The following is a 54,914-nucleotide window of genomic DNA, read 5'->3' on the forward strand; positions in this document are numbered from 1 at the left end:
ATGATCGCGACGACCAGGATGATGAAGGGCGTCGAGCGCGTTGCGTTGACCAGCGCACCGAGCATGGCATTGACCGCAGGCGCCGCGAAGAGTTCGCCCTTCTTGCTGGTGGCGAGGAAGACGCCGAGCGGCAGGCCGAGAGCGGTGCCGAGGCCGGCGGCGATCGCGACCATCAGCAGCGTGTCGCCGGTCGCCTCGACGATCAGGCGGATGAGTTCAGGAGACATGGCCGACCAACTCCGCCTTGAGATCAAGGGATTTCAGCGCGCCGAAGACGGCGGCGAGCTCGGGCTCGCTCGCCGGCACCGAGACCAAGAGGCTGCCGAAGGGCTTGTCGCCGATCGCATCGATGCGGCCGGCGAGGATGTTGACGTCGACGCCGATCACGGCGCTGAGGCGGCTGATCACCGGCGTCGTCGCGTTCTCGCCGGTGAAGGCGATGCGCAGCACGGCGCTGTCGCCGGCCAGCGCCTGCTGATGAATGCGGCCGGCGAGGTATTCTGGGACCTCGACGCCGGTCACCGCCTCGACGAAGCTCGCCGTGGTCGGATGGCGCGGCTTGGTCATCACTTCGAAGGTCTCGCCCTCCTCGACGATGCGGCCGCCCTCAATCACCGCGACGCGGTCGCAGATCTCCTTGATCACCGGAATCTCGTGGGTGATCAAAAGGATGGTGATGCCGAGCTCGCGATTGACCTGCTTCAGCAGAGCCAGGATCGCGCGGGTCGTCTCGGGGTCGAGCGCCGAGGTCGCCTCGTCGCAGAGCAGCACCTTCGGCTCGGTCGCCAGCGCCCGGGCGATGCCGACCCGCTGCTTCTGGCCGCCGGACAGCTCGGCCGGATAGCGCTTGCGCTTGTCGGCGAGCCCGACCAGGTCCAGCAGGCGGCTGACCTGCGCCTCGATCTTCGCCCGCGGCACGCCGGCGATCTCCAGCGGCAGCGCGACATTGTCGAACACGGTGCGCGACGACAGCAGGTTGAAATGCTGGAAGATCATGCCGGTGGCGCGTCGGCGCTCGCGCCAGCCCGCCTCGGTCAGATTGGTGACGTCCTCGCCCTCGATCAGGATGCGGCCCGAGCTGGCGCGTTCCAGCCCGTTGACCAGGCGGATCAGCGTCGACTTGCCGGCGCCGGAGCGGCCGATCACGCCGACGATGCTGCCGCGCGGCACGACGAGGTCGATGCCGGCGAGCGCCGTCACCGGCTCCTGGCTGTCGCGGCCGGCAAAGGTCTTGCCAACTCCCTCGAAGCGAATGATCGCATCGGCGGGCGGCACTGGAAGGATGTCCTCGACGCGAAAGGCGCCGGGCTTCACGGGGGCGTTCATCATGTCCTCAGAAATGCGTGTGGCACGACCAGTGCGCAATGCCCAATTGCTCGAGCGTGACCTCGCGGATCGAGCGGCGGCGCTCCTCGGCGCCGAGCTCGGCCAAAGGCCGCTCCAGCCAGCGCGGCTCGCTTGGTTCGGCCGGCACGGCCCGCTCGAACCAGGCGGCGAATGCCGCGCGCAGTGTCTCGAACAGCGTCACCGAGGTGCTCCTCAGGCCGCCAAGCGCAGGCCGGGACGCGAACGGACGAGCTGGCGCGCTGCCAGTTCGGCCGCAACCGGCGTGGCGAAGCGCTGGCCTTCGAGCCGGTCGAAGGCGGCCGATGCCGAGATGAAGGTGAAGAAGCGCTCATCGGCGCCGCGGGCGACGAGGCCCGCCTGGGTTTCGCCGATCTCGATGACATAAGCCTGACGAGCCGGCGGGCTGGGAATGACCTGGGACTGGAACGACATGATGACCTTCGCCGCGTTACGGCGCCCTGTAGTACGGTGATGTCTGGATTGATGCCGCGGAACGGCGTCAGCGCTGGATCAGCGACAACAACACATCATCGAACGGACGATCGGTTCGACAGGGCGGAGAACGGAGCCGGTCATGTTCATCTCCTCAAGCTGGGGAGCCCACGACCACATCGTGGCGCTTTAGCGTTTGGTGACGCGGCGCAAGCTGCTCGCTCAAATCTCCGCGGCCATCGGTGACCCGACGACATCCGCAATCTAGGAAATGCCGTTCTGCATGTCAATCCAAACGTTCTTTTAAAGGTACGCACCGATCAGGAAGAGCCTTTCGTCGAACGGCAAGAGAAGGAAATTTTCTTTTCCGGCGCAGCCCATTCCTCCCTCGACGTAGAACAACATGCCATTCTGGCGTCGCGGGCCCGACCTGCTATCGTCCGCTCCGACTGAACGTGGGGATGGGATGAACGACAGGACGGACAGCGCCAGCAGCGCGGACGGCCGGATGACGGTGGCGGGCAGCACCTTCGTTCAGGACGTCGGCAGGCCGCTCGCCTTCACGGCCGACGGGCTCGTCGCGGTCTCCGGGCACGACTGGCGCGATGGCGTGCTGCATGATGCCGCCCTAATCGAGGGCCATGCCCGGCCGGATCGCGCGCGGATCGCCCGGATCGACCAGCCCGAACCGGCGCAGGACCTGTCTCTGACGATCCGCTCCTTCCCCGGGCAGAGCGCGCCGCTGCTGCGGCTGAGCCTGCCCGCCGGGGCACAGGGCGATCTCGACGACCGGCTCGCCGCCGAACTCTTCCTGCCGCAACCCTTGTTCGCAGCGCTGCGGCAGGATCTCATTGACGGACGCGCCGGTCATCTCTCCTTCGCCGCGACGACCAATCTCTGGCTGCGCGAGGGCAATGCGGACGAAGAACCGCCGGTCTTCCATCTCCCACCGGAGGCCGATGGCCGGCCGGCGCAGGCTCATGGCCGGGTGCACAGCATCAGCTGGCGCCCGCTGGACCCGGCTGGCGACCCGGCCTTTGTTGCGTCCGGGCAGCCCGATCAGGAAGCGGAGGAGCCGGAAGACCCGGTCTCCGAGCAGCTGCGGCGGATCAACTGGAGCCTGAAGCAGGTCCTGATCATCCTCGTCTTCCTGATGCTGATCATCGCGCTAAAATAGGGCTTACCCATCCTGAGAGCGCTTGTTCGCTTGCGTCTCGTAGACCTGCTCGTTCTCGATCCATTTGCCGTCGAGGCCGCGGCCGCGGTTGAGCTGCGTCTTGTCGCGATTGGAGAGCACCTTGTGGTCCTGAAGCGAGACCGGCCGCGTGCTCGTCGCCCCGGTGCCATCGCCCTTGCCCTTGATGCTCGGACCCAGCTTCCCGCCTGCATTGGCCATCATCGTCTCCTTTGCGTGCGTCGAGCCCCCTCGCATTGCCAACGCCGCGGCCCGGCGATGGTTCGCCTGCGAACTTAGCCCGCAGGCCTGCGTTGTTTCCGGTGCAGACCAGGAGGCGCCTATGCTCGACATCCTTCCCGCCGCCGACCATGTCGCGGCCTTTCGCATCACGGGGACGCTGTCGGAGCCGGATTTCGACAGGCTGATCGCCGAAATCGAGAGCAAGCTCGAACGCCACGAAAAACTAGGCATCCTCGCCGATCTCACCGGCTTCGAGGACATGACCTTTCGCGCCGGCCTCAAGGATGCGCGCTACGGCTTCGGCAAGCTGACGCAGCTCAGGCGCTTTCCGCGCGAGGCCGTGGTCACCGACAAGGGCTGGATCGAGACGCTGGTCGCGATCGCCAGCCCGCTCGTGCCCTTCGTCGAGGTCAGGAGCTTCAAACCGGGCGAGTTCGATGCAGCGCTCGCCTGGGCGAGCGAGATCGAGGGCGGGCCGAACGCCTGACCTTCAGGTTTCAGCAGGCAAAGCCCAGAACGCCCGCGCTTCCGGCGGCAAGGTGTCGAGCATGCGCGCGAAGGCGCGGCGATCGACATGCCGCCAGAGCGCGGCGGCGACATCCTCGATCGCGCTCTCCGGCAGAAAGCTGTGCTCGATGCGAAATCCCATCGCCTCGCGCGCCAGTTCCGCCCGCGGTGCGAAGGCCAGCGGCTCCTGCGCCGGGTCCCATTCGTAGAGGAACATCGCGCCGAGGAGCGGCGGCAGCGCCTGCGCGAAAGCGACCGCCTGCGGTACCGACAGGCGCGCCCGGAAGGTGACGAAGACGCCGAGCACCGAGTACCAGGTCTGATGAGTGGTCGCGTGGCCCAGCGTCTCGCGGGCATCGAGCAGGAAGCGTTCGAGGTCGCGCGAGGCGTGGACGAAGTCGGGCGGCAGGGGCATCTCGGCATCATAGCCTCGAAGGCCCGCGGCGGAAACCGGGCGAAGATGAACGCCAGCGAACTATTCCGTTCACGCGGAGTTCTGGACAGACCCGCTTTTATCGCGGCAACCAAAGGAGATACCCCATGCGACACCTTCTCATCGCCGCGGCGATAGCACTCGGCGCCGCCGGAACTCCGGCCGCCGCGAGCGAAACCTTCAGCGGCGCGGCCGCGCTCGACAAGGTCGAGGCGACCTATGTCCGGCACAACCGCGAGCACCGGATGTGGGAGATCCAGCGCAATATGGAACGCCAGCAGCGCTATGGCCGCCACCATCGCGGCTATGACCGCGGCTACGGCTACGGCCACCGTCGCGGCGGTCCGCCGCCTTGGGCCCCGGCCCATGGCCGCCGCCATCACGACCGTTACGACCGCTTCTGAGCGGTCGCCGCGCCCTTCGCCTCCCTGTCCCCCAGGGCGAAGGGCGCGGGAGTCTTCCTTGGCTCCCCTTGGGAAACAAGGCAGAAACCCAGGCGCTTTCCCCGCCCGCAGGCTCCTCCTGCGGGCGTTCTCGCATGTGGGGACAGCCGAGCGGCGCGCACAGGGATCGTAGCATTCCTACGTCGGTTCCCGACGCCCCCCGGGAACGAGGCGCAATCCTCGTCTGCAGGCGCCGCACGAGGATACGCGGTGCCTTGGGATCAAGGTGTCCGGAATCGCGCCCGGCCACTGCCTGTGCTGCGCCCAATGATCCTCCTATCCGGCAAGGGCGCCGGCGTGCCGAAGCTGGATCGCATGCTCCACGAATGCGCTGAGCGAATGTGCGAAGGCTTCCGCGGTAATGTGGCGGCGTCGATACTTGGAACGCTTGACGTACCAGTCCTGGAGCATCGGCTTGATCAAGGCCGCGCACATCTCGACATCGTCGATCTCGAACGTCCCGAGGGTTTTCCCCTCCGCCAGGATCTCGGCGAGGAGGCTCTCCGTCATGCGCTCAGCCGCGACGGCCATGGCGCGCGCCCGCGGCGGAAAACTCTTCGCTTGCATGTACGCGAAGATGAACCATGGCGACAGCGCCTCGGTCAGAGCGACATGGGAGGCAAGAAGCCAGCGAAGTCGCTCGACAGGCGGGAGCTCCTTGGGCGCATCGCCGAGCGTTTCCTCGACGACCTCGGACACGGTGCCGAGGATCATCAGCAGCAGGGTCTCCTTGGAGTCGAAGTAGGCATAGAGCGCTCCCATGCTCAGCCCGGCATGCTCGGACAGGTCGCGCAGACTCATCGAGTGAAAGCCGACCTGGTTGGCGAGGGTGAGCGTGCTGTCCAGGATTCGCGCCAGGCGTTTCGTCGCGACCTGCGGCTTCTTCACGCGCACGGTGTCCAGATGGCGCGCCAAGGTCCGCTCTGCCAGCGCCTCCATCGACAAGTCCAGGCGAATAGGAGGCATAACCGCGACTGGCGGAGATGGTCTCACGCTCCGCTCCTTCTCAAAGAGCCCGTTGCAAGGCCCCTATTGCAACATGCCGGCACCGATGTCTATAAAGCGAGCGCTCGCTCTATGAACCTAACGAAGCAAGATCGCGGAGAGACCCCGATGAGCTTCCACGCGTCGTTCCAGGGCCGTACGGTTCTGATAACTGGAGCCTCCCGAGGTCTCGGCGCGCATTTCTCCGAGATTCTGGCGGCCTCAGGTGCTCGGGTAGCCATGGCGGCTCGCCGAAGCGCTGATTGCCAAGCCCGCTGTGACCGTATCCGCGCGGCCGGGGGCGAGGCGCTGGCGATCAGTCTCGACGTGACGGAGCGTGCTTCGGCGGATGCCGCCATGGCCGCAGTGCTGGGCGCGTGGGGGCGCCTCGACATGCCGGTGAACAATCCGGGCGTCACCACCACGACGCCGCTACTCGATCAGGACGAAGCCTCCTGGACCCGCATCATGGACACCAATCTCAAAGGAGCCTTCATCGTCGGCCAGGCCGCGGCCCGTGTGATGGCCGCGGACGGGAAGGGAGGCAACATCGTCAATGTCGCTTCCATCCTCGGTGTCCGTGTCGCGGGACAGGTCGCAGCCTACAGCGCATCCAAGGCCGGACTTCTGCAGCTCACCAGGTCGATGGCGCTCGAATGGGCGCGTCACGGCATCCGGGCCAACGCGCTGTGCCCCGGTTATGTCGAGACGGATCTCAACCGCGAATTGTTTGCGAGCGAGGCCGGCAAGGCCCTGATCCGCCGCATTCCGACACGCCGGTTGGGACAGCTCTCGGACCTCGACGGGCCGCTTCTCTTCCTCTGCTCCGACGCCTCCGCCCATGTGACCGACGCCTCGATCGCGGTCGACGGCGGGCACCTCGTTTCCTCCCTCTGAGGGCTTCACCATGGATTTCAGCTTGCCTGCCGCAACCGAAGACATCCGCAGCCGCATCGCGCATTTCGTAGCGCGGGAGATCGTCCCGCTGGAGGCTGATCCGGCATCCTATGACGATCACGAGAACATCCGCCTCGATCTGCTCGACGCGATGCGCGCGAGGGCGCGCGCGGCAGGGCTGTGGTGTATTCAACTGGCGCCCGAGCACGGTGGCCTCGGCCTCGGCCGCGTCGGCATGGCGGCCTGCTACGAAGAGATGAACCGCTCCATCTTCGGGCCGGCGATCTTCAACTCGGCGGCTCCCGACGACGGCAACATGATGGTGCTGGAGAAGGTCGCGACCCCTGCGCAGAAGGCCCGCTGGCTCGCGCCGATCGCGCGTGGCGAGGTGCGCTCGGCGTTCGCCATGACCGAACCCCATCCCGGCAGCGGCTCGGATCCATCGATGATGCTGACAAGGGCAGAACGGCAGGCGGACGGCTCCTATCGCATCTACGGCCGCAAATGGTTCATCACGGGTGCCGCGGAGGCCGCCCATTTCATCGTGATGGCCCGCACCTCGGACGACGCCCGGAAGGGTTTGACCGCCTTCCTTTTCCACCGGGATCAACCGGGCTGGCGCATCCTTCGGCGCATTGCGATCATGGGGCCGGAAGAACATGGCGGGCATTGCGAGCTGGAGTTCGACGGCCTGACGATCTCCCCCGAAGATGTGCTGATGGGCGAAGGCGACGGGCTCAAGGTCACGCAAATTCGTCTGGGCCCGGCGCGGCTCACCCATTGCATGCGCTGGCTCGGCCTCGCCAGGAGATGCGTCGAGATCGCCCGCGCCTACGCCGTCGAACGGCACAGCTTCGGAGTGGCCTTGGCGGAGCGGGAAAGCGTGCAGATGAAGCTCGGCCAGGCCGCCATGAGCATCGAGATCGGCAGGCTCCTGACAATGAAGGCGGCATGGGAGCTGGACCGCGGCAATCTCGCCCGCAAGGAAATCTCCATGGCAAAGATCCAGGCGGCCAACACGCTGCATCAGGCCGCCGACATGGCTATTCAGATCAACGGTGCACGCGGTTATTCCCGCGATACCGTGCTGGAATGGATCTATCGCTACGCACGCCAGGCACGCCTGGTGGACGGGGCGGACGAGGTCCACCAGATGGTGCTGAACCGCTTCCTGTCGCAGGAGAAGGCCGACTTCTGGCGCTGGCCGGTGGCGGCGCCATGAGCTTCGATCTGGACAGGCTCGATGCCTTCATGCGCCGCGCGCTGCCGGAGCTCGAAGGACCGATGCGGCTTGAGCCGATCTCCGGCGGTCAGTCGAACCCCACCTTCTTCCTGACCTACGACAATCGCCGGCTGGTCCTGCGCAAGCAGCCCGCGGGCGAGCTCTTGCCCTCGGCCCATGCCGTGGACCGGGAGCACCGCATCATCAGCGCGCTGAAGGACAGCGGCGTGCCCGTCCCCCCGGCATTGCTCTATTGCGACGACCGGGCCGTGGTCGGCACCCCGTTCTACCTCATGGAGCGCCTGGACGGCCGCGTCTTCCACGATTGCACCCTGCCCGGTGTGTCGCCGCAGGAGCGAGGCGCCATGTACGCCGCGATGGCACGCACGCTCGCCGCCCTGCACAATGTCGATTTTGCTGGCGTGGGCCTCGGTGACTATGGCCGCCCCGGCAACTACTTCATCAGACAGGTGAGCCGCTGGAGTCGGCAATGGGCGGACATCCGCACACGGGACGATGCTGACGTCGACCGTCTCATCGCCTGGCTGCCACAATATATCCCCTCGGACGATGCCACCTCGATCGTCCACGGGGACTACCGCATCGGGAACCTGATGTTCCATCCGACCGAGCCGCGTATCGTGGCCCTGCTGGACTGGGAGCTCTCCACCCTCGGCCACCCGCTGGCGGATCTGGCTCACAGCGCGATGGCCTGGGTTTCTGCTCCCGACGAATATGGCGGTATTCGAGGGCTCGATCTTCCGACGCTAGGGATCCCTTCGCTGGAGAGCTATCTGGCGGCCTATGACGGCGAAGCGCGCCACGGCGTCAGGCTCGACACCTTTCACATGGTCTTCGCGCTGTTCCGCTGGTCGATGATCTTCGAGGGCATTGCCGCACGCGCCAGGACCGGAACGGCCAATGCAGCCGACGCCGCTGGGACGGGGCGTTTGGCAGCCGCCTTCGCCAGCCGTGCCGCTGAACTGATCTAGCCGAAACACTGAACGGCTTCGTATGCGAAACAAAGTCTGGATCGCCAGCGGGACGATCGGTCTATGGGGCCCGGACCACTTCGTCGTCTACTATCGCGACGGCCAAGTCCAGCAGCCCGGCATCGTCATCCCCGGCGATGCTAAGGGGAAGCATCGCGCCGATCAGCGATGATCCCCTCGTCAGCCTGCCAGCCGGACATGCCCCTCAGGTATCGACCGTCGCGTTCAGCGCATTAGTCTGGATGAATTCGCGGCGCGGTTCGACCACGTCGCCCATCAGCTTGACGAAGAGGTCGTCGGCCTCGTCGTTCTGGTCGTTCTTGACGCGCAGCAGCGAACGCACGTCGCGGTCGAGCGTCGTCTCCCAGAGCTGGTCGGGGTTCATCTCGCCGAGGCCCTTGTAGCGCTGCAGCGAAACGCCCTTCTTGCCGATGGCGTTGATCGCGTCGAACAGGTCGCTCGGGCCGTTGACGACATGGTCGTCGCCTTTGCGGCTGAGCACGCCCGGCTTGGCATAGGCCTCCTGCAAGGAGACGGCTGCGGCGTCGAGCTTGCGCGCTTCGGCGCTGGCGAGAAGTCCAGCATCGAGCGAGACGACCTGCTTCACGCCGCGCACCAGCCGCGAGAAGGTGAAGCCGCCATCGGCGGCCCTGCCCTCCCAGCCGCGCTCGATCTCGTCCGAGATCGCATCGAGCCGGCGCGCGACATAGGCCGCCGCCTCGGCGAGCTCGGCCTCGCTGCGCTCGCCCTGCGGGCGCAGAGCGCCAGCGATCGCGGTCTGCTCGACGACGCGCCGGTCATAGCGCGAATGCAGCTGAGACAGCGTGTGGCGGACGTTGCGGGCTTCCTCGATCAGGGCGCGCAGGTCGGGACCGCCGCGCTCAGCTCCGTCGCCGGTGCGGAAGACGGCGCCGTCGAGCGCTGAATCGACCAGGTAGTCCTCGAGCGCGCGCTCGTCCTTGAGATAGGTCTGCGACTTGCCGCGCGCCGCCTTGTAGAGCGGCGGCTGGGCGATGAAGAGGTGGCCGCGGTCGATCAGCTCCGGCATCTGCCGATAGAAGAAGGTCAGCAGCAGGGTACGGATATGGGCGCCGTCGACATCGGCGTCGGTCATGATGATGATCTTGTGGTAGCGCAGCTTCTCGATGTTGAAGGCGCTCGAGTCCTTCTCGTCGCGCCCGATACCGGTGCCGAGCGCCGTGATCAGGGTGCCGACCTGGTCGGAGGACAGCATCTTGTCGAAGCGCGCGCGCTCGACGTTCAAGATCTTGCCGCGGAGCGGCAGGACGGCCTGGTACTCGCGGGCCCGGCCCTGCTTGGCCGACCCACCGGCCGAATCACCCTCGACGATGAAGATCTCGGACTTCGCCGGATCCCTCTCCTGGCAATCAGCCAGCTTGCCTGGAAGCGAGGCGATGTCGAGCGCGCCCTTGCGGCGGGTGAGGTCGCGCGCCTTGCGGGCGGCCTCGCGGGCGGCGGCGGCCTCGGCCACCTTGCCGACGATGGTCTTGGCCTCGTTCGGATGCTCTTCGAGCCAGGTCGAGAGCGCCTGGTTGACGACGTTCTCGACGACCGGGCGGACCTCCGAGGAAACCAGCTTGTCCTTGGTCTGCGAGGAGAACTTCGGATCCGGCACCTTGACCGAGACGATCGCGGTCAGGCCCTCGCGGCAATCGTCGCCGGTCAGCGAGACCTTTTCCTTCTTCGAAATGCCGGACGTCTCGGCATAGCCGGTGACCTGCCGCGTCAGCGCGGCGCGGAAGCCGGCAAGATGGGTGCCGCCATCGCGCTGCGGGATGTTGTTGGTGAAGCAGAGCACGTTCTCGTGGTAGCTGTCGTTCCACCACAGGGCGACGTCGACGGTGATGCCGTCCTTCTCGTTCGAGAGCATCACCGGCTTGGAGATGATCGGCGTCTTGGCGCGATCGAGATAGCGCACGAAGGCTTCGACGCCGCCTTCGTACATCAATTCCTCGCGCACGACCTCGGCATGGCGGGCATCGGTCAGCACGATGCGCACGCCCGAGTTCAGGAATGCGAGCTCACGCAGCCGGTGCTCGAGCGTCTTGTAGTCGAACTCGATCATCGTGAAGGTTTCTTGGGAGGGCGTGAACGTCACCTCCGTGCCGCGCTTGTCCCCGGCCGGGCCGACGACGGCGAGCGGGGCAACAGCATCGCCATGGCGGAACTCCATGAAATGCTCGTTGCCGCCGCGCCAGATCCGGAGCTTCAGCGAGATCGAGAGCGCGTTGACGACCGAGACGCCGACGCCGTGCAGGCCGCCCGAGACCTTGTAGGAGTTCTGGTCGAATTTACCGCCGGCATGGAGCTGGGTCATGATGACCTCGGCCGCCGAGATGCCTTCCTCGCTGTGGATATCGGTCGGAATGCCGCGGCCATTGTCGGTGACGGTGACCGAGCCGTCGGCGTTCAGCGTCACCGTGACGAGGTCGGCATGGCCGGCGAGCGCCTCGTCGATGGCGTTGTCGACGACTTCGTAGACCATATGGTGCAGGCCCGAGCCGTCATCGGTGTCGCCGATATACATGCCGGGGCGCTTGCGCACCGCATCCAGGCCCTTGAGAACCTTGATGGAATCGGCGCAATAGGCGGCATCCTCGAGGTCGCGGGCAGAATCGCTCATGATGGGGTCCTTCGGCGGGGGAGTAGTCGCCCGCGATGATCTTGATTCGTCAGGAGAATATAGTGCTTCAGGATGGCTTTTTCACGTGCGTGCGCGTACGTACGCGGGAGTCGCTGATTTAGCCAGTGAATGTCGCGATCGCATCCAGGAAAACCTCGCCGTATTGGGTGAGTTTGCGTTCGCCGACCCCTTCGATCGCGCGCATCTGGTCGAGGCCGAGCGGACGCTCGCGCGCCATGGCGATCAGCGTCCGGTCGGTGAAGATGATGTAGGCGGCGACGCCTTCCTCGCGCGCGATGCTCAGCCTGAGCTGGCGCAGATGCTCGAACAGGGCGGCGGTGTCGCCATCGAGCCCGTCGGCGCGCGCTGCCTCGCGCTGGCCGCGGCGCGAGCGCCGTTCCGCGAGCGGGTCGACACGCAGCGCGATCGGCTCGCGCCCGAACAGGATATCCTCGCCCTTCCCGGTCAGGCAGAAGCCGCCATGCTCGGTGCTGGCCTCGGCGAGCGCGCCGGCGGCGAACAGCTTGCGGGCCATCGCCATCCAGGCCCCCTTGGGCTTGTCGTTGCCGACGCCGAAGGTCTTCAGGCCGTCATGGTTCTGGCGCCGGATCGCCTCCGTCTGGGTCCCGGTCAGGATGTCGGCGAGATGGCCGGCGCCGTAGCGCTGGCCGGAGCGGATCACCGCCGAGAGCAGTTTTCGCGCATCGAGCGTCGCGTCGGCGAGCTCGGGCGCGGTCGGCCCGCAGAGATCGCAGCGGAACTGCGCCTCACCGTGCCGGCAGGGAGCGACCTCCTCGCCGAAATAGGACAGGAGCGCCGAGCGCCGGCACAGCGCCGATTCGCACAGGTCGATCATCGCGTTGAGGCGCTTGTGCTCGATACGGCGGCGCTCCTCGTCGATCTGCTTCTCGTCGATCTGGCGGCGACGCAGCGCCATGTCGTCGACGCCGTAGAGGGTCAGCGTATCAGCCGGCAGCCCGTCGCGGCCGGCGCGGCCGATCTCCTGGTAATAGCTCTCGATCGAGCCCGGCATGTCGGCATGGACGACGAAGCGCACATCGGGCTTGTTGATGCCCATGCCGAAGGCGATGGTGGCGCAGACGACGACGCCGTCTTCCTGCAGGAAGATGTCCTGGTTGCGGTTGCGCTCCGCCTGCTCCAGCCCGGCATGGTAGGGGTAGGCCTTCCAGCCCTTTTCGCTGAGACCCTGCGCCAGCCGCTCGGTACGGCCGCGCGAGGAGCAGTAGACGATGCCGGAGCCGCCGCGATGGACCTTCAGGAAGTCGTCGATCTGCCGGCGCGGCTGATCCTTCGGCGCGAAGGCGAGCTTCAGGTTTGGCCGGTCGAAGGAATGGACGACGAGGTGCGGCGGCGCCGGGAAGAGCTGCTGGGCGATGTCATCGCGCGTCTGGCGGTCGGCGGTCGCCGTGAGCGCCGTCACCGGAACGTCGCCGAGCGCCTCGCGCACCTTCGAGAGCAGACGATATTCCGGGCGGAAGTCGTGGCCCCATTGCGAGACGCAATGCGCCTCGTCGATGGCCAGCCGTGTCACGCCGAGGCGGCGCAGGCGGGCGACGAGGCCCTCGCCGGCCAGACGCTCGGGCGAGACGAAGAGGAGCCGCAGCTCGCCGGAATTGAGCTTGTCCCAGGCCTGGGCCGCCTCGGCCTCGCTGTTCATCGAGTTGAGCGAGGCGGCGGCGACGCCGGCGCGCACCAATTGGCCGACCTGGTCGCGCATCAGCGCGATCAGCGGCGAAACCACCAGCGTCAAACCGCCGGTGACCAGCGCCGGCAGCTGGTAGCACATCGACTTGCCCGAGCCGGTCGGCATCACCGCGAAGACGTCGCGGCCGGCGAGCGCGGCCTCGATCACCTCCCATTGCCCGGGGCGGAAATCGTCATAGCCGAAGGCCGACTTCAGGATCGCGCGGGCTTCTGATTCGCGGGGCGATGACATGTGGAGGATGTGCCGGATTCGGAGCACAATGGCCAGCCATTGCGCGATTCCATCCCCGGTTCGCACAAGCCGGGCGGATCGGCCGTGGCCCGCGCCTCACGCTGCGGCAATCCGGCAAGGAGAGCCATGATGCGCCCGTTCCTGACTGCTGCCATCTGTTGCCTCGCCACGATCGTGCAGGCCCGGCCGCTCGAACGCGAGCTGCCGCCGGCGAAGGCCGCCTGCTGGGAGCGGACCTATGATGCCGCCCATCTCGCCAGCCACCCGCAGCAGAAGGTCACGCGGATCCGCCTCGTCCATCTGCCGCAGAACTGGGCCGAAGCCGGCCAGGGCGGCTTCTACGTCGCGCTCTATCTCAACCTGCGCCAGCGCGTGAAGGCCGATCAGCGCTTCGACTACCAGCTCGGCGGCATCTGCAAGCCGGCCGGGCAGACGCTGCGCTGCGTGCCGGAATGGGAGGCCGGCAACTGGCGGATCGAGCGCGGCCCGAACGGCACGCTCGACATCCGCAATGCCGGCATCATCGCCAATCCCAACCCTTACGATGCCGAGGAGATCGCCGACGGCGCCGCGCGGATTCCCGCCAGGCCCGATGACGGGCTCTGGCGCCTGTCGCCGGCGAGCGGGCCGTGCGGGATAGAGTAACCGCGCCCTAAGGATGCAGCGCCGCGACCTTCACCAGCCGGGCCACCATCTTGTCGCGCATGCCCTTCAGGCGCTTGTCGGTGAAGTCGCCATCCTCGCCATAGGCCTTGTCGGCTCCGTTGACCGCGAGCATGTCCGGCACGAGCAGCGCGCCGAAGCCGAGCTCGAGGACGGTGCGCAGCTGGGTCAGGCAGCGATAGGTGCCAAGATTGCCGGCAGAGGCGCCACCGATCGCGACGGTCTTTCCGCGCAGCCCGGGGCCGCCGGAGCGGACAATGCTGATCCAGTCGAGCGCGTTCTTCAGTGCCGGCGGATAGCCGGAATTGTATTCGGGGCTGGCTATGAAGAGCCCGTCATGGCCATCGACCAGCGCCGCCAGCGCCTTCGCCTCGGCAGGCGGATCGTTGTCATAGGCACGGGCGTCGATGAGCGGCAGCGGGTAGTCGCCGAGCGAGATCTGCGTCACCTCGGCTCCGGCATCCTGCAGATTCCTCGCGATCAGGGTTGCGAGCCGGGTATTCATCGAACCCGGGCGCCAGGAGCCGGCGAAGACGAGGATTTTTGGCATGGTCACTCCGACTTGATAACCGGACTGCTGGGTCCGGCGTTCTCAGTTCGTGATGTCGGAGTGAGGCAGGGCCGACGTCAAGCCCACGCCGTCACGGCTTGGCGCGGCGATAGACCCAGACGCGCGCCGGCGGGATATTGCGCAGCACCCAGTCGGAGACCTGGGCCTTGAGGCCGGAGCCCTTGCGCGGCACCGGCGAGATCACCGCATAGGTGAACTGGATGAAGGGTGCGCCGGGGTTGAGCACATTGGCAAAGGCGTCCTGCACCAGTTCGGTCCGCTCGGCCGGCGGCTTGTTGAACAGCGGCAGCGAGGACACCACTGCGCTCGCCTTGTCGGTCAGATGCCCGGCGAGCGTGGTCGAGAGCGCATAGGCATCGCCCTCGATGACGGTTGCCCGCGGGAAGCGGCGACGCAGCAGGTCGCAGAACTCCGGACTGTACTCGACCAGGATCAGCCTGGCTTCATCGATGCCGCGTTCGATCAGCGCTTCGGTGACCGGGCCGGTGCCGGGGCCGATCTCGACCACCGGCCCTTGCGCCTGCGGATCGACATAGGAAGCCATGCGCCGGGCCAGGAAAGGGCTCGACGGCGCGACCGCGCCGGTCCTTCCAGGCGAATCGATCCAGGACTTGAGGAAGCGGGCATCGTCGCTGAACCGGGCCTTGGCCTCGTCGGCCGCCTTGCGCACCTGCGATTTCAGCTTGCCGGCGGTGTTGCGGACCTCGTCCTCGACCTTGTAGCGCGCCGCGGCGACCCGAAGCCTGGCCTCTGCGACGCTGTCGGCGAAATCGGCCGCCGTCAGCCGCACCTCATGCTCCAGCCGCGCGGCCACGGACGAGCGCCCGAGGCGAGTGGCGCGCAGGCGCTGACCGGAAGCGGAATGGGCCATCCAGAACCTCGATGCGGCCAGGCAAAAAGCCCGCGCCGGAGCGACATGACAATGCCGTGACGTTACGCCGCTGTCATATGGGGTCAAGAGCGGGGCGAATCCAGCGATTTCTTGGCCGCCCGCACGGCCCTCAGCGATCAAATCAGCGGACGCGGGTGAAGCTCGCTCTCGAACAGCAGCGCCATGCGCTCGGTCAGGCGCGGATTGTGGATGGTGAGGCGGCCGCGCTCGAGCGAGAACATCCCGGCTTTGCGCAGGCGGGCCCAAGTCTTGCTGGTATGGACTAGCGAAAGGCCGAGTGCATCGGCGAGCTGCTGCTGCGTCAGCGGGAAGACGAAGCTCCTCTCGGCAACCAGGCCGAGCGCGTCGGCCCTGCGGTAGAGCGAGATCACCAGCGCCGCGATCCGCTCCTGCGCATTGCGCTGGCCGACCGAGGTCAGGTTCTCGTCGATCAGGCTCTCCTCGCGCGAGCCGAGCCAGGCCAGCTCATAGGCGAGCGCCGGCATCCGCCCGAACATCTCATAGGTGCGCCGGCGCGGGAAGACGCAGAGCTCGACCTCGGTCAGCGCCTCGATGCCGTGCTGGGCGGCGCTGAGCAGCGAGGCCTGCAGGCCGACGATATCGCCGGGCAAAAGAAAATTGAGGATCTGCCGGCGTCCATCCGGCAGCGATTTGTAGCGGAAGGCCCAGCCGGAAAAGAGCGTGTAGAGCTCGGCATCCTCCTGGCCGGGATGGATGATGTCGGCGCCGGCCGGCAATTGCCGGTGATCAAGCTTCATCTCCTGGATGAAGCGGATCTCCTCGTCGGATTTGTCCTTGAAGGCAGGTTTCAGCCGCAACGGACAGGCCAGGCAGGACGGGCTGCGGTGATTGCGATGATTGCTCGATGCGACGATCACGCCCGGCTCCCTCATCCGCCGGAACCCGCGGCGAATGCTTTGCGTTTGTGTGTGGCGCGAAAGCGTTGGCTTAGCAATCGCGCTTCGTCTCGGCATTAGCAGATCGGCTGGGGAGGCCGCCGCATGAAATCACGTGCCTCCGGGCTGCGGCGCTCGCGCCTGCGCCAGTTCTTTCGTGTCGCCCTGGGTTTCTGGCGGGGCAAGACCAGATTGCGCGCCTGGGGGCTCACCATTGCGGTGCTGCTCTTCGTCGCCGCCCAGCTCGGTGCCGCAGTCGGCATCAACAGCTGGAACCGGCTCTTCTTCGACGCGCTGGAAAAGCGCGATTTCGACAAGATCTGGACGGCTGTCGGCTGGCTGCCGCTGATCGTCGCGGCGTCGGCTGCATCGTTGTCCTGCCTGGTGATCAGTCGGATGCTGCTGCAGATGCGCTGGCGCGAATGGCTGACGCATCGCCTCGCGGGCTGGTGGATCGCCGACCAGCGCTATTACCGGATGCAGTTCGTCGCGCGCGAACAGAGCGCCCCCGAGTACCGCATCGCCGAGGATGTCCGCCTTTCCATCGAGCCCCTGGTCGAGTTCGCCATCGGCCTGCTCAGCGCTTTCGTGACCGCGGTGACCTTCGCCGCGATCCTGTGGCAAGTCGCAGGCTCGGCGCATTTCACGCTCGCCGGGGCCGAGATCGTCATACCCAGCTACATGGCGATCGCTGCGATCGTCTACGCGGTCATCGCCTCGATCGCGGCCTATTTTGCCGGGCGCCCCCTGGTGCCCCGCATCGCCGCCAAGAACGAGGCCGAGGCGCAGTTTCGCGCCGAGATGACGCGGTTGCGCGAGAACGCCGAGAGCATCGCCCTGATCAAGGGCGACGCCGACGAGCGCGATTCGGTCGGAGAGAACTATGGTCGCGTCGTCGCTGCCTGGCTGAAGGTGATCCGGCAGCAGGGCGTCATCGCCATCGTGCTGAACACCAATGGCGCGCTGTTCCCGATCGTGCCGCTGCTGCTGATCGCGCCGAAATACCTCTCGGGCGAGATCACCCTGGGCGCCGTCATGCAGGTCGTCGCCGCCTTCAGCGCGGTGCAGGCCGCCCTGATCTGGTTCGTCGACAATTTCGTCCGGCTGGCGGAGTGGTTCGCCTCGGTGAGGCGCGTCGACGAGCTGGCCGAAGCGCTGGAGGCGCTCGACGTCGGCACGATCATGGAAGGCGAGACCCAGATCGAGCTGGGCGAGAGCGAGGACGACGACATCCATATCGCGGATCTGTCGATCGCCCACCTCAACGGGCGGATCGTCATCGCCGATGCGTCGATCGTGATCGAGGCCGGCGAGAAGGTCCTGGTCGCCGGCGAGAGCGGCACGGGCAAGAGCACCCTGATCCGTGCGATCGCGGGCCTCTGGCCGTGGGGCGCGGGCTCGATCAAGCTGCCTCCGGGCAAGCGTATCGCCTTCGTGCCGCAGAAGCCCTACCTGCCGATCGGCACGCTGCGCGACGTGCTGCTCTATCCGGAAGCGGAGAGCCGCGTCGACGACGAAGCGGTCAGGGACGCGCTGAAGCGCTGCGGGCTCGCCTCGCTCGGGCGACGGCTCGACGAGGAGGAGCGTTGGGACCAGACCCTGTCCGGCGGCGAGCGTCAGCGCATCGCTTTCGCCCGGCTGCTGATCCAGAAGCCCGACATCATCATCATGGACGAGGCGACCTCGGCGCTCGACGAGGCCAGCCAGGATTCGCTGCTCGGGCTGATCGACAGCGAACTCTCCTATGCGACGATCATCAGCGTCGGGCATCGGCCTGGCCTCGAGGATTTCCACGAGCGCAAGATCACCTTCGAGAAGCGCGAGGCCGGCGCGCATCTGACCTCGAAGCGCCTGACCCGGTCGCTCTGGCGGCTCTTCCGCCGGCGCGAAGCCGCCAATGATCGCTCGGTCGCCTGATAAACGAATCGCGCCCGAAGAAAGAATCGGGATCGCTGCGATTTTCGCGCAAACCGGAACAATTCCCTGCCAGACGGGTTGAAAAGCCGTTCCGCCTTTCAAGAACGACCACACGAACCGGGAGAGCGAAGATGCCGACTGCCAGCCTTGCCCCCTTCAAGCGCGCTGCTACCTTCTTCGGCGGCATGGCGCTGGTCGTGACCGCCTTGACCATGGGCGCCTCGTACCAGAACGGTTTCGGCGAGAGCTCGGAAGCGGTCGCCCAGACCAAGCTCCAGCGTGGCGCCCCGGCCGACGTCCAGTTCGCGGCGGTCAATCCGGCCGAGATGCGCCGTGATTTCGCTCATCGCGTCGTCCCGACCTCGCAGCGCGAGGCCAGCCTCAAGGGCAACACCGTTCTGCGGTAAAACTCCGGAACCGATCCGGCGCTCGCGCGTAGTTGACCTGCCTGACCAGCAAAGCCGCCGCGAGGCGGCTTTTCGCATGATGGCGAGGTAAGATGGATCGGCTGGAGATCAAATGTATCTGCGCATTCGCCACGCGACGACCTATCGCTACGCCGAGCCGGTCGTCTTCGGCCCGCACCGGCTGATGCTGCGCCCGCGCGATTCGTTCGATCTGCGCGTCATCGACACCGCGATCGCCATCTCGCCGCCGGCCGCGCTGCGCTGGATGCACGATGCCTATGGCAACCCCGTCGCCATGGCGAGCTTCGCGGGTCCCTCGGACACGCTCGATGTCGTCAGCGAGCTCGTCGTCCAGCGCTTCGGCTCGGCGCTGCCGCGCTCTAGGCTTGAGCCCGACATCGATAGCTCCGATATCAACTACACCCCGGCCGAGCGGGCCGTCCTCCAGCCCTATCTCGATCTCGCCGCCGCCGATCCCGATGGCGCGCTCGACGCCTGGCTGCAAGCGTTCCGGACCCGGCTCAACGGCGGCCACTTGCTGCGTGCCCTGGCGCATGAGATCAACGCCAGCCTGAGCTATGCCGTGCGCTTCGACGAGGGGACGCAGCATCCGCTCGATACCCTGCAAGCGGGGGCGGGTTCCTGCCGCGACTACGCCTGGCTGTTCATCGAGCTGGCGCGCCGGCTCGGCTTCGCCGCGCGCTTCGTCACCGGCTATATCCATGACCGCTCGCCGCAGGGCGGGGCGATGACCTCCGTGGCCGGGCTGACCCATGCCTGGGCCGACGTCTTCATTCCCAATGACGGCTGGGTCGAATTCGATCCGACCAACGACCTCGTCGCCGACCGGCAATTGCTGCGGGTCGCGGTGGCGCGTGTACCGGAGGATGCTTCGCCGGTGTCGGGAAGCTATGTCGGGCCGACCGGCGCCTTCCTCGGACTCAGCGTCGGCGTCGAGATCACGCCGGTCGACAAGCTCGGCTGAGCCTCGTCGCTCTGGCGCTGAGCGCCGTGACTCAAGCGCCAGACGCCGAGGCTGCGCCCCTGCGGCGGGCTGATCTCCACGGCTTCGATCTGCATCAGGAGTCCGGCGAACAGGCGCGGCGGCGCGATCTGCGTGGTGTCGCGGTCGGAGCTGATGGCGATATCGAGGATGCCGTCGCCGGCTGCGGTCACGGCGAGTTCGAGGCCGATGCCCGGAGCTGTGCGCAGCACCCGGCTGACCACGTCGACGATCAGGAAGCCGAGCGGGATGATCCGATCGATCGGCAGGACAGCTTGCGTCTCGATGCGGCTTTCGAGCCGCTGGCCGCGGGCGAGGATCAGGCTGGAGACCATCGCCACGACGTCGTCGAGGAACAGGTCGATCCGCACCGGCTGCATCTCGCCGTCGGCGAGCGTGAAACGATAGGCGGCCGACAGCACATGGACGCGGCATTCCGCATCCGACAGCGCCATCCGCGCCTCGCCTCGATGGTCGCGCTTGGTCAGGCCGATATAGCTCTGAACCACCTGGAGGCTGTTCTTGACCCGATGGTGCAATTCGCGGACCAGGAAACGATTGTCGTCGAGCGCGAGCCTGAGCTTGCTCTGGCGCACCTCCTGCTCGTCGACCATGGCATTGAAGGCCTCGGCGACGCTGCGGATGTCGCGCGGCATCTCGTCGGAGAGCGGGACGTGGGCACTGGCCGAGCTCGACCTCGCCCGGGCCGTGGTCTCGATACCGCGCAGCCAGCGCACGCAATGCTGGTCGATCGCCTTCATATAGACCAGGCCAAGGAGAGTCAGCGTCAGCAGGGGTGCGAGCAGCAGGATGTAGAACTGCGTCCGCGCGGCTTGCTCCGCCGTGCCGTCGAAACTCGCCACGACATAGAGATCCGGCTCGGCCACCATGCGGGCTGCGTAGGCGCGGCTTGGTCCGGCCCGGCTCCGAGCAACCCAATGCGCGGTCGGTTCGGGTACGATCTCGGCATTCGGAAGCCAGGATGCATCGGCTTGCGCGCCGCCGCGCGCGACCACGACGTCGCCGCCGCGCCGGAGCAGCGCTGCCATCATGCCCTTGTCGCTGCTGCCGAGGTCGAAGGTATCGTCGAGCGGGTCCGGCTTGGTGAGCAGGAGCGCATCGCCTCCATCGAACTCGCTATAGATGGCGAGATAGGAGCGGCCGGCGATCGTCACCTGATCGTAGCGGGCCTTGGTAAACTCGGTGCCGCCCCAGAGCTTGATGGGAGGCCGCGTGGCGAGCTGGTTCGCCACGCCCGTGAGCTCACCGCTCGGGATACTGCCTCCGAGCCCACCGACACAGTCCGGCTGGCCGGAGACCCGCAGCAGCAGTGACTCGTAGCCGTAGACCGCGGCAATGGCCTTCTCAGCGATGCGCCCACAGCTGTCCACCGCCGGCGCTGCCGCCCGGATCGCTGTGGAGCTGGCGACGAGCGAGCGCAGCGCGCCGCGATACCAAACGCGGGCGCGCACCGCGAAATCATCCGCTGCACGCGCCTGGGATGTCTGGATTGCCTCGAACACCGTCCGATAGGTCGCGACCGCCGCCGCCGCCGTCAGGCAGGCGATGGGCAGGACGATCGCGACCATCAGTGCCAGGAGGCGGCCGCGGACCGTCCTGAACAGCGAAAGGGCCATCAGATCACGATGATTCTGGATCGAACCGATCCAGAATCAAAAAATGTGATCGATTCCAGGAGTTCAGAGCAGGATCCCCGCGAAAAACCGGTCGCACCTTTTCGCATCCTGCTCTAGCTGCCGACGGGTTCAGGTCCGGCGCGCTGCACGGCTGCGGTGATCCGGCGATCGGGGCCGAGATCATCGACGCCGCCGATGGACAGGAGCTCCGCCAGCTTGGCGCGTGCCCGGTTGACGCGGCTCTTGATCGTGCCGATCGCGACGCCGCAGATCTCGGCGGTCTCCTCATAGGACAGCCCGGTGGCGCCGACCATGATCAGCACCTCGCGCTGCTCCTCGGGGAGCTTGGCCAGTGCCTTGCGGAAATCGGCGAGGTCGAGATGGCTCTCCTGATTGCCGTGGGTCGCGAGCCTGTCGGCATAAGTGCCTTCGCTGTCCTGCACCTCGCGCCCGCGCTTGCGGTAGAGCGAGTAATAGGTGTTGCGCAGGATGGTGAAGAGCCAGGCCCGCAGGCTGGTGCCGGGCTGGAACTTCTCGGCATTGCCCCAGGCCTTGAGCAGCGTGTCCTGGACCAGATCGTCGGCGAGCTGCATCGAGCCCGAAAGCGACGCCGCGAAAGCGCGCAGATTCGGAATCTCGGCGATCAGCCCGTCCTTGAAGTCAGCTGCGCTCATCGGAGCCGCCTTCGGCTTTGAGGCGCCGTTCGGTATCCTCGAGCTGGGCGAGCAACACCAGAAACCGGTCGGGCACCGGCGCACTGATCAGGTCGTCGTAATGCGCCTTGAGGGATCGGCCGATCGATTCCTGCACCCGCGGGTCGAGCACCCTCTCGTCGTCCGGTTCGGCCCTTGCCGCTTCGGGCGGATCGGCATTCATCAAATTCATCACCCTAGCTCCATTGGCATGCCGACATGTTCGCCGATCACACCCCACCACGCCACGCACGCTCATCGGCACGCCGGCGCGCAACCACCCGGAAACGTACCTTCATTCGGCCCAATAACGAGGCCGAAAGCAAAAGGTTCCATTCCGGACGAAAAATAATTTTCTTGTCATAACAGTAACTTGAGTGCTTCTCTCCTGCAACTTTGATGGAGGTGGGATCTGTCTGGTCGGATGTCCGATCGGTGGTTCCGCCTCTCAATTCTGGATCGTAACCGACCCGATCAGCTGCCATCGAAAGCAGATCGGGCCGGACTTCGTGGGGGATAGCAAGATGTCGATCGCCACTGAAATCGCGCCGCATTTGCCGTATCTGCGCCGCTTCGCCCGGGCGCTGAGCGGAACGCAGGCCAGCGGCGATGCCTATGTCGTTGCGACGCTGGAAGCGCTCATCGCCGACCCCGGCACCTTTCCGCGCGATCTCGGCGCGAGGGTCGGCCTCTACCGGCTGTTCCTGCAGATGTGGTCGTCCGTAGGACTCAACACCCAGGCATCGGCGCCGGAGACGGAGCGTTCCGCCGCCGAGCGAAATCTCGACGCGCTGACGCCGCGCTCGCGCCAGGCCTTCCTGCTGCGGACGGTCGAAGGGTTCTCCATCGAGGAGGTCGCGCAGGTCATGAACATCGCTCCGAGCAACGCCGCAGCCCTCGTTCAGACCGCCGGCCAAGAGATCGCCGAGCAGGTCGCTACCGACGTGCTGATCATCGAGGACGAGCCGATCATCGCCCTCGACATCGAGACCATGGTCGAGGAGCTCGGCCACAACGTCACCGGCGTCGCCCGGACACATCGCGAGGCCATCGCGCTCGTCGCCAAGAAGCGGCCGGGCCTGGTGCTGGCCGACATCCAGCTGGCCGACGGCAGCTCCGGCCTAGAGGCGGTCAACGAAATCCTCGCCGCGATCGAGGTGCCGGTGATCTTCATCACCGCCTATCCGGAGCGTTTGCTCACCGGCGACCGCCCGGAGCCGGCCTTCCTGATCACCAAGCCGTTCCAGCCGGAAGCGGTGAAGGCCGCGATCAGCCAGGCGCTTTTCTTCGATCGCCGCGCCGGCCGCAAGGCGGCCTGACCCACCGATCGAGGTGACCGGGAACAAATCGGCCATCCCTCGCGTTGCCCCGGCCCGGGGGATGCGAGGGAGATCGGTCATGTCCATGGCTCTGCTGGCGGCGCTGATTGTCGCGGCTTCGATCACGGTCCTGTTCACGACCGTCGGCTGAACGCATGTATCGGCGCAGGCCCATCTGGTGGGGTTGCTTGGCAGCCCTCGTCGCCTCCGCCGGATTGGTCGAGGCCGATCGGGCCTCGAGCCAGGAATCGAAGCCGACGAACGCTCCACGGCCCCCGTCGCGGCCCGCCTCCCTGCAGAAGCCCGCCTCGGCTCCGGCGATCATCCCGCTGGAGGACAAGCCGGTCTCCGCGACAGAAGGCAGTGGCTGCGTGCGGATGCTGGCAGGCATCCCCGGGAACAGGGTTCGTCCGATCGCGCCGGCCCCGAAACTGGAGGCGGAAGGCTGCCGCGTGGTCGATCCGGTCGTGGTCGATGCGCTTGCAGTCCGTACCGCCGCCGGGCCGGGGCAGGTCAGACTGGTGCCGCCACCGACGCTGAGCTGTGAGCTGGCGCGGGCCGTTTCGCTGTGGCTCGACAGCGGCCTTCAGCCTCTTGCGCGCGGGACGTTCGGTCGCGAGCTGACGGCGTTGCGCGTCGGCGGCGGGCACGAATGCCGCCGGCGCAATCGTCAGGCGTCAGGTGCGCTGAGCGAGCACGCCACCGGGCAGGCGCTCGACATCTTCGCCTTCGAGCTGGGCGAGGAAAAACAGGGCGGAGCGGTCGTGGTGGTCGAGCGGCCGAAGGGCCTGGAGCAGTCGCGCTTCTTGGACGGCGTGCGCCAATCAGCCTGCGGCGCCTTCATGACGGTCCTTGGTCCGGGCGCGGACGCCGCCCACGCCAACCATCTCCATGTCGATATCCAGCAGCGCCGGGCGGCCTCAAGCCGCTTCTGTCAATGATCCCGGCGAAATCCTATGACGCGATCGTGAAGACGGCGTCGGGCGTGTCTGACTGCGCCGTGGCCGGTGGCGGACGCCTTCCGCTCGACCAGCTCTCACGCCGGATAGCAAGCTCGGCCAGCGCCGAATCATGGTCAAAACCCTCGCGCAGAAGTTGTTCAAGGTCCCAGAATGGCGGAAGATCGCGCGCCAGCTTGGGAGTAGGAAACATCTGCGCCGGGCTGGTCTGTCCTTGCTTTGGCATTCGCGCGTCCATTGGTCAGTTCCCGTCAACGCAAGCACCGGATTGAGGTTCCGGATTATTTGGGAACTATGGAGTGATTGCGGCGCTTTGGTGCGGTTTCGAGGCGCAGCGGACGATTCGGCGAAACCGGCCTCGTGTCGGTGCGGTGCATTCGGAGTAGGGCGCAGGAGAAGGTGAATGAGACGTCTTATCGCAATGCTCGCTTTGGCGGCCGGTGCCAGCCTGTCCGCAGCTCCGACCCTAGCGCAGAGCACCGCGCCGGCGGGGCGCCTGACCTGCACGATCGGCGCCGGCCTCGCCCAGGCCGTCGCGACGCAGAAGCCGCTCGAATGCCGCTTTCGCCCGCGACGCGGGCCGCTTCAGACCTATACCGGAGTGATCCGTGGTTTTTCGCTCGACGCCAAGACGGTCGGGCGCAGCCTGCTCGCATGGCGGGTCTACGGGCCCTATGCGCGCGCACCTCTCGGCGTCCTCAGCGGTCCCTATGCCCGCAAGGAGGGTGATGTAAGGTTGTTCGGCAGCCATGACGGCGATGTCCGTCTGGTGCCGCGGTCCCTGCCCATCCAGCGAGGCGCCAATGTCGCCCTCGGCGTCACCGCCTTCGAGCTCAGTCTCGTCCGCTCGCCGCGCAAGCGCTGATCGGAGGTACTTACGCTTTCCTAACCATATACGGGCAATTTAAGTTGAATTTGAAGGGTTCGGGGCGGACAATCCGGCTCAGAACGGAACAAGGCCGACCGAGCGGGCGTTCATCAAGCTCACAAGCAGGAAACAGCTTGGGGTTGAGTCGTGAAGTTGGAAGGTGATCTGGGTCTCATGGCCGGTATTCGGGTCCTCATCGTCGAGGACGACCCCTTCATTGCGATGGATATCGAGAGCGCCGTAAGCGAAGAGCTCGGCGGCGACGCCGAGCTGATCGTGGTCGACTCGGTGTCGCAGGCGCGGCGTGCCGCCGACCAGCCGATAGACTGCGCCTTGCTCGACATCGACGTCGTCGGCGGAAAGACCTTCGCGATCGCCGCCAGCCTGCGCGCCAAGGGCACTCCGCTGGTGTTCGTCTCCGGCTCCGCCCCCAGCGAGGTTCCGCCCGAATTGCGCGACATACGCTTCGTGCGCAAGCCCTTCTCGGCCGACGAGCTCGGCCGCTTCGTCTCCAAGGCCGTGAACAAGGGCTGAGAAAGGGCTTATGCTGCCGCGTCCTCCTCGGTCCGCTGCTCCCGTTTCGGGAAGGTGACGGCGACACGGGTACCCGGCCGCGCCACACCGGGCGACAGCGGTGCAATCTCCATATCACCCCGCATGCTGCGCAGCAGGGCGTTGATCACCGACTTGCCCAGCCCGGCGCTCTGCTGGTCTTCCGGCATGCCGACGCCGTCATCCTCGACGCAGAGGACGAGGTTCTCTTCGGGCGTGCGCGCGAGCCGGATCGTGATCCTGCCGGCGGTACCGTCCGGAAAGGCGTGCTTGATCGCGTTGGTCACCAGCTCGTTGATGACGACGACGAAGGAAACGGCGTCGCGTCCCGGCAGGCGGATCGCATCCATCGCCAGGGCGATCTCGATCGGACGCCCTTCGGCCGCCTTGCCGATTTCGGCCAGCAGATCCTCCAGATAAGGCCGGGCCTCGATCTCGTCGGCCTCGATGTCGAGCCGCAGGCGTCGCTGGCCGGCCGCGATCGCCTGGATGCGCGATTGCGCCTGGGCCAAGGCCTGCTTGACGGCGGGCTCGCGCGTCTGCCGACCCTGGACGTTGAGCAGGGCGGAAACCATCGCCAGATTGTTGCCGACGCGATGGTTGACGTCGCGCAGCAGCGCCTCGATCCGCAATCGCTCATTCTCGAGCTGGAGCGTGCGCTCGGCCACCTTCCGCTCCAACTCGGCATTGGAGCTGGACAGGGAGACCGTCCGGCGATGCCGCACCCGCAATTGCAGCCAGGCGGCGAGGCACAAGCCGGCGAGCGCGATCAGGATGCCGGCACTGGCCAGGACACGGCGACGGGCTTCGTGGCGGCTGCTGGCGGTAAGGCGGTGATTCTCCTCCAGCTGGATTTCGCCGACGATGTCGCGCAGCTCCTGGGTGAGGCGATTGCCGGTCCCGCGACTCACCATGGCGGCGGCCTCGCCGCGCTTGCCGGCCCGCATCAGCGCCACGGTGTCGGTCATCTCGACGAGCTTGCGGGTGGTCGCGGCACGGGCACGCTGTATGCGTTCGGTCTGCGTCGGGCTGTACGCGACGAGGCGTTCGATCTCGGCCAGGCTGGGCAGCAGCTTGGCACGGCTGTCGTCGTAGGGCTCCAGATATTGCTCGTCGCCGGTGAGCAGAAAGCCGCGCTGCCCCGTCTCTGTATCGAGCACGTTGCTGAGGAACCGCTCGCTGCGCTCGCGGATATCGATCGAGCGCGAGACCAGCTTCGAGGCTTCGTCCGCCCGGATGTTGATCCAGCCCGCGATCAGGACGGCGGCAGCAACCACGAGGATCGCGATTGCAGCCGAGGATGCGGTGTAGCGGCGCGTACCGAGCAAGGGCAGTCCCGGCGAGAGCCAGCGTGGACGGAGCTTCAGCTGGGCATTCATTGCCGTCTTGAATAGACGCTGACACTTGATCGCCCAAGGTAAAAAGACACATCGCCACAGACCGGCGGCGGAAAGGCCGCCGATTCAGAGCTAATCTGCTCTAGCTTTCAGCGTCGTCGTCGCCCCGCGCAAACTGCCGCCCGAGGATGAGCCCCAGCAGCACGACGCCGCCGACCAGTCCGGTGCGCCAGCCGAATTTGCGATTGCCGACCAGCGTGGCCGCGATCGGGGCGGCAGCGACCGCGGCGGCGAGGCGCCGATCCGGCCGCGGCCGGCTCTTCACATAAAGGGCGATGCCGATCATGAGCAGGGCGGCGACCAGCAACCCGCCGGCGATCGACAGGCTGGCGGTGACCGCCCCGTAATGCAGCGTCAGCACCGTGTGCAGCGCATTGAGCGCGTAGCCGACTGCGCCGGCCGCCAGCACCCCTGCCAGCAGGTAGAGCACGACGACCGTGACGTTGCGGCGCACGACGCCGCCGACCTCGCGCGTGACCAGACCGGTCAGCCCCCCCAGCATGGCTCAGCGCGCCGAGAGGAAGCCGACGAACAGCCCGACCGCGGCCGCAAGGCCAAGCGCCCGCAGGGGCCGCTCGCGGATTTCGCGGATGATCAGCTCTTCCAGGTCGCCGGCCTGTTCGCGCGCAACCGCTGCCATGCGGTCGGTGTCGACGCCGACCGATCTCAGCTTTTCGCTCACAGTCGCGGCGAGGTCTTCGGCGCCGCGCGTCAGGCTGGCCTCGATCTCGTCCGCCTCGTCCTTGACGCGACGGCCGGCGCGGCGGGCGCGCTCGGCCGTATCGGCGGCAGCATCGGCCACCTCGTCCTTGGCACGCTTGACCGAGGCCGCGGCCTGTCGCTTTGCGGTAGAACTGGTTGCGGCCATCAAATGCCTCCTGGTGCCTGCAATGAACGATGCCATGCGGAACGCACGGCGCAAAGCTCAACGCGTCAGCAATAGGACGGTTCCCGGCCGTAAGGTTAGTGCGCCTCGTCCCAGTTGTCGGCGGCGCGCGCATCGACGACGAGCGGCACCTTGAGCGCGACGGCCGGCTGCGGCGCTTCGACCATGACCTTGCGGATCACCGGCAGCGCCGCCTCGACCTGCCCCTCCGGGACCTCGAAGACCAGCTCGTCATGCACCTGGAGCAGCATGCGCGCGTCGAGCCTGGCGGCGGCGAGCGCGTCCTCCATCCGGATCATGGCGCGGCGGATGATGTCGGAGGCCGAGCCCTGGATCGGCGCGTTGATCGCCTGGCGCTCGACGAAGGCCCGCTCGGACGGGTTCTTCGAGGCGACCGCCGGGAAATGGCAGACGCGGCCGAAGATGGTCTCGACCGCGCCTTTGGCACGCACCGTGGTGCGCGCCTGGTCCATATAGTCGCGGATCCCCGGGAAGCGCTCGAAATACTTGCGGATATAGGCGCTGGCTTCCTCGCGCGAGATGCCGAGCTGGTTGGCGAGGCCGAAGGCCGAGATGCCGTAGATGATGCCGAAATTGATCGCCTTGGCGCGCCGGCGCACCTCGCTCGGCATGCCCTGGACCGGCACGCCGAACATCTCGGAGGCCGTCATCGCATGGATGTCGACGCCATCCGCGAAGGCCTGCCTGAGCTGCGGAATGTCGGCCATGTGGGCGAGGATGCGCAGCTCGATCTGGCTGTAGTCGGCCGAGATCAGCTTGTGGCCCTTCTCGGCGACGAAGGCGGTCCTGATCTTGCGGCCGGCCTCGGTGCGGATCGGGATGTTCTGCAGGTTCGGCTCGGAGGAGGAGAGCCGACCGGTGGTGGTCGCCGCCAGGGCGTAGGAGGTGTGGACCCGCTGGGTCTGCGGATTCACATAGGTCGGCAGCGAGTCGGTATAGGTCGATTTCAGCTTGGCCAGCTGGCGCCAGTCGAGGATGCGGGCCGGCAGCTCGTTGCCCTGCTCGGCGAGGTCCTCGAGCACGCCGGCGCCTGTCGCCCATTGCCCGGTCGCGGTCTTCTTGGCGCCGGGCAGGCCCATCTTGCCGAACAGGATGTCGCCGAGCTGCTTGGGGCTGCCGATGGTGAACTTCTCGCCGGCGAGCGTGTGGATCTCGTCCTCGAGTCGCGCCAGGGACTGGGCGAACTCGCCCGAGAGGCGCGACAGGATCTGCCGGTCGATCGAGATGCCGCGCCGCTCCATCCGCACCAGCACCGGCACCAGCGGGCGCTCCATTGTCTCGTAGACCGTGGTCTTGCGCTCGGGCACCAGCCGCGGCTTCAGCGCGAGCCAGAGGCGGAGCGTGACGTCGGCGTCCTCGGCGGCATAGGCGGTCGCCTTGTCGAGCGGCACCTTGTCGAAGGTGACCTGGCTCTTGCCGGTGCCGGCGACCTCCGAATAGGCGATCGGCTTGTGGCCGAGATGAACCTCGGAAAGCCGGTCCATGCCCTGTCCGCCATGGCCGGCGTCGAGCGCGTAGGAGATCAGCATGGTGTCGTCGATCGGGCCGACCTCGACCCCGTGCCGGTTGAACACGGCGATGTCGTACTTGAGATTCTGTCCGATCTTCAGCACGCCGGGGTCGGCGAGCAGCGGCTTCAGCTCGGTCAGCGCCTGGTCGAGCGGAATCTGGCCTTCGAGCAGACCTGAATCGAACAACCCGTCGCCGGCGCGGTGCTGCAGCGGGATATAGCAGGCCTTGCCCGGCGCGACCGCGAGCGAGATGCCGATCAGGTCAGCCTGCATCACATCGAGCGAGTTGGTCTCGGTGTCGAGCGCGACGCAGCCGGCCTCGTAGGCCCAGCCGATCCAGCGCGCGAGATCGGCGACGGTGCGGACGCACTCATAGGCGCCATGGTCGATCTTGACCGCGAGCGCCGCGTCCTTGCGTGCGGCGGCGAGATCGGCCGGCCGCAGCCAGCCATCGGCTGCAGGAGAGGCCGCCGGCGCGGCACCGTTCGCGACGGGAGCCGTCGCGGCGAGCTCGCCTGCCCCAGCGACCGGAGCATCGGTCTCGGCATAAAGCGCCTTGAGCGCAGCGGCGCGGGCGCCGCCCGGCGCGAGATCGGGGTCGGCATCGATCGCGCCGACATCGGCCTCATAGGCCTCGGCCGCGCGCTTGGTGATGGTGGTGAACTCCATCGCCTTGAGGAAGGCGATCAGCTTGGCCGGATCGGGCTGGTTCAGGGTGAGCTCGCCGAGCGGCGTCTCGACCGGCACATCCTCGACCAGCGTGACGAGCTTGTGCGAGATGCGGACCTTCTCGACCACCTCGGGATTGGTCAGCGTCTCCCGGCGCTTGGGCTGCTTGATCTCGCCGGCGCGGGCCAGCAGCATTTCCAGGTCGCCATACTCACCGATCAGCTGTGCCGCCGTCTTGATGCCGATGCCGGGCGCGCCGGGGACATTGTCGGTCGCATCGCCGGCGAGCGCCTGGACGTCGGTGACCTTGTCCGGCGTGACGCCGAAATACTCGACCACCTCAGGCTCGCCGATGCGCCGTTCCGGCCGGAATCCGGCGCCCTTCTTGGCGTCGCCCGAGGCTGGATCGTACATCGCGACACCCGGCCGCACGAGCTGCATCAGGTCCTTGTCGGCCGAGACAATCAGCACGTCGGCGCCGGCCTCGCGCGCCTGGCGCGCATAGGTCGCGATCAGATCGTCGGCCTCGTAGATGTCCTGCTCGACCGGGATCAGCCCGAAGGCGCGCACGGCGTCGCGCATCAGCGGGAACTGCGGAATCAGGTCCGGCGGCGGGTCCGAGCGATTGCCCTTGTACGCCGGGTAGATTTCCTTGCGAAAGGAGTTCTCGCTCTTGTCGAAGACGATGGCGAGATGGGTCGGCTTCACCCCGAGCACGCCATCGCGCACGAACTGGAACAGCTTGGTCGCGAACAACCGGACCGCGCCCGACGGCAAACCGTCGGAGCGGGCATTGTATTTCCGGTCCTGGTTGATCGACTGGAAATAGGCGCGGAAGATGAAATTCGAGCCATCGACCAGGAAGAGGTGGTCGCCGGGCTTGAGCTGTGAGGCCGGGTTCGTCATGGGCGGGACCATAGGGCGGCAGACCGGGATGGTCTATTGTGCAAGCAGCAGTGCCCGCAAGAAGCTGTCAGGAGGACATCGATGAACGCCTATGTCACCATGCCGCTCGCCTTCCAGGGCCTGCCCGAGGAGGAGATGAAGGCGCAGGCGCTCAGGTTCCTGGAGACGATGAGGACGCGCCGCACGGTGCGCGACTATTCCGACAGGCCGGTCCCGCGCGAGATCATCGAGGCGGCGGTTGCGACCGCCGGCACCGCGCCGTCCGGCGCCAACCAGCAGCCCTGGACCTTCGTCTGCATCTCCGATCCGCAGATCAAGCGGAAGATCCGCGAGGGCGCCGAGGAAGAAGAGCGCGCCTTCTATGCCGGCCGCGCCGGCGAGGAATGGCTGGGCGCGCTCGCCCATCTCGGCACCGACGAGCACAAGCCTTTCCTCGATACCGCGCCCTGGCTGATCGCGATCTTCGCCCAGCGCTGGGGCTATGATGCCGAAGGCCGCAAGGTGAAGCATTACTACGTGCCGGAGTCGGTCGGCATCGCCGCCGGCTTCCTGATCGCCTCGCTGCATCAGGCCGGCCTGGCGACGCTGACACATACGCCGGCGCCGATGAATTTCCTCAACGAACTCTGCGGCCGGCCCGACAACGAGAAGGCGCTGATCCTGCTCGTCGTCGGCTATCCCGCCGAGGGCTGCGTCGTCCCGGCGATCGGCAAGAAGCCGCTGGAGGAGATCGCCAGCTTCCTGTGAGGCTCCCGCCGCACTTGAGCAATCGCTCCGGCCATGGCTGATGGTGCAGTCTTGGCCGGCGGGAGATTCGTTCACGTCATGCAGACCAGTTCGCCGCCGATCCGCCGGGCCATGGTGCTCGCCGCCGGGCTCGGCAAGCGCATGCGCCCGATCACCGACACCATGCCGAAGCCGCTGGTTGCGATCGCCGGCAAGACCATGCTCGACCATGCACTCGACCGCTTGGCCGAAGCTGGCGTTGCGGAGGCCGTGGTCAATGTCCACTACCTCGCCGAGCAGATCGAGGCGCGCGTCGCCGGCCGCTCCAGCCCGCGCATCGCGATCTCCGACGAGCGCGACCTGCTGCTCGAAACCGGTGGCGGCGTGAAGAAGGCGCTGCCTTTGCTCGGCACCGAGCCCTTCTTCCACGTCAACTCCGATTCGCTGTGGAGCGAGCGGGGGGCGTCGAACACTTCCGCCATGGCCGCCGCCTGGGATGCCGGGCGCATGGACATGCTGCTCCTGCTGGCGGAGCGTGAGAGCAGCGTCGGCTTCGACGGCGCCGGCGACTTCTTCCGCGACGAGGCCGGCCGGCTGGCGCGGCGCGGGCAGGCTGCAAGCGCGCCTTACGTCTATGCCGGCGTCGCCATCATCAAGCCGGAGCTCTTCGCCGACACGCCGGAGGGACCGTTCTCGCTCAACCTGCTGTTCGACCGCTGCATCGCCAGCGGAACCCTGTTCGGCCATCTGCTCGATGGGCGCTGGCTGCATGTCGGCACGCCCGAGGCGATCCCGCTGGCGGAGCAGGCCTACGCCGCCCATCAGGGCGGGTGAGCGGCGATGGCCGGGCTCAACCTGTTCAGCATCCCGGCCGGCGCGCCCTTCCTCTCCGTGCTGGCAGAACAGCTGATCGCCGGCCGTTTCGGCCGGGCGTTCGACCCAGGCGATCCGACTGCCCTCTCGCGCACCACGCTCTATCTGCCGACGCAGCGCGCAGCGCGGGCTTTCGGCACGATCCTGTCGGAAAAGCTCGGCGGCCGGCCGCTGCTCCTGCCGCGCATCGTCCCGCTCGGCGATGTCGACGAGGCCGAGACCGCATTGATCGCCGGCGCGGGCGATGCGCTGGCGCTTGGGCGGGTCGCGCCGATCGATCCGCTACGTCGTCGCTTCATCCTGACGACGCTGATCTCGGCCTGGGGCCGCACCGCCAACCGCCAGCACCTCAAGCTCGACCCGGCGGAGCCCTCGCTGATGCCGGCGACCTTGGCCGAGGCCTGGGGGCTGGCCGGCGACCTCGCTCATCTGCTCGACCAACTGCAGACCGAAGGCATCTCGCCGGCACGATTGAAGGGGTTGGATGCCGCCCGCTTCGACGAGATCTGGCAGTTCAACGCGCGTTTCCTCGACATCATCGCGCAAGCCTGGCCGGCGATCCTCGAACAGCGGGCCGAATGCGACCCGGCCGAGTTCCGCAACCGCATGCTCGCGGCCGAGCGCGAGCGCCTGCTCGCCGGCGATTTCCACGGGCCGGTGATCGCGGCCGGATCGACCGGCACGGTGCCGGCGACGGCGCGCCTGCTCGCCGCGCTCGCCCGCGCCCCGAACGGCGCCGTCGTGCTGCCCGATCTCGACGAGGCTCTCTCCGAACAGGGCTGGCGCGCCATCGTCCAGGAACCCGCGCCGTCCCACCCGCAGGCGGCGCTGCATCGACTGCTCGACGAGATCGGTGCGAACCGGGACGAGGTCGTCACCCTTGCCGAGCCCTCACCTGGGCTGGAAACGCGCCGCGACCTGCTGCGCCGTGCCCTGTTGCCGGCCTCGATCACGGATGACTGGGCCGGCGCTGCGCCCCTAGCTGCCGGGGCGCTCGACGGGCTTCGCATCGTCGAGGCGGCAGATGAACGCGAGGAGGCGCTGGTCGCGGCGCTCGCCCTGCGTGAGGCACTGGAAGAGCCAAATGCCCGTGCCGCCCTGATTACCCCCGATCGCGGCCTTGCCGAGCGCGTCGCGGTCGAGCTCCGGCGCTGGGGCATCCAGGCCGACGATTCCGCCGGCATGCCGCTCGGCCGCTGGCCGGCCGGCGCCCTGCTGCGGCTGGCGCTCGATGCGGTCGAGGGCGACCTCTCGCCGGCGAGCCTCGTCGCGCTGCTGGCGCATCCGCTCTGCCGGCTCGGGTTGACGGAAGCCCGCCTGCGGCAAGGCGCGGCAGCGCTGGAGATCGGCTGCTGGCGCGGCGAGCCGGTGGGTCCGGGTTTCGCCGGCCTGCGCCGCGCCTTCGAGGCGATGCCGGAATTGCGCGAGGCGACCTATGCGCCGCGCCCGCGTCGCAAGCTGACAGACGAGGATGTCGGCGCGGCCGAACAGGTGCTTGCCGGACTGGAAGATGCACTCGCGCCACTTGTGGCGGCTTTGGCCGGCCCTGCCCCCGAATTACGCGAGATCGCGGCGCAGGCCCGACGCGCGATCGAGACGCTGAGCGGCGACGAGGCCGGCGCCGTCCTCGCCTGGCGCGGTCCGGATGGCGAAGCGCTCGCGGCTTTGCTCGACGATCTCGACGCCGCCTTGCCGGAAGCCCCCGGCGAGGGCCGCGCCCGCGACTGGGTCGCGATCCTTGAGGCCCTGATCGGCGAGCGCGTCGTGCAGCGCCGTGATCCCGGCCATCCGCGCGTCAAGATCTGGGGCTTGCTCGAAGCCCGCCTGCTCGAAGCCGAGCACATCGTGCTCGGCGGGCTGATCGAGAGCGTCTGGCCGCCGGCCACCGAGACCGATTCCTTCATCAACCGGCCGATGCGGGCGGAACTCGGCCTTTCGCCACCGGAACGGCGCATCGGCCAGACCGCGCATGACTTCGTCGCCGCCGCACTCGCTCGCAAGGTGACGCTGACCCGCGCCCGCAAGGCCGGCGAGGCCGAGACGATCCCCTCGCGCTTCTGGCAGCGCCTCAAGGCGGTGGCGCCGGCTGAAGGCTGGGAAGCGGCCGAGGGACGCGGGCGCGAGCTGATCGCCTGGGCCGCGCTGCTCGGCAAGCCGGCCGATCTCCTGCCAGTACCGCGGCCAAAACCCTTTCCGGCGGCGCATCTGCAGCCGAAGCGGCTCAGCGTCACCGAGGTCGAGACGCTCTATCGCGATCCCTATGCGGTCTATGCGCGCAAGATCCTCAGGCTCGACGCCCTGCCCGAGCTGGTCGAGGATCCCGGCGCGACCGATCGTGGTTCGCTGCTGCACGACATCGTCGGAACCTTCGCCGAAACCTACCCCGAGCAGATTCCGGCCGGCGCCCTCGGCAGCCTGATCGAGATCGGCGAGCGCTTCTTCCGCGCCTATGAGGAGACGCCGGAGGTGCGCGCCTTCTGGTGGCCGCGCTTCCTGCTGATCGCACAGAACTTCCTCGGCTGGGAGGAGAGGCGCCGGCCGGGGCTCGCCCGCGTCGCGGTCGAGCGCGATACGCAAGGCGAATTTCCGCTGATCGATGGTTCCTCGATCCTGCTGACCGGCCGGGCCGACCGCGTCGAGATCACGCGCGATGGCGCCTTGCGCATCATCGATTTCAAGACCGGCGCGCCGCCGAGCGACGAGCAGGTCCGCCTCGGCTTCGCCCCGCAATTGACGCTGGAGGCCGAGCTCGCTTTGCGCCACGGCTTCTCGCCCGACATCCTGCCCGGGCCGGTCGAGGCGCTGCTCTATCTGCGACTCAACCATGATCCGAAGAGCTGGGAGAAGGACAAGAAGCTCGCCTTCAAGGACGAAGCGCAGGCCGACGTCACCGCCCGCCATCTCGCGCAATTGCTCGACCATCTTTCCGTGCTGCGCGCCGGCCGCGAGCCCTGGCTCTCGCGGCGCGCCCCGGCCTACATCAAATACGCCAGCCCCTATGACCAGCTCGCCCGGGTCAAGGAATGGTCGGCGGCGCCCGATCTCGGCGATGCCGGAGACGAGGCATGACTCCGGCGGGCTGGACCATTCCCGAGCAGACGCGCCGCAACCAGGCGCTGGCGGCCGAGCCCGATCTCAGCGCCTGGGTCTCGGCCAATGCCGGCTCGGGCAAGACCCATGTGCTGGTCAACCGCGTGCTCAGGCTCCTGCTCGACGGCGTCGCGCCCGGCCGGATGCTCTGCATTACCTATACCAAGGCGGCCGCTGCCAACATGTCGAACCGGGTCTTCGGGGCGCTCTCGAAATGGGCTGTCGCCAAAGACGGAGACCTGTGGAAGGCGTTGAAGGAACTGACGGGAGAATTGCCGCCCCCGAGCGACATCAGCCGGGCGCGGCGCCTGTTCGCCCAGGCGCTGGAGACGCCGGGCGGCCTGAAGATCGAGACGATCCACGCCTTCTGCACCCGCGTGCTGCAGAGCGCCCCCTTCGAGGCCAATGTCCCGCCGCGCTTCGAGGTCGCCGACGATCTCGCCCAGGACGAGTTGATGCGCGATGCCAGGCGCGACCTGCTCGCCGCGGCCGAGGCCAACCCGGACGGGCCGCAGGCCCGGGCACTGCGCTTCATGGCCGAGCACGCCGCTCAGGACACTTTCGACCAGATCATGCGCGAGGCCCTGCACCAGCGCGCCGTGTTCAGCGATGCCGAGGGGCGGGCGCGGCAGCCGGATGAGATCGTTTCGGGGCTCAGCGCCTTCCTCGGCATCGGGCCGGAGCTGGCCGCCGAGACGGTACGAGAGCGCTTCCAACGCGAATTGGCTGCTGTCCCCGATCTCGAGCGGCTGATCGCCGCCTTCGAGGCCGGCAGCGCGACGCGGGCCAAGGCGGCGGCAGCGATCAGGCTCGCGCTGTCGGATGCGCCGGGCATCGATCCGGTCTCCGCCTGCCGCGCCGGCCTGCTCACCGCCGAAGGCAATGTCGCCCAGCATGTCCGTGGCAAGGGCAACAGCGCCCTGCCCGCCGATCTCGACGCGGCGCTCGATGCGCTAGCGGCCTGTCTGGCCGCCGCGATCGACCAGCTCAACGCCATCGCCGTGCGCGAGCGCAGCGCGGCGCTGGCCGTGCTGGTGACGCATATCCTTTCCGCCTATCGCAAGCTGAAGGCGCAGCGCTCGCTGCTCGACTATGACGACCTGATCGCCAAGACGCGCTCGCTGCTCGACCGGGTCGATCCGGCCTGGGCGCTCTACAAGCTCGACGCCGGCATCGACCACATCCTCCTCGACGAAGCCCAGGACACCAGCGAGGCGCAATGGGCGATCCTGCGCCGCCTCGCCGAGGAGTTCTCGGCCGGCGAGGGCGCGCGCGAACTGGTGCGGCCGCGCACCGTCTTCGTCGTCGGCGACGAGAAGCAGTCGATCTACGGCTTCCAAGGCGCGGCCCCCGCCCATTTCAGCGAGGAGCGGGGGCTGCTCGGCCGGCGCCTCTCAGAGGCTGGGCAGCGCTTCGAGCCGATCAGTCTCACCACCTCCTTCCGCTCGGCGCCCGACATCATGCGTGCGGTCGATGCGGTGTTCGCGCCGCCGGAGCACTGGCGCGGCCTCGTCTTCGACGGCGGCGCCGGGCCCGAGCGACACGATACGGTCAGGCGCGCCTCGGTCGGCGCGGTCGATCTCTGGCCCGTCTCGGCCGATGACCCCAGCGAGAAGCCCGATGCCTGGACCGCGCCGGTCGACGCACCCGAGCGGCGCTCGGGCCTCGTGAAGCTCGCCGCTCGCATCGCCGACGTGCTGAAGCGCTGGAGCGAGGCCGGTCGCGACGATATCGGCCGTCCCTTCAAGCCCGGCGACGTCATGATCCTGCTGCGCCAGCGCGGCGCGCTGTTCGAGGCGATCGTCAAGGCACTGAAGGATCGCGAAGTGCCGGTCGCCGGCCGCGACCGCCTGACGCTGGCCGACCATCCGGCGGTCGAGGACCTCGTCGCGCTCGGGCGCACGATCCTGCTCCCGCAGGACGATCTCTCGCTGGCGATCACGCTGAAGACGCCGCTCTTCGGTCTCGACGACGACGATCTGATGCGCCTTGCGCCGGAGCGGAAAGGCTCGCTGCGCGACGCCTTCCGCACGGCGGCGCAGACCGAGCCGCGCTACGCCGCGATCGAGGCGCGCCTGACCGAGCTTGCCGAGGAGGCCGGGCGCTGCGGCCCGTTCCGTTTCTACGCCGGCCTCCTCGGCCCGGGCGGCGGCCGCAATCTCGCCCTCGCCCGGCTCGGCCCGGAAGCGGGCGATGCGCTCGATGCCTTCTTGAGCGCCGCGCTCGACCATGAGCGGCGTTACGGCCCCTCGCTCGCCGGTTTCCTGCACCATATCGACGCGGTGGCGACGCAGGTGAAGCGCGATCTCTCGGCCAGCGCCGGCGAGGTCCGGGTGATGACCGTGCACGGTTCGAAAGGGCTGGAGGCGCCGGTCGTCATCCTCGCCGATCTCGGCATCGCGCCCGGCGAACGCCGCCTGCCGAAGCTGATGGCGGTCGCGCCGCCGCGCGGCGCGCAGGTGCCGGTCTGGCCGAGCAGGCGCGCCGACGACCCCGCGGCGATGCGGCGCGCCAAGGACGCGATCGTGGCGCAGATGGTCGAGGAGCATCACCGCCTGCTCTATGTCGCGCTGACGCGGGCCGAAGAGCGCCTGATCCTCTGCGGCGTGCAGGCCAAGGGCGAGGCGCCTGAAGGATCCTGGTACGCCATGGCAGAGCTTGGCCTCGCCGGCTCCGAGCCCTGGCTGCGTAACGTTCCCGCACCCGATAGCGACGGTGAAGTCCGCCGCTTCATGGTTTCGCAGCCGGGAGAAGGGGCAGTCGAGGACGCTGTCGCTGTGCGGGCGGCGGCGGTGCCGCCGGACTGGCTGACGCGCTCCGCGCCGGAAGAGGCCGAGCCGGCTCCGCCCTTGCGCCCGTCGAGCGCGCTCTCAGCAGCCGATGCGCAGGAGCGTCCGCATGACGGGCCCTTCCTGGCCAACGCCGCCGCGGCCGGCCGGCTCGCGCATCTCCTGCTGCAGGTCCTGCCGGAGGTGCCGGACGAACGCCGCGCCAGCACTGCCCATGCGCTGGCGCAGGCGCGCGGTGGCTCGCTGCCGGATGAGCGTCGCACCAGGATCGTCGACGATGCGCTCGCGCTGATCGCCGCGCCGGAGTTCGGCGGGCTGTTCGGGCCGGGCAGCCTGGCCGAGGTGCCGCTCGCCGGCGTGATCACCATGGGCGATGGCAGCAGGCGCCCGGTGCAGGGCCGGATCGACCGGCTCGCGGTCGGCGAGAGCGAGGTCCTGATCGCCGATTTCAAGACGGCCGCCCGCCCGCCGCAGGACGCTGCCGCGCTGCCGGCCTCGACCTTGGTTCAGCTCGCGGTCTATCGCCGGCTGATCGGCGAGATCTATCCCGGCCGGCGCGTCAGGGCGGTGGCGATCTACACGGCGAGCCTGAAGCCGCTGGAGGCATCGGCCGAGCTGCTCGATGCGGCCCTGGCAGGGATGGCGGCACCCTCCCCGCACTGATGGATCAGCCGATCGCGGCGACGCATTCGATCTCGATGTCGAAGGGCAATGGCCAGGGCCGGATCGCGGCGCTGGTCCGGGCCGGGAAACCGTCGCTGAAAAAGGTGCGGTAGACCGCATTCACTCCGGCCATCAGCGCTGGATCGGTCACGAAGATCGTCGCCTTGACGACGGCGTCGAGCGAGGCGCCGCCATGGCGCAGGGTCACGGCGAGCGCCTCCATCGCGGCGCGGGTCTGCGTCTCGATATCGCCACTGACGATCTCGCCGGTGGTGACATCGATCGGCGGCATGCCGCAGGTGAAGAGCAGGTCGCCGACGCGCGCCAGCGCCGAAGTCGGCGCACCGAGCCGGCGGATCGCCTCGGAGATGACGGGGACTTCGATGATCTCGCGGCGCATGATGTTCCCCGCTTGTTTGCAGACGGCAGGCCGGCTTAGCGGCCTCGCAGCAGGCCGTCGATACCGGCGGCGCAGAAGCTGGTCAGGCGCTGCAGCAGGTGCTCGGCATTCTCCACGACCGGCACCGCCTCGCGCGGCTGGTCGAGCCGGGTGGCGCGGTCACCGGCGGCCATGGTCATGACGAGCGCGCCGACCATGAAGAGATAGGCGTCGACCAGCGCGCCTTCCGGCGCCTGCGGGTAAAGCTTGCCCAGCGCCGTGACGAACTGCCGTGCTGTCGGGTCGAAATGTTCGGCGACGACGCCGCGTGCCGCCTCGCGCGGGTCGACCGCCTCGCGGGCGGTCATCATGGCGAAGGCCGCGCCCTGCACGCCTTCGCTGAAGCGCTGGCGGACCGAGGGACCGATGAGGGCGGCGACGATCTCGCCGACGTCGAGCACCGGCCGGGCCATGGCCTCGCCGAGCTCCTGGGCGCGCGCCAGAGCCAAAGCATGGGCCCGGCGGGCGAAGACGGCGCGGTAGAGCGCCTCCTTCGAACCGAAATGATAGCTGAGCTGCGAGAGCCGCACGCCGGCCGCGGCCGCAAGGTCGCGCATCGAGGCGCCGTCGGCGCCGCCGCGCTCGGCGAAGAGCCGTTCGGCAGCGTCGAGAATACGGTCGCGCGTCGGCATCGCGGACATCTTGCCCCTCCAGAATCCAGCGATTCCCCTCTTACCAGAAACAGGGCACCCTGCTATAGGTCGGACGTTCGTCCAAATTCGTACCAAAGATAACGCATCTTCAAGGGAGGGCATACCGGCATGCTGCCAGGCCGCCTCGTCGATCTGTCGATTCCACTTGAGAACGACGTTCCTGCCGACCCGCCCTTCCAGAAGGTCAAAATCGACTATCGCACGCACGAGGCCACGGCGAAGGACGTCGCGGCGGCGTTTCCGGGCCTCAAGCCCGAGCAACTCCCGGACGGAATGGGCTGGGCAGTCGAGCTCGCGACGATCTCGACCCATAACGGCACCCATGTCGATGCGCCCTGGCATTATCATCCAACGCAGGATGGCGGCGCTCCCGCGCTCCGGATCGACGAATGCCCGCTCGACTGGTTCCTGCAGCCCGGCGTGAAACTGGATTTCCGCCATCTCCCCGATGGCCACGTCGTCAGCCCCGGCGAGATCGACGCCGAGCTTATGCGGATCGGCCATACTTTGAGCCCGCTGGAGATCGTCATCGCCAATACGCGGGCCGGCGCCCGTTACGGACAGGCTGACTATGTCGATTCCGGCTGCGGCTTCGGCCGCGAGGCGACGCTGCATCTGGTCCGGCAGGGCATCAAGGTGGTCGGCACCGATGGCTGGAGCTGGGATGCGCCATTCAGCCACACCGCCCGCCGCTTTGCGCAGACCGGCGACGCCTCGCTGATCTGGGAGGGACACAAGGCCGGGCGCGAGGCCGGCTACTGCCAGATCGAGAAGCTGCACAATCTCGAAGCGCTGCCGGCGAGCGGCTTCACCATCAGCTGCCTGCCGGTGAAGGTCCGCAACGGCTCGGCCGGCTGGACACGCGCCGTGGCGATCCTGCCGGCCTGACGAAGGAGAGTTCGATGAGGAAGATCATCATCACCTGCGCCGTCACCGGCGGCATCCATACGCCGACCATGTCGGATCATCTGCCGATCACCCCGGACGAGATCGCCAGCCAGGCAATCGCAGCGGCGGAGGCGGGCGCGGCGATCCTGCATCTGCACGCGCGCGATCCCCGGGATGGCCGCCCGACACCCGATCCGGCCGTGTTCATGGAATTCCTGCCGCGGATCAAGCAGGCGACCGATGCGGTCGTGAACATCACCACCGGCGGCGGCCTGACCATGACCGTCGAGGAGCGCCTCGCCGCGCCGCTCAGGGCCGCGCCGGAGATGTGCTCGCTCAATATGGGCTCGATGAACTTCGCGCTACACCCTCTCGCGGAGAAGTACAGCGACTGGAAGCATCCCTGGGAGCAGCCTTATCTCGCGGGCACCAAGGACTTCATCTTCCGCAACACTTTCGGCGACATTGAGCGCATCTACAAACTGCTCGGCGAGGGCCACGGCACCAAGTTCGAGCACGAATGCTACGATGTCGGCCACCTCTACAATCTCGCCCATTGCCTGGATCGCGGCTGGTTCCGGCCGCCGGTCTTCCTGCAGTTGATCTTCGGCATCCTCGGCGGCATCGGCGCCGATCTCGACAATCTGATGTTCATGAAGCGCACCGCCGACAAGCTGTTCGGTCGGGATTACCACTGGTCGGTGCTCGCGGCCGGACGCCACCAGATGGCGTTCTGCACGCAGGCTGCGATGCTCGGTGGCAATGTCCGCGTTGGGCTCGAGGACAGCCTGTTCATCGGCAGGGGCAAGCTCGCCACGTCCAATGCCGAGCAGGTCGCCAAGATCCGCCGCATCGTCGAGGAGCTCGGCTACGAGATCGCGACGCCCGATGAGGCCCGCGCGACGCTCGGCCTCAAGGGCGGCGACCGCGTGAACTTCTGATGTCACCCACACCCAACCCGCTTGACGGCTTTGTCATCGATCCCGCCGCGATCACCTATGTCGGCGAGGGCCTGCAGCGGCCGGAATGCATCCTGGCCGAGCGCGACGGCTCGCTCTGGTCAGCCGATGCGCGCGGCGGCGTCGTCCATATCCGGCCGGACGGCACGCAGCAGCTGATCACGCAGACGGCGAGCCGCGGCTTTGCCGAGGCCGCCGACGAGGAGGCGCGCTTTGTCTCCGGCACCCTGCCGAATGGCCTTGCCTTCGCCCGCAATGGCGATGTCCTCATCTCGAATTTCGGCACCGACCGGCTGGAGCTGATGACTCGCTCGGGCGAGACGCGCGTGCTCGTCGACAGCATCGACGGGCAGGCGATCGGCAAGGTCAATTTCGTACTGCGCGACAGCAGGGACCGGATCTGGCTGACGATTTCGACGCGCACGACAAACTGGATGCGGGCGATGAGCCCGAATGTCCGCGACGGCTATGTCGCGCTCTATGATGGCGGACGCCTGCGCATCGTCGCCGATGGATTCGCCTTCACCAACGAGATCAGGCTCGATGCCACCGAGGAATGGCTCTACGTCGCCGAGACCTGCGCCTGCCGGGTGACGCGATTGCGGGTCGGGGCCGATGGCAGCCTGACCGACCGCGAGATCTTCGGCCCGAGCGATCATGGCGCCTTCATCGACGGCATCGCGTTCGACGCCCATGGCAATCTCTGGGGCACGCATGTGATGCTCGACCGGGTCTTCGCGATCACGCCCGAGGGCGAGCTGCGCATCCTGCTCGACGACGATCGCGGCAGCACTGCCGGCAAGGCGCTGATGGCCGCCTTTGCTCGCGACGAGGCGACGCCCGAGCTGATGCTCGCCTGCGGCGGCACGATCGCGCCCTGGTTCGCCAGCATCACCTTCGGCGGCGCAGACCTGCGCACCGCCCATATCGGCAGCCTGCGCGGCAGCCGCATCCCCTCATTCAGATCACCGGTCGCCGGCCTGCCGATGGCGCACTGGCACGACCGCTAGCAACGACGAACGACAATCACGGGAGGAATTCACATGAAGGGTCTGGCCTCGGCGCTCGCCGTCACCACCGCATTGCTCGGAGCACTGCCCGCCGCGGCCGAGATCTCGGACGGCGCCGTCAAGATCGGCGTGCTGACCGACATGTCCGGCGTCTATTCCGACATCACCGGCAAGGGCTCGATCACGGCCGCCCGCATGGCGGTCGAGGACTGCCTGAAGGCCGAATGCCAGGGGGTGAAGATCGAGATCGTCTCGGCCGACCATCAGAACAAGGCCGATATCGGCTCGGCGATCGCCCGCGAATGGATCGACCGGCAAGGCGTCGACGTCCTCGCCGACATGTCCAACGCGTCGCTGCAGCTCGCCATCCCGCCTTTGCTGAAGGACAAGAACCGGGTCGGCCTCTTCCCCGGCGGCACGGCCCGCCTGACCGGCGATGCCTGCCAGCCCGACCATGTCGTCCAGTGGATGTGGGACACTTATGTCCAGGTCGCCGGCATCGCCAACCATCTGACCAAGCCCGGCACCAAATGGTATCTGGTCACCGCCGATTACGCGCTCGGCCACCAGCTTGAGGCCGATGCCAAGACGCTCGTCACCGCCAGGGGCGGCACCTATGTCGGCTCTGTCCGACATGCTTTCCCTGCGGTCGATCTCTCCTCGCAGCTGCTGACGGCGCAGGGCTCGGGTGCCGACCTGATCGCGCTCGCCAATGCCGGCGGCGATACCGTCGCCGGGATCAAGACCGCCCGCGATTTCGGCATCGGCCAGGACAAGCAGAAGCTGGTCGCCTTCTTCCTGACCGCGATGGACGTGAAGAGCGTCGGCCTCGCCTCGGCGCAAGGCACGATCCTGACCGAGGGCTTCTACTGGAACATCGACGAGCGCACCCGCGCCTTCTCCGAGCGCTTCAAGACGGCGCATGGCGCGGTGCCCTCGGCGATCCAGGCCGGCGTCTATTCCTCGGTCCGGCACTATCTCAAGGCGGTCGTCGCGGCGAAGTCGGACGAGGCCAAGACCGTGATCGCCAAGATGCGTGAGGTCCCGATCGAGGACGAGGTCGTTCGCAACGCCAAATTGCGCGAGGACGGGCGCATGGTGCACGACTTCTACGTCTTCCAGGTCAAGAAGCCGGCCGAGTCGAAGGGCGAGTGGGATCTCTACGACCTCGTCGCCACGATTCCCGGCGACCAGGCCTTCCGCCCGCTCGCCCAGAGCGCCTGCCCGGCGATCAAGAAGTAGCCGCACGCTTCAGGCGACGCGACGCAGCTCCTCCTGGGTCACGCCGAGGCTCGTCAGCAATTCGCTGCGCACCTCGGCGAAGCGCCGCTGCCGCGGCCCGGCCTCGGACGGCAGGTCGACCTTGAGGTCGACGGTGAAGCGACCCTGGTCGAGCACCAGCACGCGCTGGGCGAGATGGATCGCTTCGTCGACGTCATGGGTAACGAGCAATACCGCTGGGCGATGGCGGGCGCAGAGATCGAGCAGCAGCGCCTGCATGCGCAGGCGGGTCAGCGCATCGAGCGCGCCGAATGGCTCGTCGAGCAGTAGGAGTTCCGGCTCGCGCACCAGCGAGCGGGCCAGCGCCGCGCGCTGCTGCTCGCCGCCGGAGAGCTGCATCGGCCAGGCCCTTGCCCGCGCCGTCAGCTCGACCTCGGCGAGAGCGTGCAGAGCGCGCTCGCGCGGCGTCGCGCCCTTCAGCCCGAGCGAGACATTGTCGACGACGCTTTTCCAGGGCAGCAGGCGCGCATCCTGGAAGACGACCGAAACCGCGTCGGGGATGCCGAGCCGGCCGGAGCCTGGCACGCCATGGTCAAGGCCGGCTAGCGCCCGCAGGAAGGTGCTCTTGCCGGAGCCGGAGCGGCCGAGCAGGGCGACGAACTCGCCGCGGCCGATGTCGAGATCGACATTGTCGATGATGGTGCGCTCGCCATAGCGGCGGGTCAGGCCGCGGACCGCGACCACGGGCTGCTGGGTCAGTCGGCCAGAATCTTGCGCCATGGCAGAGCCTTTCGGGTGATGAAGCGCACGAGCCAGTCCGAGCTCAGGCCGAGCGCGGCGTAGACGGCGAGACACAGGATGATGACCTCGGTCTGGCCATAGGTGCGGGCGAGGTTGATCATGTAGCCGAGGCCGGAGGTGGCGTTGACCTGCTCGACCACGACGAGGGCGAGCCAGGAATAGGTCACACCGAAGCGCAGGCCGAGCAGGAAGCCGGGCAGCGCCGCCGGCAGCACGACATGGCGCAGGAACTGGCCGTTGGAGAGATCGAGCGTCTCGGCCAGCTCGATGAAGCGGGCATCGGTCGAGCGCAGGCCGTCATGGGTCTGGATATAGATCGGCGCGAAGGTGATCAGCGCAATCGTCAGGATCTTCATGCCCTCGCCGATGCCGAACCAGAGCATCAGCAGCGGGATCAGCGCCAGCGCCGGAATGGCGCGCTTGATCTGGATCGGGCCGTCGATGAGGTATTCGCCGATACGGCTGAGGCCGGCGATGACGCCGAGCGAGGCGCCGGCGACGATGCCCCAGAACAGTCCCCAGAAGGAGCGCTGGAACGAGGTCCAGAGATTCTCCTGCAGGCGCCCGTCCTGGATCAGCTCCCAGCCTGTCGTCGCCACCGTCCACGGCGCCGACAGGATGCGGTCGTCGATGAAGCCGGTGGCCGAGCCGATGCTCCAGAGGATCAGCAGCAGGGCCGGGCCGAGCGCGGCGCCATAGGGGATCGGCCGGCCCGGGCCGAGCTTGCGCCGGCGGCGCGGCTTGTCGACCGCACCGTTGGTCTGGCCGCGACGGAGCCGGAGCCAGCCCGGGTCGACGGCGCCCTGTCCGCCGGTGAGCGAGAGATCGGCCATGGCTCACTCTCCCTGATAGGCCGCGCCGGCGATCCGCTCGAAGCGTCGGTCGAACAGCGTCGCGGCCTTGAGCACCGGCTTCTTCAGTTCGGCAGCGAGGAGATCGATGGTTTCCTGCTGGCGCTCGATCGCCCCGTTCCAGTCGAGCGGCACATCGGGATCGCCATTGGATTCGACCAGAAAGCGCCCGGAATCGGGCTTGAGCCCCTGGTCCTTGACGTAGTAGCCCTTGATCCATTCCTCGGGATGGGTCTCGATCCACTTGGTGGCGCGGCCCCAGGCCTGGACATAGGCGCGGATCGCCGCCGCCTTGCCGGGATCCTCGAGCGAGGCCTTCACCACATAGAGATAGGCCGGATCGTCGCGCAGGCCATGCGGCAGCGCCTTGGCGCCGTCCCGCTCATAGTTCTGGACGAAGCGCTGCTTGTTCGCTTCGGCGATCGGCGCGGCGTCGACCAGCTTGCTGGCGAGGGCGTTGACATAGGCGTCGCCGACGCTTGGCAATTCGACGAGCTGGACCTCGTCATGCCTGAGGTTCAGCTTCTTCAGGACGCGCAGGACCAGCGCGCCCTGGGCCTGGCCCGGGCTGAAGGCGACCTTGCGGCCCTTGATCTCCTCGAGCTTCGTGATGCCGGAACCGGGTGCGGTGGCGATCACATAGATCGGATGGCCGATCGGATCGCGCCGGAACTTGGCGGCGACGATCCTGACCTCGAGTCCGGTCCATTGCGCGTGGATCGGCGGGATGTCGGCCACCGAGCCGATATCGAGCGCCTTGGCCCGAAACGCCTCGATCGTCTGCGGACCGCCGGAGATATTGGCCCATTCGACCTTGAAGGGCAGCTTGGCAAGCTCTCCCGACAGGGTGAGCGCGACCTTGGTCTGCGGATCGCCGATCACCAAAGTCGTGCCCGGCGGAACCCGCTCGGGGAGTGGCGCGCTCTCCGCCAAGGGCTGGGCTGCGGCCGGGCCGGCCAGCAAGGCGGCCGCGAATGGCAGGACGTAGCTGAATTTCATCGGATGTCCTCTGCGGGGCCTAGCGAGGCCGTCGCGTCATGGCTGGATTGAAAACCTCGGCAGGCAGGCTCAGGCGCTCTGGCGCTGCTGCGTCGCGAAGACGCTCTCCGGGCGCGGCAGCCCGTAATGGCCGCGCAGCGTCGTGCCGGAATACTCATGCCTGAACAGGCCGCGCCTGCGCAGGATCGGCACGACTTCGGCGACGAAGCTGTCGAAGCCGCCGGTGAGATAAGGCGGCATGACGTTGAAGCCGTCGGCCGCGCCCTGCTCAAACCAGGTCTGAATCTCATTCGCGACATGCTCAGGCGTGCCGACGACGACGCGATGCCCGCGCGCTCCGGCAAGGCGCCGGATCAACTGGCGGATCGTCGGGTTCTCGCGGTCGACGATGTCGACGACGAGCTGGAACCGGCTCGCCAGTCCCTTTGGTCCATTGGTATCGATGATGTGGCGCGGCACCGGCCCGTCGAGATCATAGCCGCCGAGGTCGACGCCGATCATCCGCTTGAGCTGGTCGAGCGAGGCGGCCGGCTGGATCAGATCGTCGATCTCCTGCTCCAGCCGCTTCGCCTCGCCCTCCGTCGAGCCGAGGAACGGGCTGATCCCCGGCAGGACGCGCAGATGGTCCGGACGGCGGCCGAGCGCCACCGCACGGGTCTTGATGTCGGAATAGAATTCCTGCGCGCTGGCAAGCGTCTGGTGCGCGGTGAAGATCGCCTCGGCGAACTGGGCCGCGAAGGAGCGGCCATCCTCGGAGGAGCCGGCCTGGACATAGACCGGCCGTCCCTGCGGCGAGCGCGAGACGTTGAGCGGCCCGCGGACGCGGTAATGCTTGCCGACATGGTCGATGCGATGGACCTTGTCGGCATCGGCGAAGACGCCGCTTTGCGGGTCCGCGACGAGGGCGTCGTCCTCCCAGCTGTCCCAGAGCCTGGTGACGACATTCAGGAACTCGCGGGCCTTCTCGTAGCGCTCGCCATGCGGCGGATGCTCGGGCAGCCCGAAATTATGGGCGGCCCCGGCATCGCTGGTGGTGACGATGTTCCAGCCGGCGCGGCCGCCGCTGATATGGTCGAGCGAAGCGAACAGGCGGGCGAGGTTGTAAGGCTCGTTATAGGTGGTCGAGGCCGTGCCGATCAGGCCGATCTTCTCCGTCGCCGCGGCAATCGCGGTCAGCCAGGTGATGGGCTCGAAGCGAACGCGCGAAGAGTAGCGCACATTCTCCGGCAGCGATGGCCCGTCGGCGAAGAAGATCGCGTCGAACTTCGCAGCCTCCGCCTTCTGCGCCAGCTCCTGATAGTAGCGGATGTCGAGCACGCGCGCCGGCTCGGACTCCTTGTAGCGCCAGGCCGCCTCATGGTGGCCACCAGGATAGATGAACAGGTTGAGCGTGAGCTGTCGGCCGGCACTGGACATCGCGCACCTCGCATGAAGCGAATGATCTGGCGGGATGCGAAGCGGGCATCCCCGGTCATTCACGATGGCGGCCAGCAGAGCGTGTGGTCAAGAGAAGTGTTTTTTAAAAAGAACGGTTCGTTCGGGAAATTATTACTCGATCTCTGCCCTGTCATTTTGAAAGGTTGATGCGGCCGACAGAAATAAATAGACTGAATTCACTTCATAATTGGGGATTGTTATCGCTCATTACGCTGAAGATTCAAAAGGATATTCTCATTTCGGGACCGCACGTGTCCTGAAAGCAGGGTGCACGCGGTCCGTCGGCAGTACGAGTCGATGGATGGTGTTCGTGTCTCCGCGCCAAGCACACTTGCCCCGAGCTCGGCCCAGTTCCTTATGGAATCCGTTGATCGACGCCATCAGGGCATCGCCGCGCCACAGCGCGTGACTTCGCTGGCGCATACCGGCAGGATCGCTCCGGTAAGGAGTTCTCGATGACAAAGCTCTTCGCGGCCGCGTGCTGCCTGCTGCTGGCCGGTTGCACCGCGACCGGCATGTCCGCGGGCATCGATCCGATGCAAAGCGATGGATCGCGCTATGTGCCCACGGATGTCGCGGCGACCTACGCACCGCCAGCCGACGAGCGCCTTACCTCGACCTGTGCCATGCGCGGACAGAGCGTCGTCTGTCGTTGAGCGGCGAGCGCGCCCGGATCGACCGGGACACCGTCAAAACGGAAAAGCCGGCCTCAGTCAGAGCCGGCACCGGTCGTTCGCAAATGTCGGTTAGGAGAGATTTGGTGGAGCCAGGCGGAATCGAACCGCCGACCTCTTGAATGCCATTCAAGCGCTCTCCCAACTGAGCTATGGCCCCACTTTGCCGGCCTTCTTGGGGAAAGGCCGGGAAATCGTCGCTGACCGAGGGCTCTTTCGAGCCGGTCCGCGTTCGTCGCCGCAGCGACGAAGCGCTCTATAGGCAAGCTTGCGCCAAGACACAAGCACTGATGTCACGTTATCGTCGCGCTTTTTTCAGGCGCGCGATTTGACGCGATCCTGGCGCTGATCAGGCGTCTTCGTCGCCTTCGATGTCGCCATCGATCAGGTCGGAGACGTCGTCGTCGCCCTCCTCGTCCTCTTCCAGGAAGGTGTCGTCGTCATCGCTGGCGTCGCCGTCATCCTCGATCTCAATGTCGTCGTCGCTGGTGACCACCGGCTCCTTCTCGGCGGCCTCGGCATCGGCGTCGTCGAGCGAGACGAGTTCGACCGCGCCGTCGGCGGCCTCCGTCTCATCCTCGTCGTCCGCCTGCTTGGCCGCTGGAGCTGCCGCCGCCTTGGCCTGCGGCTCGAACAGCGAGCGCGGATAGGACTGGCCGGTATAGGGCGAGACGATCGGATCCTTGTCGAGATCGTAGAATTTGCGGCCCGTGACCGGGCAAACGCGCTTGGTACCAAGTTCCGGTTTCGCCACGGCGTCGGACCTTCAAGTTCGTACAGGGTTCGTAAAAAGCAGGGGCGTCCGTTAGTCGGGCGAAGCGTCGCTGTCAAATATTGATTTGGCTGCCGCGCAAGCTGGCGACGCCGGGCGCAAAACCGCTTCGCATCGGTGCACCCGGTGCTTTAGAACTCTGCCTTCACCAGCGCACTGACGAAAGGCCGAGAATCGTGCCCGCGACCCAGCCCTCCGCCTCTCCGACCCAGCAGGCCGACGGGCTGGTCATCGCCGTCGATGGGCCGGCAGCCTCCGGCAAGGGTACCCTGGCGCGCCGGCTCGCCGCCCATTACGGCCTGCCCTATCTCGATACCGGCCTGCTCTACCGCATGGTCGCCCGCACCATGCTCGATGCCGGCAAGGCGCTCGACGACGCGCAGGCCGCAACCGCGAGCGCGGCCGGCTTCGACGATGCTGCTATCGACGAATCGCGGCTGCGTGGCCGCGAGATCGGCGAGGCCGCCTCGGTGGTGGCGGCGATCCCCGCCGTCCGGCGGGCGCTGATCGACCGGCAGCGCCGCTTCGCCGCGGCAGGGGAAGGAGCGGTGCTCGACGGGCGCGACATCGGCACGGTGATCTGCCCTGAGGCGACGGTAAAGCTCTTCGTCACCGCGACCCCCGAGGTCCGTGCCGCGCGCCGGCACAAGGAGCTGGCGGGGCGGGGCGAAGCCGCTACGCTCGACGGCATCCTCGCCGATATCCGCCGGCGCGACGCCAGGGATTCAGGCCGTGGCGATGCGCCGCTGAAGGCGGCTGAGGATGCGGTGCAGCTCGACACCTCGGCGCTCGGCGTCGAGGAGGCCTTCCAGGCGGCGCTCGCCATCGTCGAGGATCGCCGGCGCGGATAATCCCATCGCGGTATCGCTTTGGGCAGGCCGATGCTCACTTTTCCGGCTCATAGTCGCGTTTTCGTGCTTTGCGCGAATCGAAACCGAGCGCAGACTTCGACGACATTCGTTTGAAGCCTGCCTTCGCCCGAAACCATCCTCCTTTCGGCGTCACGCTTCGACGACAGATGACGGAGGTTTCGATGCGGCGCTGGCTGTTCGGTCTCTTTTGTCTCGCCGCCGCCGGCGCCTGGCCTGCATCGGCGCCCGACGCGCAACAGGCCAGCGCGCCGCCCGAAGAGGTCGATGTCGCCCTCGTGCTGGCAGTCGACGTGTCCTATTCGATGGACCTCGACGAGCTCGCTTTGCAGCGCAACGGCTATATCGAGGCCTTCCGCTCGAAGGTGCTGCATGATGCCATCGCCAAGGGCGCGATCGGCAAGATCGCCGTCACCTATTTCGAATGGGCGGGCGGCGATTTCCAGCACATCGTCCGCCCCTGGACGGTGATCGAGACCCCGCAATCGGCGATCGCCTTCGCCGAGGAGCTCGGCGAAGCGCCGACGCGGCGCGGGCGGCGCACCTCGATCTCCGGCGCGATCGATCTTGCCGTCGCCCTGCTCGAGAAGAGCAATGTGACGCCGCTGCGCCGCGTCATCGACATCTCCGGCGACGGCGCCAACAATGACGGGCGCCCGGTGACGGCTGCCCGCGACGCTGCGCGCGACAAGGGCATCGCGATCAACGGCCTGCCGGTGATGCTGAAGCAGGCGAGCTATTTCGACATCGACAATCTCGACGTCTACTACGAGGACTGCGTCGTCACCGGCGTCGGCGCCTTCGTGATCCCGATCCGCGAACGCAACCAATTCGTCGATGCGACCAGAACGAAGCTGGTGCGCGAGATCGCCGAGATGCCGGCCTCTGGCCCGGATGCCCTGATCCAGAAGGCGCAGGCGAAGGCGCCGCGCGTCTCCTGCATGCAGGGCGAGCGGCAATGGCGCGACCGGATGGGGAACTGACGCTCAGGTCTTGCCGGCGCGGATTGCGGCGCTGACGCGGAAGACGATCAGCGTCGCCACCCCGATCACCGACATCACGGCAGGCAGCGGCAGGGCGCTGCCCTTGAGAAGATGGCCGACCAGCAGGCCGACACAGGCCGCGAGCAGCATCTGGCAGAGGCCGGTCAACGAGGACGCCGCGCCGGCCCGGTCAGGGAAGGGCATCATCGCCGACGCCTGCGCCTGCGGCATGACGAGGCCGACGCCGCAGGCATAGAGCGCCATCGGGGCGACGACCCCGAACGGCCCGCCGAAGCCGGTCGCGACGCCGGCCAGCATGGCGAGCCCGCCGGCGGCGAGGCAGATGACGCCGAGCCCGATCACGCCGTCGAGGCCGCGGCGGCCGACCAGGCGCTGCGCGATGATCGTGCCTAGGATGAAGCCGAGCACGGCGCAGCCGAAGGACAGGCCATAGGCGGGCGCCGACAGGCCGTAGACCCCCATCAGCACATAGGACGAGCCGGAGATGAAAGCGAAGAGTCCGGCATAGGCCAGCGAGGTCAGCGCGACATAGACGCGGTAGGCCGGGTTGCGCAGCAGCAGCCTGTAGCCGCGGAAGATCGCCGGCAGCGACAGGCCGTCGGGCGAGCGCTGGCGCAGGGTCTCCGGCATGATCGTCGCGATGATGGCGAGCATGGTGAGCGCGAAGACGAGCGAGGCCAGGAAGGTCGAGCGCCAGCCGAAGGCGTTCTGCAGCAGGCCGCCGAGCACGGGGGCGATCGCCGGGACGAGGCCCATGATCATGCCCATGCGGGCGAGTTCGCGGCCGGCGCGCGGCCCCTCATAGAGGTCGCGAACCATGGCACGGCCGAGCACGATCGGCCCGGACGCCCCGACCGCCTGGGCGAAACGGGCGCCGATCAGCGCCTCGATCGAGGGCGCGAAGGCGCAGGCGAGCGTGGTGGCGATGAACAGGCCAAGGCCGATCATCAGCACCGGACGGCGGCCGAGCCGGTCCGAGAGCGGCCCCCAGATGATCTGGCCGGCGGCATAGCCGAACAGGAAGGCCGAGAGCGTCGCCTGCGCGCCGGCGAAATCGGTACCCATCACCCGCGCGATCTCGGGCAGCGACGGCAGATAGAAATCGGTCGAGAGCGGGCCCAGCGCCGTCAGCATGGCGAGGACGGCGGTCATCGCCAGCGTGTCGGGGCGCAGGGGCATCGGGGCTTCCTTCGGAAGCCGCCCCTTTAGGCGCGCATCCGACCGGTGTCCATGCTGCCGGCGCGCGCCTCAGCGGAAGAAGATCAGCGTCTGCAGCACGAAGAGCGGGATCAGGATCGCGCCCGACCAGAGCATGTAGCCGAAGAAGCTCGGCATCGCGACCTTCCGGTCCTTGGCGATGGCGTAGACCATGAAGTTGGGGGCGTTGCCGATATAGGTGTTGGCGCCCATGAAGACGGCGCCGGCCGAGATCGCGGTCAGCGTCAGGGCACCGGTCGTCATCAGAGCCTGCGCATTGCCACCGGCAAGCTCGAAGAAGACGAGATAGGTCGGTGCGTTGTCGAGGAAGGACGACAGGCCGCCGGTCAGCCAGAAATAGGCGACGTTGTTGGCACTGCCGTCAGGATTGCTGACCAGGGCGACCAGTGGTGCGAAGGCGCCGTTGCGGCCCGCCTGCAGCATCGCCAGCACCGGGATGATGCAGGCGAAGATGCCGGCGAAGAGCTTGGCGACCTCCTTGATCGGCCCCCAGCTGAACTCGTTGCCGGCGCGCACCGGCTTGGGTGTCAGGGTGAGCGAGAGGCCGGCCAGCGCCAGCAGGATGAGGTCGCGTGCCAGGTTCTGCCATTCGACGGCGATGCCGTGAATGGTGAAGGCAACGCCCGGCTTCCAGCTCGCCGACATCAGGATGGCGAGGATGACGCCGCCGAGCAGGAGGATGTTGACCTTGCCGAACAGCTTGATCGCCCGGTCCGGCGTCGGGTCGCGCAGCGGCGGATAGTCCTCCTCCTTGCGGAAGAACCAGCTGTCGAGCGCGTAGAACAAGGCGAGCAGGACGACGACCGCAAAGAGCGTCTCCGGCAGCAGATGTGTCGTCGTCCAGAAGAAGGAGACCCCGCGCAGGAAGCCGAGGAAGAGCGGCGGGTCGCCGAGCGGCGTCAGCGATCCCCCAATGTTCGAGACCAGGAAGATGAAGAAGACGACGACATGGACGTTGAAACGCCGGTTGTCGTTGGCCCGCAGCACCGGGCGGATCATGATGATCGAAGCGCCGGTGGTGCCGACGAAGCTCGCCATCAGCGTGCCGATCGCGAGCAGCACGGTGTTCGTCGCCGGCGTGCCGTGCAGGTTGCCTGTGATCAGGATGCCGCCGGCGATGGTGAACAGCGCGAAGAGCAGGATGATGAAGGGGACGTATTCGAGCAGCCCTGTGTGCAGCAAGGCGCCGAGCGCCGGATCGAAGCCACGGAACAGGGCGAGCGGCACGACCACCAGCACGGCCCAGAAGGCAGCGAACTTGCCGTAGTTCAGCTCCCAGAAATGCGGGAACAGGATCGGGCCGAGCGCGATCGAGAGCAGCATGCCGGCGAAGGGCAGGGCCCAGGCGACGCCCATGGTAGCTCCGCCGATGTCGCCTGCGGCGAAGGCTGCCTCGGGGAAAAGGGCGAACAGGAGCGCCGCGCCGGCGAGCTTCGTCAGCATGAAAATCCGCCCTTCCCCCGCCCGCTTGTCGCGGAACCTCGTCGTCACCCCATCGCCGCGACGGTTATAGCAAGGCTATGGGAGCGGCAACCGCAGCGGCTAGCTCCAAATCGTTATGCCGGCGTTCATTCTCGTGGAATAATCTTCTCCTGCGGCGTCCCGCCCGCACCTGATTCGGGACCACCATGTGCCGTTTCCTCGCCTATGCCGGCGCCCCGGTCTTTCTCGAGGACTTCATCGCCTCGCCCTGCCATTCGCTGATCCACCAATCTCTGCATGCCGAGGAGGCCAAGACCGGCACCAATGGCGACGGCTTCGGCGTCGGCTGGTATGGCGAGCGGGCCGAGCCCGGCCAGTATCGTGAGATCAGGCCGGCCTGGTCGGATGAAAACCTGCTCTCGATCGCGCGACTGGTGCGCTCGCATCTGTTCTTCGCGCATGTGCGTGCCGCGACCGGAACGGCGACGACGCGGGCGAACTGTCACCCCTTCGTC

General features: G+C 67.4%; 55 protein-coding genes and 1 tRNA gene (2 of these 56 only partly in view). 26 read left to right on the top strand and 30 right to left on the bottom strand.

Going from position 1 to position 54,914, the window contains the following annotated elements; genetic code table 11:
- The 4 genes in view from BMZ21_RS13705 to BMZ21_RS13720 are tightly spaced (at most 11 nt apart) and all read right to left on the bottom strand, a layout consistent with a single transcriptional unit that may run on beyond the window.
- Positions 1-227 carry the beginning of a methionine ABC transporter permease gene (locus BMZ21_RS13705; RefSeq protein ID WP_091835048.1) on the bottom strand. 439 nt of this gene lie to the left of the window's left edge, so only the first 227 of its 666 coding nucleotides appear in the window; the start codon lies at positions 225-227; the stop codon falls past the left edge of the window.
- Complete coding sequence (locus BMZ21_RS13710) at positions 217-1,326, bottom strand: methionine ABC transporter ATP-binding protein (protein ID WP_091835051.1); 1,110 nt, start codon at positions 1,324-1,326, stop codon at positions 217-219. Before BMZ21_RS13710 ends, BMZ21_RS13705 begins: the two co-directional genes overlap by 11 nt.
- A 7-nt stretch (positions 1,327-1,333) precedes the next feature.
- Complete coding sequence (locus tag BMZ21_RS13715) at positions 1,334-1,528, bottom strand: hypothetical protein (RefSeq protein ID WP_091835054.1); 195 nt, start codon at positions 1,526-1,528, stop codon at positions 1,334-1,336.
- 11 nt (positions 1,529-1,539) lie between these two features.
- The gene (locus tag BMZ21_RS13720; protein ID WP_091835058.1) at positions 1,540-1,779 is read right to left on the bottom strand and encodes a hypothetical protein; all 240 of its coding nucleotides are present in this window, start codon (positions 1,777-1,779) and stop codon (positions 1,540-1,542) included.
- A gap of 466 nt (positions 1,780-2,245) precedes the next feature.
- Here BMZ21_RS13720 and BMZ21_RS13725 point away from each other — a divergent pair, with 466 nt between their 5' ends.
- Positions 2,246-2,956 carry a hypothetical protein gene (locus BMZ21_RS13725; RefSeq protein ID WP_091835061.1) on the top strand — a complete coding sequence of 237 codons (711 nt, stop codon included), beginning with the start codon at positions 2,246-2,248 and terminating at the stop codon, positions 2,954-2,956.
- A gap of 3 nt (positions 2,957-2,959) precedes the next feature.
- On the opposite strand, the gene BMZ21_RS13730 is transcribed toward BMZ21_RS13725, so the two are convergent.
- The gene (locus BMZ21_RS13730) at positions 2,960-3,175 is read right to left on the bottom strand and encodes a hypothetical protein (protein ID WP_091835064.1); all 216 of its coding nucleotides are present in this window, start codon (positions 3,173-3,175) and stop codon (positions 2,960-2,962) included.
- Positions 3,176-3,296: 121 nt separating this feature from the next.
- Between BMZ21_RS13730 and BMZ21_RS13735 the strand changes: the two genes are divergently transcribed.
- Positions 3,297-3,683 carry a SpoIIAA family protein gene (locus tag BMZ21_RS13735; protein ID WP_091835068.1) on the top strand — a complete coding sequence of 129 codons (387 nt, stop codon included), beginning with the start codon at positions 3,297-3,299 and terminating at the stop codon, positions 3,681-3,683.
- A 3-nt stretch (positions 3,684-3,686) separates the two neighbouring features.
- Here BMZ21_RS13735 and BMZ21_RS13740 read toward each other — a convergent pair whose 3' ends face one another.
- A complete protein-coding gene (locus tag BMZ21_RS13740) occupies positions 3,687-4,118 on the bottom strand; it encodes a DUF2267 domain-containing protein (protein ID WP_091835071.1) in 432 nt (143 codons plus the stop codon).
- Positions 4,119-4,243: 125 nt separating this feature from the next.
- Between BMZ21_RS13740 and BMZ21_RS13745 the strand changes: the two genes are divergently transcribed.
- The gene (locus BMZ21_RS13745; protein ID WP_091835074.1) at positions 4,244-4,540 is read left to right on the top strand and encodes a hypothetical protein; all 297 of its coding nucleotides are present in this window, start codon (positions 4,244-4,246) and stop codon (positions 4,538-4,540) included.
- A gap of 315 nt (positions 4,541-4,855) precedes the next feature.
- Here the strand turns inward: BMZ21_RS13745 and BMZ21_RS13750 are convergent, their stop codons facing one another.
- On the bottom strand, positions 4,856-5,518 hold the full coding sequence (locus BMZ21_RS13750) for a TetR/AcrR family transcriptional regulator (protein ID WP_244543839.1): 663 nt from the start codon (positions 5,516-5,518) through the stop codon (positions 4,856-4,858).
- 174 nt (positions 5,519-5,692) lie between these two features.
- Between BMZ21_RS13750 and BMZ21_RS13755 the strand changes: the two genes are divergently transcribed.
- From BMZ21_RS13755 to BMZ21_RS13765, 3 genes are read left to right on the top strand one after another with little or no spacing between them, the layout of a single operon-like run.
- A complete protein-coding gene (locus tag BMZ21_RS13755; RefSeq protein WP_091835080.1) occupies positions 5,693-6,460 on the top strand; it encodes an SDR family NAD(P)-dependent oxidoreductase in 768 nt (255 codons plus the stop codon).
- Positions 6,461-6,470: 10 nt separating this feature from the next.
- On the top strand, positions 6,471-7,682 hold the full coding sequence (locus BMZ21_RS13760) for an acyl-CoA dehydrogenase family protein (protein ID WP_091835083.1): 1,212 nt from the start codon (positions 6,471-6,473) through the stop codon (positions 7,680-7,682).
- Entirely contained in the window at positions 7,679-8,674 is a 996-nt protein-coding gene (locus tag BMZ21_RS13765; protein WP_091835085.1) for a phosphotransferase family protein, read from the top strand. Before BMZ21_RS13760 ends, BMZ21_RS13765 begins: the two co-directional genes overlap by 4 nt.
- Before the next feature lie 205 nt (positions 8,675-8,879).
- On the opposite strand, the gene gyrB is transcribed toward BMZ21_RS13765, so the two are convergent.
- Together gyrB and recQ are read right to left on the bottom strand one after the other, a co-directional pair.
- The gene (gene gyrB, locus BMZ21_RS13770) at positions 8,880-11,318 is read right to left on the bottom strand and encodes a DNA topoisomerase (ATP-hydrolyzing) subunit B (RefSeq protein ID WP_091835087.1); all 2,439 of its coding nucleotides are present in this window, start codon (positions 11,316-11,318) and stop codon (positions 8,880-8,882) included.
- A 118-nt stretch (positions 11,319-11,436) separates the two neighbouring features.
- The gene (gene recQ / locus BMZ21_RS13775; RefSeq protein ID WP_091835090.1) at positions 11,437-13,275 is read right to left on the bottom strand and encodes a DNA helicase RecQ; all 1,839 of its coding nucleotides are present in this window, start codon (positions 13,273-13,275) and stop codon (positions 11,437-11,439) included.
- A 129-nt stretch (positions 13,276-13,404) separates the two neighbouring features.
- Between recQ and BMZ21_RS13780 the strand changes: the two genes are divergently transcribed.
- On the top strand, positions 13,405-13,920 hold the full coding sequence (locus BMZ21_RS13780) for a hypothetical protein (protein WP_143079708.1): 516 nt from the start codon (positions 13,405-13,407) through the stop codon (positions 13,918-13,920).
- 7 nt (positions 13,921-13,927) lie between these two features.
- Here the strand turns inward: BMZ21_RS13780 and BMZ21_RS13785 are convergent, their stop codons facing one another.
- The 3 genes from BMZ21_RS13785 to BMZ21_RS13795 all read right to left on the bottom strand — a co-directional run bounded on the left by BMZ21_RS13785 (position 13,928) and on the right by BMZ21_RS13795 (position 16,279).
- Complete coding sequence (locus BMZ21_RS13785) at positions 13,928-14,488, bottom strand: NADPH-dependent FMN reductase (protein WP_091835096.1); 561 nt, start codon at positions 14,486-14,488, stop codon at positions 13,928-13,930.
- A 91-nt stretch (positions 14,489-14,579) separates the two neighbouring features.
- The gene (locus BMZ21_RS30595; protein WP_091835099.1) at positions 14,580-15,380 is read right to left on the bottom strand and encodes a class I SAM-dependent methyltransferase; all 801 of its coding nucleotides are present in this window, start codon (positions 15,378-15,380) and stop codon (positions 14,580-14,582) included.
- Between the two features lie 137 nt (positions 15,381-15,517).
- On the bottom strand, positions 15,518-16,279 hold the full coding sequence (locus BMZ21_RS13795) for a Crp/Fnr family transcriptional regulator (RefSeq protein ID WP_244543840.1): 762 nt from the start codon (positions 16,277-16,279) through the stop codon (positions 15,518-15,520).
- Positions 16,280-16,402: 123 nt separating this feature from the next.
- On the opposite strand from BMZ21_RS13795, the gene BMZ21_RS13800 reads away from it, so the two are divergent.
- The 3 genes from BMZ21_RS13800 to BMZ21_RS13810 all read left to right on the top strand — a co-directional run bounded on the left by BMZ21_RS13800 (position 16,403) and on the right by BMZ21_RS13810 (position 19,606).
- Complete coding sequence (locus BMZ21_RS13800) at positions 16,403-18,214, top strand: ABC transporter ATP-binding protein/permease (protein WP_091835105.1); 1,812 nt, start codon at positions 16,403-16,405, stop codon at positions 18,212-18,214.
- Between the two features lie 131 nt (positions 18,215-18,345).
- Positions 18,346-18,621: a hypothetical protein gene (locus BMZ21_RS13805; protein ID WP_091835108.1), complete on the top strand. Its 276-nt coding sequence runs from the start codon at positions 18,346-18,348 to the stop codon at positions 18,619-18,621.
- A 112-nt stretch (positions 18,622-18,733) separates the two neighbouring features.
- Positions 18,734-19,606 (top strand): transglutaminase family protein, encoded by an 873-nt coding sequence (locus BMZ21_RS13810; RefSeq protein WP_091835110.1) that lies wholly within the window; start codon positions 18,734-18,736, stop codon positions 19,604-19,606.
- On the opposite strand, the gene BMZ21_RS13815 is transcribed toward BMZ21_RS13810, so the two are convergent.
- The 3 genes from BMZ21_RS13815 to BMZ21_RS13825 all read right to left on the bottom strand — a co-directional run bounded on the left by BMZ21_RS13815 (position 19,531) and on the right by BMZ21_RS13825 (position 22,137).
- Positions 19,531-21,261, bottom strand: coding sequence for a histidine kinase dimerization/phosphoacceptor domain -containing protein (locus BMZ21_RS13815; RefSeq protein ID WP_091835113.1), 1,731 nt, complete (start codon positions 21,259-21,261; stop codon positions 19,531-19,533). The genes BMZ21_RS13810 and BMZ21_RS13815 overlap by 76 nt on opposite strands.
- Positions 21,262-21,374: 113 nt before the next feature.
- A complete protein-coding gene (locus BMZ21_RS13820) occupies positions 21,375-21,935 on the bottom strand; it encodes a sigma-70 family RNA polymerase sigma factor (RefSeq protein ID WP_091835116.1) in 561 nt (186 codons plus the stop codon).
- On the bottom strand, positions 21,922-22,137 hold the full coding sequence (locus tag BMZ21_RS13825) for a NepR family anti-sigma factor (RefSeq protein WP_143079709.1): 216 nt from the start codon (positions 22,135-22,137) through the stop codon (positions 21,922-21,924). The genes BMZ21_RS13820 and BMZ21_RS13825 overlap by 14 nt, the downstream gene beginning before the upstream one ends.
- Positions 22,138-22,477: 340 nt before the next feature.
- Between BMZ21_RS13825 and BMZ21_RS13830 the strand changes: the two genes are divergently transcribed.
- Together BMZ21_RS13830 and BMZ21_RS13835 are read left to right on the top strand one after the other, a co-directional pair.
- Entirely contained in the window at positions 22,478-23,272 is a 795-nt protein-coding gene (locus BMZ21_RS13830; RefSeq protein ID WP_091835122.1) for a response regulator, read from the top strand.
- Positions 23,273-23,460: 188 nt separating this feature from the next.
- The gene (locus BMZ21_RS13835) at positions 23,461-24,213 is read left to right on the top strand and encodes an extensin-like domain-containing protein (RefSeq protein ID WP_167561636.1); all 753 of its coding nucleotides are present in this window, start codon (positions 23,461-23,463) and stop codon (positions 24,211-24,213) included.
- A gap of 13 nt (positions 24,214-24,226) precedes the next feature.
- On the opposite strand, the gene BMZ21_RS30600 is transcribed toward BMZ21_RS13835, so the two are convergent.
- Complete coding sequence (locus tag BMZ21_RS30600; protein WP_208862280.1) at positions 24,227-24,469, bottom strand: hypothetical protein; 243 nt, start codon at positions 24,467-24,469, stop codon at positions 24,227-24,229.
- Positions 24,470-24,634: 165 nt separating this feature from the next.
- On the opposite strand from BMZ21_RS30600, the gene BMZ21_RS13840 reads away from it, so the two are divergent.
- On the top strand, positions 24,635-25,096 hold the full coding sequence (locus tag BMZ21_RS13840) for a DUF992 domain-containing protein (protein ID WP_091835128.1): 462 nt from the start codon (positions 24,635-24,637) through the stop codon (positions 25,094-25,096).
- A 177-nt stretch (positions 25,097-25,273) separates the two neighbouring features.
- On the top strand, positions 25,274-25,633 hold the full coding sequence (locus BMZ21_RS13845; RefSeq protein ID WP_091835131.1) for a response regulator: 360 nt from the start codon (positions 25,274-25,276) through the stop codon (positions 25,631-25,633).
- A gap of 8 nt (positions 25,634-25,641) precedes the next feature.
- Here the strand turns inward: BMZ21_RS13845 and BMZ21_RS13850 are convergent, their stop codons facing one another.
- From BMZ21_RS13850 to polA, 4 genes are all read right to left on the bottom strand, one after another.
- Positions 25,642-27,030 (bottom strand): sensor histidine kinase, encoded by a 1,389-nt coding sequence (locus BMZ21_RS13850; protein WP_091835134.1) that lies wholly within the window; start codon positions 27,028-27,030, stop codon positions 25,642-25,644.
- 100 nt (positions 27,031-27,130) lie between these two features.
- On the bottom strand, positions 27,131-27,550 hold the full coding sequence (locus BMZ21_RS13855; RefSeq protein WP_091835137.1) for a hypothetical protein: 420 nt from the start codon (positions 27,548-27,550) through the stop codon (positions 27,131-27,133).
- Between the two features lie 3 nt (positions 27,551-27,553).
- The gene (locus BMZ21_RS13860) at positions 27,554-27,916 is read right to left on the bottom strand and encodes a glycine zipper domain-containing protein (protein ID WP_091835141.1); all 363 of its coding nucleotides are present in this window, start codon (positions 27,914-27,916) and stop codon (positions 27,554-27,556) included.
- A 95-nt stretch (positions 27,917-28,011) separates the two neighbouring features.
- Positions 28,012-31,041 carry a DNA polymerase I gene (gene polA / locus BMZ21_RS13865; protein ID WP_091836040.1) on the bottom strand — a complete coding sequence of 1,010 codons (3,030 nt, stop codon included), beginning with the start codon at positions 31,039-31,041 and terminating at the stop codon, positions 28,012-28,014.
- 81 nt (positions 31,042-31,122) lie between these two features.
- Here polA and BMZ21_RS13870 point away from each other — a divergent pair, with 81 nt between their 5' ends.
- The 4 genes from BMZ21_RS13870 (at position 31,123) to addA (ending at position 39,182) form a co-directional block, all read left to right on the top strand.
- Positions 31,123-31,788, top strand: coding sequence for a nitroreductase family protein (locus BMZ21_RS13870; RefSeq protein ID WP_208862281.1), 666 nt, complete (start codon positions 31,123-31,125; stop codon positions 31,786-31,788).
- Positions 31,789-31,866: 78 nt separating this feature from the next.
- Positions 31,867-32,601, top strand: coding sequence for a nucleotidyltransferase family protein (locus tag BMZ21_RS13875; protein WP_091835144.1), 735 nt, complete (start codon positions 31,867-31,869; stop codon positions 32,599-32,601).
- A gap of 6 nt (positions 32,602-32,607) precedes the next feature.
- On the top strand, positions 32,608-35,709 hold the full coding sequence (gene addB / locus BMZ21_RS13880; protein ID WP_091835147.1) for a double-strand break repair protein AddB: 3,102 nt from the start codon (positions 32,608-32,610) through the stop codon (positions 35,707-35,709).
- Complete coding sequence (addA, locus tag BMZ21_RS13885) at positions 35,706-39,182, top strand: double-strand break repair helicase AddA (protein WP_167561637.1); 3,477 nt, start codon at positions 35,706-35,708, stop codon at positions 39,180-39,182. The genes addB and addA overlap by 4 nt, the downstream gene beginning before the upstream one ends.
- A gap of 4 nt (positions 39,183-39,186) precedes the next feature.
- Here the strand turns inward: addA and BMZ21_RS13890 are convergent, their stop codons facing one another.
- Positions 39,187-39,582, bottom strand: coding sequence for a RidA family protein (locus BMZ21_RS13890; RefSeq protein WP_091835155.1), 396 nt, complete (start codon positions 39,580-39,582; stop codon positions 39,187-39,189).
- A 35-nt stretch (positions 39,583-39,617) separates the two neighbouring features.
- The gene (locus BMZ21_RS13895) at positions 39,618-40,262 is read right to left on the bottom strand and encodes a TetR/AcrR family transcriptional regulator (protein WP_091835158.1); all 645 of its coding nucleotides are present in this window, start codon (positions 40,260-40,262) and stop codon (positions 39,618-39,620) included.
- 120 nt (positions 40,263-40,382) lie between these two features.
- Here BMZ21_RS13895 and BMZ21_RS13900 point away from each other — a divergent pair, with 120 nt between their 5' ends.
- From BMZ21_RS13900 to BMZ21_RS13915, 4 genes are read left to right on the top strand one after another with little or no spacing between them, the layout of a single operon-like run.
- Positions 40,383-41,162, top strand: a complete 780-nt coding sequence (locus tag BMZ21_RS13900; RefSeq protein WP_425285441.1) for a cyclase family protein — start codon at positions 40,383-40,385, stop codon at positions 41,160-41,162.
- Between the two features lie 14 nt (positions 41,163-41,176).
- Positions 41,177-42,103, top strand: coding sequence for a 3,5-dioxohexanoate:acetyl-CoA acetone transferase (kce, locus tag BMZ21_RS13905; protein WP_091835161.1), 927 nt, complete (start codon positions 41,177-41,179; stop codon positions 42,101-42,103).
- On the top strand, positions 42,103-43,131 hold the full coding sequence (locus BMZ21_RS13910; RefSeq protein ID WP_091835163.1) for an SMP-30/gluconolactonase/LRE family protein: 1,029 nt from the start codon (positions 42,103-42,105) through the stop codon (positions 43,129-43,131). Before kce ends, BMZ21_RS13910 begins: the two co-directional genes overlap by 1 nt.
- Positions 43,132-43,164: 33 nt before the next feature.
- On the top strand, positions 43,165-44,373 hold the full coding sequence (locus tag BMZ21_RS13915; protein ID WP_091835166.1) for an ABC transporter substrate-binding protein: 1,209 nt from the start codon (positions 43,165-43,167) through the stop codon (positions 44,371-44,373).
- Positions 44,374-44,382: 9 nt separating this feature from the next.
- On the opposite strand, the gene BMZ21_RS13920 is transcribed toward BMZ21_RS13915, so the two are convergent.
- The 4 genes from BMZ21_RS13920 to BMZ21_RS13935 form a co-directional block, all read right to left on the bottom strand.
- Entirely contained in the window at positions 44,383-45,132 is a 750-nt protein-coding gene (locus BMZ21_RS13920) for an ABC transporter ATP-binding protein (RefSeq protein WP_091835169.1), read from the bottom strand.
- Positions 45,108-45,986 carry an ABC transporter permease gene (locus BMZ21_RS13925; protein ID WP_091835173.1) on the bottom strand — a complete coding sequence of 293 codons (879 nt, stop codon included), beginning with the start codon at positions 45,984-45,986 and terminating at the stop codon, positions 45,108-45,110. Before BMZ21_RS13925 ends, BMZ21_RS13920 begins: the two co-directional genes overlap by 25 nt.
- Before the next feature lie 3 nt (positions 45,987-45,989).
- Positions 45,990-47,003: an ABC transporter substrate-binding protein gene (locus BMZ21_RS13930; protein WP_091835176.1), complete on the bottom strand. Its 1,014-nt coding sequence runs from the start codon at positions 47,001-47,003 to the stop codon at positions 45,990-45,992.
- Between the two features lie 69 nt (positions 47,004-47,072).
- A complete protein-coding gene (locus tag BMZ21_RS13935; protein ID WP_091835179.1) occupies positions 47,073-48,419 on the bottom strand; it encodes an LLM class flavin-dependent oxidoreductase in 1,347 nt (448 codons plus the stop codon).
- Positions 48,420-48,895: 476 nt separating this feature from the next.
- Between BMZ21_RS13935 and BMZ21_RS13940 the strand changes: the two genes are divergently transcribed.
- Positions 48,896-49,096 (top strand): hypothetical protein, encoded by a 201-nt coding sequence (locus tag BMZ21_RS13940; RefSeq protein WP_091835182.1) that lies wholly within the window; start codon positions 48,896-48,898, stop codon positions 49,094-49,096.
- Between the two features lie 102 nt (positions 49,097-49,198).
- Here BMZ21_RS13940 and BMZ21_RS13945 read toward each other — a convergent pair.
- Positions 49,199-49,274, bottom strand: a tRNA-Ala gene (locus BMZ21_RS13945).
- Positions 49,275-49,463: 189 nt separating this feature from the next.
- Positions 49,464-49,868: a TIGR02300 family protein gene (locus BMZ21_RS13950; protein ID WP_091835185.1), complete on the bottom strand. Its 405-nt coding sequence runs from the start codon at positions 49,866-49,868 to the stop codon at positions 49,464-49,466.
- 242 nt (positions 49,869-50,110) lie between these two features.
- On the opposite strand from BMZ21_RS13950, the gene cmk reads away from it, so the two are divergent.
- Positions 50,111-50,737, top strand: a complete 627-nt coding sequence (gene cmk, locus BMZ21_RS13955; RefSeq protein WP_091836047.1) for a (d)CMP kinase — start codon at positions 50,111-50,113, stop codon at positions 50,735-50,737.
- A gap of 182 nt (positions 50,738-50,919) precedes the next feature.
- Positions 50,920-51,738, top strand: a complete 819-nt coding sequence (locus tag BMZ21_RS13960) for a DUF1194 domain-containing protein (protein ID WP_091836049.1) — start codon at positions 50,920-50,922, stop codon at positions 51,736-51,738.
- Between the two features lie 3 nt (positions 51,739-51,741).
- On the opposite strand, the gene BMZ21_RS13965 is transcribed toward BMZ21_RS13960, so the two are convergent.
- Together BMZ21_RS13965 and BMZ21_RS13970 are read right to left on the bottom strand one after the other, a co-directional pair.
- Complete coding sequence (locus BMZ21_RS13965; protein ID WP_091835188.1) at positions 51,742-52,938, bottom strand: multidrug effflux MFS transporter; 1,197 nt, start codon at positions 52,936-52,938, stop codon at positions 51,742-51,744.
- Between the two features lie 69 nt (positions 52,939-53,007).
- A complete protein-coding gene (locus BMZ21_RS13970) occupies positions 53,008-54,420 on the bottom strand; it encodes a sodium:proton antiporter (protein WP_091835191.1) in 1,413 nt (470 codons plus the stop codon).
- Positions 54,421-54,605: 185 nt separating this feature from the next.
- Between BMZ21_RS13970 and BMZ21_RS13975 the strand changes: the two genes are divergently transcribed.
- Positions 54,606-54,914, top strand: partial view of a class II glutamine amidotransferase gene (locus tag BMZ21_RS13975; protein WP_091835194.1) — the 5' end (the start) only. Its footprint extends 480 nt past the window's final position; the window shows 309 of its 789 coding nt (coding positions 1-309); the start codon lies at positions 54,606-54,608; its stop codon lies beyond the right edge, outside the window.

The organism is Allobosea lupini, assembly GCF_900109525.1.
GTDB classification, from domain to species: Bacteria; Pseudomonadota; Alphaproteobacteria; order Rhizobiales; family Beijerinckiaceae; genus Allobosea; species Allobosea lupini.

Bases quoted from the DNA above. Each gene is read 5' to 3' on its own strand.
- BMZ21_RS13785 (WP_091835096.1), bottom strand. From the start codon at position 14,488: ATGCCAAAAATCCTCGTCTTCGCCGGCTCCTGGCGCCCGGGTTCGATG.
- BMZ21_RS13970 (WP_091835191.1), bottom strand. From the start codon at position 54,420: ATGCTGACGAAGCTCGCCGGCGCGGCGCTCCTGTTCGCCCTTTTCCCC.
- BMZ21_RS13890 (WP_091835155.1), bottom strand. From the start codon at position 39,582: ATGCGCCGCGAGATCATCGAAGTCCCCGTCATCTCCGAGGCGATCCGC.
- BMZ21_RS30600 (WP_208862280.1), bottom strand. From the start codon at position 24,469: ATGGACGCGCGAATGCCAAAGCAAGGACAGACCAGCCCGGCGCAGATG.
- BMZ21_RS13935 (WP_091835179.1), bottom strand. From the start codon at position 48,419: ATGTCCAGTGCCGGCCGACAGCTCACGCTCAACCTGTTCATCTATCCT.
- BMZ21_RS13805 (WP_091835108.1), top strand. From the start codon at position 18,346: ATGCCGACTGCCAGCCTTGCCCCCTTCAAGCGCGCTGCTACCTTCTTC.
- BMZ21_RS13720 (WP_091835058.1), bottom strand. From the start codon at position 1,779: ATGTCGTTCCAGTCCCAGGTCATTCCCAGCCCGCCGGCTCGTCAGGCT.
- BMZ21_RS13815 (WP_091835113.1), bottom strand. From the start codon at position 21,261: ATGGCCCTTTCGCTGTTCAGGACGGTCCGCGGCCGCCTCCTGGCACTG.
- BMZ21_RS13870 (WP_208862281.1), top strand. From the start codon at position 31,123: ATGAACGCCTATGTCACCATGCCGCTCGCCTTCCAGGGCCTGCCCGAG.
- BMZ21_RS13760 (WP_091835083.1), top strand. From the start codon at position 6,471: ATGGATTTCAGCTTGCCTGCCGCAACCGAAGACATCCGCAGCCGCATC.
- BMZ21_RS13830 (WP_091835122.1), top strand. From the start codon at position 22,478: ATGTCGATCGCCACTGAAATCGCGCCGCATTTGCCGTATCTGCGCCGC.
- BMZ21_RS13730 (WP_091835064.1), bottom strand. From the start codon at position 3,175: ATGGCCAATGCAGGCGGGAAGCTGGGTCCGAGCATCAAGGGCAAGGGC.
- BMZ21_RS13810 (WP_091835110.1), top strand. From the start codon at position 18,734: ATGTATCTGCGCATTCGCCACGCGACGACCTATCGCTACGCCGAGCCG.
- BMZ21_RS13800 (WP_091835105.1), top strand. From the start codon at position 16,403: ATGAAATCACGTGCCTCCGGGCTGCGGCGCTCGCGCCTGCGCCAGTTC.
- BMZ21_RS30595 (WP_091835099.1), bottom strand. From the start codon at position 15,380: ATGGCCCATTCCGCTTCCGGTCAGCGCCTGCGCGCCACTCGCCTCGGG.
- BMZ21_RS13875 (WP_091835144.1), top strand. From the start codon at position 31,867: ATGCAGACCAGTTCGCCGCCGATCCGCCGGGCCATGGTGCTCGCCGCC.
- recQ (WP_091835090.1), bottom strand. From the start codon at position 13,275: ATGTCATCGCCCCGCGAATCAGAAGCCCGCGCGATCCTGAAGTCGGCC.
- BMZ21_RS13750 (WP_244543839.1), bottom strand. From the start codon at position 5,518: ATGGAGGCGCTGGCAGAGCGGACCTTGGCGCGCCATCTGGACACCGTG.
- kce (WP_091835161.1), top strand. From the start codon at position 41,177: ATGAGGAAGATCATCATCACCTGCGCCGTCACCGGCGGCATCCATACG.
- addB (WP_091835147.1), top strand. From the start codon at position 32,608: ATGGCCGGGCTCAACCTGTTCAGCATCCCGGCCGGCGCGCCCTTCCTC.
- BMZ21_RS13920 (WP_091835169.1), bottom strand. From the start codon at position 45,132: ATGGCGCAAGATTCTGGCCGACTGACCCAGCAGCCCGTGGTCGCGGTC.
- gyrB (WP_091835087.1), bottom strand. From the start codon at position 11,318: ATGAGCGATTCTGCCCGCGACCTCGAGGATGCCGCCTATTGCGCCGAT.
- BMZ21_RS13820 (WP_091835116.1), bottom strand. From the start codon at position 21,935: ATGAGCGCAGCTGACTTCAAGGACGGGCTGATCGCCGAGATTCCGAAT.
- BMZ21_RS13710 (WP_091835051.1), bottom strand. From the start codon at position 1,326: ATGAACGCCCCCGTGAAGCCCGGCGCCTTTCGCGTCGAGGACATCCTT.
- BMZ21_RS13855 (WP_091835137.1), bottom strand. From the start codon at position 27,550: ATGCTGGGGGGGCTGACCGGTCTGGTCACGCGCGAGGTCGGCGGCGTC.
- BMZ21_RS13755 (WP_091835080.1), top strand. From the start codon at position 5,693: ATGAGCTTCCACGCGTCGTTCCAGGGCCGTACGGTTCTGATAACTGGA.
- BMZ21_RS13940 (WP_091835182.1), top strand. From the start codon at position 48,896: ATGACAAAGCTCTTCGCGGCCGCGTGCTGCCTGCTGCTGGCCGGTTGC.
- BMZ21_RS13740 (WP_091835071.1), bottom strand. From the start codon at position 4,118: ATGCCCCTGCCGCCCGACTTCGTCCACGCCTCGCGCGACCTCGAACGC.
- BMZ21_RS13860 (WP_091835141.1), bottom strand. From the start codon at position 27,916: ATGGCCGCAACCAGTTCTACCGCAAAGCGACAGGCCGCGGCCTCGGTC.
- BMZ21_RS13765 (WP_091835085.1), top strand. From the start codon at position 7,679: ATGAGCTTCGATCTGGACAGGCTCGATGCCTTCATGCGCCGCGCGCTG.
- BMZ21_RS13930 (WP_091835176.1), bottom strand. From the start codon at position 47,003: ATGAAATTCAGCTACGTCCTGCCATTCGCGGCCGCCTTGCTGGCCGGC.
- addA (WP_167561637.1), top strand. From the start codon at position 35,706: ATGACTCCGGCGGGCTGGACCATTCCCGAGCAGACGCGCCGCAACCAG.
- BMZ21_RS13845 (WP_091835131.1), top strand. From the start codon at position 25,274: ATGGCCGGTATTCGGGTCCTCATCGTCGAGGACGACCCCTTCATTGCG.
- BMZ21_RS13745 (WP_091835074.1), top strand. From the start codon at position 4,244: ATGCGACACCTTCTCATCGCCGCGGCGATAGCACTCGGCGCCGCCGGA.
- BMZ21_RS13780 (WP_143079708.1), top strand. From the start codon at position 13,405: ATGCGCCCGTTCCTGACTGCTGCCATCTGTTGCCTCGCCACGATCGTG.
- BMZ21_RS13900 (WP_425285441.1), top strand. From the start codon at position 40,383: ATGCTGCCAGGCCGCCTCGTCGATCTGTCGATTCCACTTGAGAACGAC.
- BMZ21_RS13960 (WP_091836049.1), top strand. From the start codon at position 50,920: ATGCGGCGCTGGCTGTTCGGTCTCTTTTGTCTCGCCGCCGCCGGCGCC.
- BMZ21_RS13735 (WP_091835068.1), top strand. From the start codon at position 3,297: ATGCTCGACATCCTTCCCGCCGCCGACCATGTCGCGGCCTTTCGCATC.
- BMZ21_RS13965 (WP_091835188.1), bottom strand. From the start codon at position 52,938: ATGCCCCTGCGCCCCGACACGCTGGCGATGACCGCCGTCCTCGCCATG.
- BMZ21_RS13895 (WP_091835158.1), bottom strand. From the start codon at position 40,262: ATGTCCGCGATGCCGACGCGCGACCGTATTCTCGACGCTGCCGAACGG.
- BMZ21_RS13850 (WP_091835134.1), bottom strand. From the start codon at position 27,030: ATGAATGCCCAGCTGAAGCTCCGTCCACGCTGGCTCTCGCCGGGACTG.
- BMZ21_RS13910 (WP_091835163.1), top strand. From the start codon at position 42,103: ATGTCACCCACACCCAACCCGCTTGACGGCTTTGTCATCGATCCCGCC.
- polA (WP_091836040.1), bottom strand. From the start codon at position 31,041: ATGACGAACCCGGCCTCACAGCTCAAGCCCGGCGACCACCTCTTCCTG.
- BMZ21_RS13925 (WP_091835173.1), bottom strand. From the start codon at position 45,986: ATGGCCGATCTCTCGCTCACCGGCGGACAGGGCGCCGTCGACCCGGGC.
- BMZ21_RS13725 (WP_091835061.1), top strand. From the start codon at position 2,246: ATGAACGACAGGACGGACAGCGCCAGCAGCGCGGACGGCCGGATGACG.
- BMZ21_RS13840 (WP_091835128.1), top strand. From the start codon at position 24,635: ATGAGACGTCTTATCGCAATGCTCGCTTTGGCGGCCGGTGCCAGCCTG.
- BMZ21_RS13825 (WP_143079709.1), bottom strand. From the start codon at position 22,137: ATGAATGCCGATCCGCCCGAAGCGGCAAGGGCCGAACCGGACGACGAG.
- BMZ21_RS13915 (WP_091835166.1), top strand. From the start codon at position 43,165: ATGAAGGGTCTGGCCTCGGCGCTCGCCGTCACCACCGCATTGCTCGGA.